The 57,671-nt window shown below is 58.0% G+C and carries 49 protein-coding genes (2 of these 49 running past the window's edge); 16 read left to right on the top strand and 33 right to left on the bottom strand.

Features of this window, described 5'->3' with window-relative positions; translation table 11 throughout:
* From ACR0B5_RS15290 to ACR0B5_RS15280, 3 genes are all read right to left on the bottom strand, one after another.
* Window positions 1-448 carry the beginning of a M24 family metallopeptidase gene (locus ACR0B5_RS15290; RefSeq protein WP_170556040.1) on the bottom strand. It extends 698 nt beyond the left edge of the window, so the window shows 448 of its 1,146 coding nt (coding positions 1-448); the start codon lies at window positions 446-448; its stop codon lies off the left edge, out of view.
* Window positions 445-1,488 (bottom strand): pyridoxal-phosphate dependent enzyme, encoded by a 1,044-nt coding sequence (locus tag ACR0B5_RS15285; RefSeq protein WP_480541532.1) that lies wholly within the window; start codon window positions 1,486-1,488, stop codon window positions 445-447. The genes ACR0B5_RS15290 and ACR0B5_RS15285 overlap by 4 nt, the downstream gene beginning before the upstream one ends.
* A 64-nt stretch (window positions 1,489-1,552) precedes the next feature.
* Window positions 1,553-2,392 carry a LysR family transcriptional regulator gene (locus ACR0B5_RS15280; protein ID WP_480541530.1) on the bottom strand — a complete coding sequence of 280 codons (840 nt, stop codon included), beginning with the start codon at window positions 2,390-2,392 and terminating at the stop codon, window positions 1,553-1,555.
* Between the two features lie 106 nt (window positions 2,393-2,498).
* Here ACR0B5_RS15280 and ACR0B5_RS15275 point away from each other — a divergent pair, with 106 nt between their 5' ends.
* From ACR0B5_RS15275 to speB, 6 genes are all read left to right on the top strand, one after another.
* Window positions 2,499-3,098 carry an amino acid synthesis family protein gene (locus ACR0B5_RS15275; RefSeq protein WP_480541528.1) on the top strand — a complete coding sequence of 200 codons (600 nt, stop codon included), beginning with the start codon at window positions 2,499-2,501 and terminating at the stop codon, window positions 3,096-3,098.
* Window positions 3,070-3,858: an alpha/beta fold hydrolase gene (locus ACR0B5_RS15270; RefSeq protein ID WP_170641280.1), complete on the top strand. Its 789-nt coding sequence runs from the start codon at window positions 3,070-3,072 to the stop codon at window positions 3,856-3,858. Before ACR0B5_RS15275 ends, ACR0B5_RS15270 begins: the two co-directional genes overlap by 29 nt.
* Entirely contained in the window at window positions 3,855-4,775 is a 921-nt protein-coding gene (locus ACR0B5_RS15265; RefSeq protein WP_480541526.1) for a flavin reductase family protein, read from the top strand. Before ACR0B5_RS15270 ends, ACR0B5_RS15265 begins: the two co-directional genes overlap by 4 nt.
* A complete protein-coding gene (locus ACR0B5_RS15260) occupies window positions 4,775-5,809 on the top strand; it encodes an LLM class flavin-dependent oxidoreductase (protein ID WP_170692754.1) in 1,035 nt (344 codons plus the stop codon). Before ACR0B5_RS15265 ends, ACR0B5_RS15260 begins: the two co-directional genes overlap by 1 nt.
* Before the next feature lie 9 nt (window positions 5,810-5,818).
* Window positions 5,819-7,297 (top strand): aldehyde dehydrogenase, encoded by a 1,479-nt coding sequence (locus ACR0B5_RS15255; RefSeq protein WP_480541524.1) that lies wholly within the window; start codon window positions 5,819-5,821, stop codon window positions 7,295-7,297.
* Between the two features lie 97 nt (window positions 7,298-7,394).
* Window positions 7,395-8,378 (top strand): agmatinase, encoded by a 984-nt coding sequence (speB, locus tag ACR0B5_RS15250; protein WP_480541522.1) that lies wholly within the window; start codon window positions 7,395-7,397, stop codon window positions 8,376-8,378.
* A gap of 30 nt (window positions 8,379-8,408) precedes the next feature.
* Here speB and ACR0B5_RS15245 read toward each other — a convergent pair whose 3' ends face one another.
* The 3 genes from ACR0B5_RS15245 to ACR0B5_RS15235 form a co-directional block, all read right to left on the bottom strand.
* Window positions 8,409-9,398 (bottom strand): GlxA family transcriptional regulator, encoded by a 990-nt coding sequence (locus tag ACR0B5_RS15245; protein ID WP_419739271.1) that lies wholly within the window; start codon window positions 9,396-9,398, stop codon window positions 8,409-8,411.
* A gap of 15 nt (window positions 9,399-9,413) precedes the next feature.
* Window positions 9,414-11,882 carry a GcvT family protein gene (locus ACR0B5_RS15240; protein ID WP_480541520.1) on the bottom strand — a complete coding sequence of 823 codons (2,469 nt, stop codon included), beginning with the start codon at window positions 11,880-11,882 and terminating at the stop codon, window positions 9,414-9,416.
* Between the two features lie 119 nt (window positions 11,883-12,001).
* A complete protein-coding gene (locus ACR0B5_RS15235; RefSeq protein ID WP_480541518.1) occupies window positions 12,002-13,522 on the bottom strand; it encodes a trimethylamine methyltransferase family protein in 1,521 nt (506 codons plus the stop codon).
* Window positions 13,523-13,612: 90 nt separating this feature from the next.
* On the opposite strand from ACR0B5_RS15235, the gene ACR0B5_RS15230 reads away from it, so the two are divergent.
* The 7 genes from ACR0B5_RS15230 to ACR0B5_RS15200 all read left to right on the top strand — a co-directional run bounded on the left by ACR0B5_RS15230 (window position 13,613) and on the right by ACR0B5_RS15200 (window position 21,196).
* A complete protein-coding gene (locus tag ACR0B5_RS15230) occupies window positions 13,613-14,524 on the top strand; it encodes a LysR substrate-binding domain-containing protein (RefSeq protein WP_480541516.1) in 912 nt (303 codons plus the stop codon).
* Window positions 14,525-14,734: 210 nt separating this feature from the next.
* On the top strand, window positions 14,735-15,862 hold the full coding sequence (locus ACR0B5_RS15225; RefSeq protein WP_480541514.1) for a Hint domain-containing protein: 1,128 nt from the start codon (window positions 14,735-14,737) through the stop codon (window positions 15,860-15,862).
* A gap of 252 nt (window positions 15,863-16,114) precedes the next feature.
* The gene (locus tag ACR0B5_RS15220) at window positions 16,115-17,176 is read left to right on the top strand and encodes a glycosyltransferase family 4 protein (RefSeq protein WP_480541512.1); all 1,062 of its coding nucleotides are present in this window, start codon (window positions 16,115-16,117) and stop codon (window positions 17,174-17,176) included.
* Complete coding sequence (locus ACR0B5_RS15215) at window positions 17,173-17,955, top strand: FkbM family methyltransferase (RefSeq protein WP_480541510.1); 783 nt, start codon at window positions 17,173-17,175, stop codon at window positions 17,953-17,955. The genes ACR0B5_RS15220 and ACR0B5_RS15215 overlap by 4 nt, the downstream gene beginning before the upstream one ends.
* A gap of 213 nt (window positions 17,956-18,168) precedes the next feature.
* Complete coding sequence (locus ACR0B5_RS15210; protein WP_480541508.1) at window positions 18,169-19,131, top strand: HlyD family secretion protein; 963 nt, start codon at window positions 18,169-18,171, stop codon at window positions 19,129-19,131.
* Entirely contained in the window at window positions 19,128-20,054 is a 927-nt protein-coding gene (locus ACR0B5_RS15205; protein ID WP_480541506.1) for an ABC transporter ATP-binding protein, read from the top strand. The genes ACR0B5_RS15210 and ACR0B5_RS15205 overlap by 4 nt, the downstream gene beginning before the upstream one ends.
* Window positions 20,051-21,196 (top strand): ABC transporter permease, encoded by a 1,146-nt coding sequence (locus tag ACR0B5_RS15200; RefSeq protein ID WP_480541504.1) that lies wholly within the window; start codon window positions 20,051-20,053, stop codon window positions 21,194-21,196. Before ACR0B5_RS15205 ends, ACR0B5_RS15200 begins: the two co-directional genes overlap by 4 nt.
* Before the next feature lie 104 nt (window positions 21,197-21,300).
* On the opposite strand, the gene ACR0B5_RS15195 is transcribed toward ACR0B5_RS15200, so the two are convergent.
* The 7 genes from ACR0B5_RS15195 to ACR0B5_RS15165 form a co-directional block, all read right to left on the bottom strand.
* Window positions 21,301-22,173 (bottom strand): NAD(P)-dependent oxidoreductase, encoded by an 873-nt coding sequence (locus ACR0B5_RS15195; protein ID WP_480541502.1) that lies wholly within the window; start codon window positions 22,171-22,173, stop codon window positions 21,301-21,303.
* A gap of 15 nt (window positions 22,174-22,188) precedes the next feature.
* Entirely contained in the window at window positions 22,189-23,151 is a 963-nt protein-coding gene (locus ACR0B5_RS15190) for a 2-hydroxyacid dehydrogenase (RefSeq protein ID WP_480541500.1), read from the bottom strand.
* A gap of 4 nt (window positions 23,152-23,155) precedes the next feature.
* Window positions 23,156-23,350, bottom strand: a complete 195-nt coding sequence (locus ACR0B5_RS15185; RefSeq protein ID WP_170380356.1) for a hypothetical protein — start codon at window positions 23,348-23,350, stop codon at window positions 23,156-23,158.
* Between the two features lie 16 nt (window positions 23,351-23,366).
* A complete protein-coding gene (locus ACR0B5_RS15180; RefSeq protein ID WP_480541498.1) occupies window positions 23,367-24,710 on the bottom strand; it encodes an amidase in 1,344 nt (447 codons plus the stop codon).
* Window positions 24,707-26,071, bottom strand: a complete 1,365-nt coding sequence (locus ACR0B5_RS15175) for a TRAP transporter large permease (RefSeq protein WP_170380354.1) — start codon at window positions 26,069-26,071, stop codon at window positions 24,707-24,709. Before ACR0B5_RS15175 ends, ACR0B5_RS15180 begins: the two co-directional genes overlap by 4 nt.
* The gene (locus tag ACR0B5_RS15170; protein ID WP_170380353.1) at window positions 26,064-26,672 is read right to left on the bottom strand and encodes a TRAP transporter small permease subunit; all 609 of its coding nucleotides are present in this window, start codon (window positions 26,670-26,672) and stop codon (window positions 26,064-26,066) included. Before ACR0B5_RS15170 ends, ACR0B5_RS15175 begins: the two co-directional genes overlap by 8 nt.
* Before the next feature lie 82 nt (window positions 26,673-26,754).
* On the bottom strand, window positions 26,755-27,849 hold the full coding sequence (locus ACR0B5_RS15165; RefSeq protein ID WP_170380352.1) for a TRAP transporter substrate-binding protein: 1,095 nt from the start codon (window positions 27,847-27,849) through the stop codon (window positions 26,755-26,757).
* 246 nt (window positions 27,850-28,095) lie between these two features.
* Between ACR0B5_RS15165 and ACR0B5_RS15160 the strand changes: the two genes are divergently transcribed.
* Window positions 28,096-28,929: an IclR family transcriptional regulator gene (locus tag ACR0B5_RS15160; RefSeq protein ID WP_480541496.1), complete on the top strand. Its 834-nt coding sequence runs from the start codon at window positions 28,096-28,098 to the stop codon at window positions 28,927-28,929.
* A gap of 53 nt (window positions 28,930-28,982) precedes the next feature.
* Here the strand turns inward: ACR0B5_RS15160 and ACR0B5_RS15155 are convergent, their stop codons facing one another.
* The 8 genes from ACR0B5_RS15155 to ACR0B5_RS15120 all read right to left on the bottom strand — a co-directional run bounded on the left by ACR0B5_RS15155 (window position 28,983) and on the right by ACR0B5_RS15120 (window position 39,736).
* Window positions 28,983-30,419 carry a sulfatase-like hydrolase/transferase gene (locus ACR0B5_RS15155; RefSeq protein ID WP_480541494.1) on the bottom strand — a complete coding sequence of 479 codons (1,437 nt, stop codon included), beginning with the start codon at window positions 30,417-30,419 and terminating at the stop codon, window positions 28,983-28,985.
* Window positions 30,420-30,423: 4 nt separating this feature from the next.
* Window positions 30,424-31,212, bottom strand: coding sequence for a phosphonoacetaldehyde hydrolase (gene phnX, locus ACR0B5_RS15150; protein WP_480541492.1), 789 nt, complete (start codon window positions 31,210-31,212; stop codon window positions 30,424-30,426).
* 14 nt (window positions 31,213-31,226) lie between these two features.
* Window positions 31,227-32,414, bottom strand: coding sequence for a 2-aminoethylphosphonate--pyruvate transaminase (locus ACR0B5_RS15145; RefSeq protein WP_480541490.1), 1,188 nt, complete (start codon window positions 32,412-32,414; stop codon window positions 31,227-31,229).
* Between the two features lie 96 nt (window positions 32,415-32,510).
* Entirely contained in the window at window positions 32,511-34,445 is a 1,935-nt protein-coding gene (locus tag ACR0B5_RS15140; protein ID WP_480541488.1) for an ABC transporter ATP-binding protein, read from the bottom strand.
* Window positions 34,445-35,599 carry an ABC transporter permease gene (locus ACR0B5_RS15135; protein WP_480541486.1) on the bottom strand — a complete coding sequence of 385 codons (1,155 nt, stop codon included), beginning with the start codon at window positions 35,597-35,599 and terminating at the stop codon, window positions 34,445-34,447. Before ACR0B5_RS15135 ends, ACR0B5_RS15140 begins: the two co-directional genes overlap by 1 nt.
* A 10-nt stretch (window positions 35,600-35,609) precedes the next feature.
* On the bottom strand, window positions 35,610-36,602 hold the full coding sequence (locus ACR0B5_RS15130) for an ABC transporter permease (RefSeq protein WP_480541484.1): 993 nt from the start codon (window positions 36,600-36,602) through the stop codon (window positions 35,610-35,612).
* An 89-nt stretch (window positions 36,603-36,691) separates the two neighbouring features.
* A complete protein-coding gene (locus tag ACR0B5_RS15125; protein ID WP_480541482.1) occupies window positions 36,692-38,743 on the bottom strand; it encodes an ABC transporter substrate-binding protein in 2,052 nt (683 codons plus the stop codon).
* A gap of 93 nt (window positions 38,744-38,836) precedes the next feature.
* Window positions 38,837-39,736, bottom strand: coding sequence for a LysR substrate-binding domain-containing protein (locus ACR0B5_RS15120; RefSeq protein ID WP_170641236.1), 900 nt, complete (start codon window positions 39,734-39,736; stop codon window positions 38,837-38,839).
* Between the two features lie 263 nt (window positions 39,737-39,999).
* Here ACR0B5_RS15120 and ACR0B5_RS15115 point away from each other — a divergent pair, with 263 nt between their 5' ends.
* Together ACR0B5_RS15115 and ACR0B5_RS15110 are read left to right on the top strand one after the other, a co-directional pair.
* Window positions 40,000-40,776: an HAD-IIB family hydrolase gene (locus ACR0B5_RS15115; protein WP_480541480.1), complete on the top strand. Its 777-nt coding sequence runs from the start codon at window positions 40,000-40,002 to the stop codon at window positions 40,774-40,776.
* Between the two features lie 18 nt (window positions 40,777-40,794).
* Window positions 40,795-42,030 carry a glycosyltransferase family protein gene (locus ACR0B5_RS15110; RefSeq protein WP_480541478.1) on the top strand — a complete coding sequence of 412 codons (1,236 nt, stop codon included), beginning with the start codon at window positions 40,795-40,797 and terminating at the stop codon, window positions 42,028-42,030.
* Here ACR0B5_RS15110 and ACR0B5_RS15105 read toward each other — a convergent pair.
* From ACR0B5_RS15105 to ACR0B5_RS15050, 12 genes are all read right to left on the bottom strand, one after another.
* Window positions 42,008-43,750 (bottom strand): sugar phosphorylase, encoded by a 1,743-nt coding sequence (locus ACR0B5_RS15105; protein WP_480541476.1) that lies wholly within the window; start codon window positions 43,748-43,750, stop codon window positions 42,008-42,010. The genes ACR0B5_RS15110 and ACR0B5_RS15105 overlap by 23 nt on opposite strands.
* Before the next feature lie 380 nt (window positions 43,751-44,130).
* Window positions 44,131-45,972 carry a V-type ATP synthase subunit A gene (locus ACR0B5_RS15100; RefSeq protein ID WP_480541474.1) on the bottom strand — a complete coding sequence of 614 codons (1,842 nt, stop codon included), beginning with the start codon at window positions 45,970-45,972 and terminating at the stop codon, window positions 44,131-44,133.
* Window positions 45,969-46,661: a hypothetical protein gene (locus ACR0B5_RS15095; RefSeq protein ID WP_480541472.1), complete on the bottom strand. Its 693-nt coding sequence runs from the start codon at window positions 46,659-46,661 to the stop codon at window positions 45,969-45,971. The genes ACR0B5_RS15100 and ACR0B5_RS15095 overlap by 4 nt, the downstream gene beginning before the upstream one ends.
* A 1-nt stretch (window position 46,662) precedes the next feature.
* Window positions 46,663-47,340, bottom strand: coding sequence for a hypothetical protein (locus ACR0B5_RS15090; protein WP_480541470.1), 678 nt, complete (start codon window positions 47,338-47,340; stop codon window positions 46,663-46,665).
* Window positions 47,340-47,783 carry an ATP synthase subunit C gene (locus ACR0B5_RS15085; protein WP_170324458.1) on the bottom strand — a complete coding sequence of 148 codons (444 nt, stop codon included), beginning with the start codon at window positions 47,781-47,783 and terminating at the stop codon, window positions 47,340-47,342. Before ACR0B5_RS15085 ends, ACR0B5_RS15090 begins: the two co-directional genes overlap by 1 nt.
* A complete protein-coding gene (locus tag ACR0B5_RS15080; protein WP_480541468.1) occupies window positions 47,780-49,576 on the bottom strand; it encodes a V-type ATP synthase subunit I in 1,797 nt (598 codons plus the stop codon). Before ACR0B5_RS15080 ends, ACR0B5_RS15085 begins: the two co-directional genes overlap by 4 nt.
* On the bottom strand, window positions 49,573-50,178 hold the full coding sequence (locus tag ACR0B5_RS15075) for a V-type ATP synthase subunit D (protein ID WP_480541466.1): 606 nt from the start codon (window positions 50,176-50,178) through the stop codon (window positions 49,573-49,575). Before ACR0B5_RS15075 ends, ACR0B5_RS15080 begins: the two co-directional genes overlap by 4 nt.
* The gene (locus tag ACR0B5_RS15070; protein ID WP_170722480.1) at window positions 50,156-51,517 is read right to left on the bottom strand and encodes a V-type ATP synthase subunit B; all 1,362 of its coding nucleotides are present in this window, start codon (window positions 51,515-51,517) and stop codon (window positions 50,156-50,158) included. The genes ACR0B5_RS15075 and ACR0B5_RS15070 overlap by 23 nt, the downstream gene beginning before the upstream one ends.
* Window positions 51,518-51,670: 153 nt before the next feature.
* Window positions 51,671-54,094, bottom strand: a complete 2,424-nt coding sequence (locus ACR0B5_RS15065) for a DUF3141 domain-containing protein (protein ID WP_480541464.1) — start codon at window positions 54,092-54,094, stop codon at window positions 51,671-51,673.
* Window positions 54,095-54,700: 606 nt separating this feature from the next.
* Window positions 54,701-55,846 (bottom strand): acetylornithine deacetylase, encoded by a 1,146-nt coding sequence (argE, locus tag ACR0B5_RS15060; protein ID WP_480541462.1) that lies wholly within the window; start codon window positions 55,844-55,846, stop codon window positions 54,701-54,703.
* Window positions 55,843-56,778 (bottom strand): LysR family transcriptional regulator, encoded by a 936-nt coding sequence (locus ACR0B5_RS15055; RefSeq protein ID WP_170556001.1) that lies wholly within the window; start codon window positions 56,776-56,778, stop codon window positions 55,843-55,845. The genes argE and ACR0B5_RS15055 overlap by 4 nt, the downstream gene beginning before the upstream one ends.
* 54 nt (window positions 56,779-56,832) lie before the next feature.
* On the bottom strand, window positions 56,833-57,671 hold the 3' portion of the coding sequence (locus ACR0B5_RS15050) for an aromatic ring-hydroxylating oxygenase subunit alpha (RefSeq protein ID WP_170641211.1). 271 nt of this gene lie beyond the right edge of the window; the window shows 839 of its 1,110 coding nt (coding positions 272-1,110); the start codon falls outside the window, past its right edge; its stop codon occupies window positions 56,833-56,835.

Genomic DNA, 57,671 nt, shown 5'->3' with positions numbered 1-57,671 from the left:
GGATGCCCCTGTCGCCTGTCAGCGTCCGTGTTCCAAGCAGGCCGCGCAAACGATCAAGGTCTGCCAAAGGCATACGGAGGTGAGTCTCATGCCCATCCGGCGTCCCAATTCGTCCCTCTGTGGGCGCCACCTCGACCAGCGCGTCGCATAGCAGAGAGACACCGTCATCTTCCAGATCAGGCGCGCTCCAGGTGCGGATGTCGTCGATCCATGTCTGCGCCATGAGGGCTGCCCCGATCGACGGGAACACCGCGATCGGCTTGCCATCGGCTGGCACGATCAGGAACCATGGGCGGGTCGGGCTTTCCCAGAACCGGGTCAGAAATCCGGTGAAATAGCGTACATCCGTCTCAGTTGTCAGCAAAAGCGCCGACAGGCCCGCCGCATCCATCAACTGCTGCGCGCGCTTGGTGCGCGCTTCAAACTCGGATGGCGCAAACCCCCTCATTCTGCGGTCTCGGAGAGGATGCACAGCACGCGCGAGGCCTCGGTCATTCCCAATTCGGCCCGCGCCCGGTCATTTAAAACGGCTGCGAGCCCGGCGCCGCCCGAGGCTGTTGTCTCCAACCCCGCCGCGGCCATGGCGGGCAGTTTCTCGGACACGTCCTCATCCGAAAGTGTCAGAAACAGGTCGGCATCGCGCGCCAATCCATTCAATGCGATCAACGACGGCTCCTTGCAGTCCAAACGCCCCATGATGCTATCAGGCCCATCGGCGAACACGCACGACCCGGCCTCGATACTGGCCTGCAGGGCGGGCGCGGCTTCAGGCTCGACCACGACTATTTTTGGCGCGTCGCCCCAGGCTTTGCGCGCATAGGCAGCGACAGCCCCGGCCAGACCACCAACACCGGCCTGCAACATGATGTGAGTCGGAACTTCGGGGCATTGGTCGACCGCTTCGGCCGCCATTTGCAGATACCCCTCCATCAGGGTCCACGGCAGTTCATAATACCCGTCCCACGAACTGTCCGAGAGAAGGATCCACCCGTTCTCCTCAGCCGCCGCGCTTGCCGCTTGCATGCTGGCCGCATAGTCAGAGCCACTGCGAACCACATCAGCACCTTGGCCATTCAACCGTGCGGCAAAGCTCTCGGGCACCGTCTCGGCGATATAGACAACCGCCTTCGCGCCAAACATCCGCGCACCCGCCGCAACACTCATCCCGTGATTCCCGGCGCTTGCTGTCACGTAGGTTGACCCTGCCAACGTGTCTGCCCCCGGCGCGTCCGAGGCTTCGGCAGCATGGCGCGCAATCACATAGGCCGCGCCGAGGGCCTTGAACGAGCCCAGATTCATGCGCGCGCGTTCATCCTTGACCCAAAGCTGCGCAACCGGGGCGAGGCCTGCGGCATTCACCAACGGTGTCTCTTTCGCCGCTGGGCACATGGACAACAAGGCCGCAACGCGGGCCGCATCTGTCGACGGATAAGGAGCCGAGGGCGCAAGCTTGGGATCTGCCCGGTGTGTATTCGCAACGATCTTCATGTATCTCCCCGCCTTTTTGCCTGACGTGATCTGATCGCTCCTGATCTGTCAACTCTCCTGATCGTTAACCGACCTGCTCCAACAGCCAGTCATGAAACAACCCAGCCGCCGGGTTCGAGCTATTCGCGGATAGAAAATACCCCTCATTGCTGTCGATTGAGTAGTCATGCGCGCGCTCGACCACGCCCGTATCAAGCGCGTGTTTTGCTAAAAGCTCACTCACCAAAGCCACGCCCCCCCCATGCACCGCCAATTGAAGCGCCATTCCGAAAGTATCCACAAAAATGGTGGGCTGGCTTTGTAGCCCTTGGCTTTCCAACCATCGACTCCACCCACCTGACGTCCCTACAGCCTCAATCAAAGGCAAGTCCGATATATCCCCCAAAAGGGCCGGAGATTTAAAAGGAACAAGCCGGTCCGGCATCAGGCGAATAGCCCCCTGCCCCACCTGTTTCTTCGATCCGAACCGCACCTGCACATCCGCTTGGGATGCATTGAAGTCATCGGGCCAAATCGCGCTGAGCAGTCGCACGCGAATGTCCGGGTGCTGACGTGCAAACGCGGGCAGATGTGGTGCGATGACCCATTGCGCGATACTGACCGAGGTCGCGACCGTCAGAACGTCTCCGGATGCGTTCGTGTCGACCTGTCCGGCGGCAACAGCCAGCGCCTCAAGCGCCCTACCCACCTCGGGCAACAGCTTTCTCCCCGCATCCGTCAGCGCCAAACTGCGCGGATGGCGCACGAAAAGGGACGCCCCCAAACGCAATTCAAGTGACTTCACCTGCTGGCTGACCGCCGATTGGGTCAGACCGATTTCCTCGGCCGCAGCGGTAAAGCTAAGCGTGCGGGCGGCGGCCTCGAAGGATCGGAACCAGGTCAGAGGGGGAAGTGATTTTGCCATAGGCCAAGCTGGTCATTAGTCTTGTTAATGTCAAAGCACATAATTCTATCATTTGTCAAAAATCAGCCCCGTTTCTAACGTCGGCCCGCGCGACAGGAGAAGTTTTATGCAGCCGGAAATACGCAAAATCGTAAACTATGACGAAGAGGTTCTGGTCGAGGGGTTTCGCCCCGCAAAAACCCCATGGCGAATGTTTGCAGTGGCCGCTGTAGTCACCAACCCATGGGCTGGCCGATATGTCGAAGACCTGAAGCCCGAGATTCAGGCCTACGGTCCCGTCCTGGGTGAAATGATGACCAAGCGCATGATTGCGCTGGCCGGAAGCGGAGATACGATTGAGGCTTATGGCAAGGCCGCCGTGGTTGGTCTGAGTGGCGAGGTCGAGCATGCCTCGGGCCTCATTCACACCCTGCTCTTTGGCAATCACTACCGGCAGGCCGTCGACGCAAAGTCATATCTGGCCTTCACCAATACCCGAGGGCCCGCGAACGCTCCGATCATGGTGCCGCTGATGGACAAGAACGACGCCGGGCGGCGCTCGCACTATCTGACCATCCAATTTGCGATCCCCGATGCGCCACGAGACGATGAGATCGTTGTGGTGCTTGGCGCGGCGACCTCGGGCAGGCCGCATCACCGCATTGGCGACCGCTATCAGGACCTCAAGGATTTGGGCCATGACGTGGACAACCCGGCCGCGGTCTGAGATCGGCGGGCTCGCAGCAATCCAGACCGGCGCGGGACCGAATGTCCTGTTGCTGCATGGTGTCGGTTTGCGCGCCGAGGCCTGGGGCGCCCAATTGGACGCGCTGGCATCCGTGGCGCGTCTGACCGCACCGGACATGCCCGGTCATGGCGAAAGCCCAATAGGCAATACGCGCGCAGAACTGTCGGGATACACCGAAGCTACATTGCGCGTTCTGGATCAACTGGGCGGACCAACCGTAGTTGTTGGTCATTCCATGGGCGCAATGATCGCGCTCAATCTTGCGGCCAAGGCACCGCAACATGTCGCCGGCGTCGTTGCACTGAACGCCATTTTCGAACGCAGTGCCGAGGCCACACAGGCCGTCACAACCCGAGCCGCAGCGCTTGACGGTCAAACACCAAGTGATCCGACGGGCACTCTGCAGCGTTGGTTTGGTGATACTGATCCGCCCGAATGCGCTGCCTGCCGGACTTGGCTGACCGCGACAGATCCTGCGGCCTACAAGCAAGCCTATACAGTGTTTGCCAACAGTCCGATCCCGCGCCGGGACGATTTGAAGACGCTCACCTGCCCCGCCTTGTTTATAACGGGCGATCTTGAACCCAACTCGACCCCGGACATGTCACGCGCCATGGCGGAACTTGTTCCAAGCGGGCGGGCGCAGATCATCAAGGGCGCCGCTCATATGATGCCGATGACCCATGCCGCAGAGGTTAACGCAGCCCTTTCGACCTTTCTGAATGAGGTGCAACAATGACCAGTCTCGATCCTCGCGACCTGCGGCGCGCCTTTGGCAGCTTCATGACCGGCGTCACAGTTGTGACGACGCGCAATGCCGCGGGCGTTCCGTTGGGGTTCACTGCCAATTCCTTCTCATCCGTGTCTCTGGACCCGCCGCTTTTGCTGGTTTGCCCGGGCAAGAACCTGTCCTCCTACGATGCCTTCGCGAGCTGCGCGCATTTCGCGGTGAACATTTTGGCTGAGGGGCAAGAGGATGTCTCAAACACCTTCGCAGGGTTCAAAGGGGATCGGTTTGCCAAAACCGCGCATCAGTTGGACGCCAATGGCGTCCCTCTTCTGGATGGCGCAGTTGCGACGTTTTCCTGTCGGGCCCATCAAGCCATCGAGGCTGGAGATCACTGCGTTCTGATCGGAGAGGTTGAGGCCTATTCCTACACAGAAACCCGAGGCCTCGGATACGCAAACGGGCAGTATTTCAGCCTTGGTCTGGAACGCGGCGCGTTGGAGGCCACGGGTCGATCCGTGGTTTGCGGCGCGATCATCGAATGCGACGGAAAGGTGCTGCTGGAAAAAACCGAATCCGGATACCGCCCGCCGCAGATCAGCTTGTCGGATCATCAAGCCCTGCGCGAAAGCCTACAGCAAGACTTGGTGACGCGCGGGATCACAGCGCAGTTGGGTGCGGTTTATTCTGTCTATGACAATGCCACAACCCACCATGTCTATACGCTCGCGTCGGCACCGGCTTTGCCGCTCAACAGCACCCTTGAAGCGGTTGCCATCGAAAACCTTGCAAACCTGACATTCGCAACCCCGGCCATCGCCACCATGATGTCCCGCTTTGCGTTCGAAAGCCTGACCCGCGACTTTTCCCTCTATCTCGGCGATGCACAGCGGGGCGAAATACATACTCTCTCGGAAAGGACTGAATGATGGAGTTTTCCCTCTTTGCTCATATGGAGCGGCTCAACCCCGAACAGCCTCATGAGAAACTGTATGAAGAGTTCATTGAGCTCTGCAAAATGGCCGATGATGCCGGTATGCGCGCGGTGTGGACGGGCGAGCATCACGGGATGGATTTCACCATCGCGCCCAATCCATTGATGTCCCTGGTCGATATCGCGCATCACACCAAAAACATCCGCCTTGGCACCGGCACGGTTATCGCGCCCTTCTGGCACCCGATCAAACTGGCCGGCGAGACGGCCGCAGCCGACCTGATGACTGGGGGACGCATCGAACTGGGTATCGCGCGCGGAGCGTATTCCTATGAATATGAGCGATTGATCCCCGGCATGGATGCCTGGGACGCGGGCCAGCGCATGCGGGAAATCGCCCCCCTGTTGCCCAAATTGTGGGAAGGCGATTGCGCCCATGAGGGGGAGTATTTCCAATTCCCCGCCACCACCTCTGCGCCGAAACCCGTTCAGGACGGAGGGCCACCGATCTGGATCGCGGCCCGCGACCCGAACAGCCATGAATTCGGTGTCCAGAATGGTTTCAACATTCAGGTCACACCGCTCTGGCAAGGTAACGCAGAGATTGAGAGCTTGATGGGCCGCTTCAATGACGCCTGCGCCAACTATGACGGGCCGCGCCCCAAGATCATGCTGCTTCACCACACCTATGTCGGACAGGACGCTGCCGATGTGGATCAGGCAACGCAAGAGCTTTCGCGCTTTTACAACTATTTCGGCGCTTGGTTCCAGAACAAGCGACCCGTACATCAGGGGCTGATCCAAACCCTGACGGATGAGGAAATGGCCGCCAACGCCATGATGGCCCCCGAGAACATGGGTCGCGATCTGACAGTTGGCACGGCTGAGCAGGTCACGGATCGCCTGAAGCACTATGAAGACCTTGGTTATGATGAATACTCGTTCTGGATCGACAGCGGCATGAGCTTTGAGCGCAAGCGCGCTTCGCTGGCCCGGTTCATCGACGACGTGATGCCAAAGTTTCAATAAGGACCCGTGATGCAACAGAACCCACACTATCAGCTTTTCATCGACGGAACCTGGACCGAGGGCGCCAACGGGCAGGTCTTGACCTCGCAAAACCCTGCTACGGGCGAGGCCTGGGCCAGTTTCGCCTGCGCCGCGCCCGAGGATGTGGATCGCGCCATCACGGCGGCGCGTCGATCCCTGAATGACCCGGCTTGGCGGGATCTGACGCAGACCGAGCGTGGCAAACTGTTGTTCAGGCTTGCAGAGCTGATTGAACAAAATGCCAAGCGCCTCGGCGAGATTGAGACGAAAGACAGCGGAAAGCTCCTGGCCGAAACGGCAAGCCAGACGGCCTATGTCGGCGACTACTATCGTTACTACGCTGGTTTGGCCGACAAGATCGAAGGTGCGGTGCTTCCGATCGACAAGCCCAACCTGCATGTCTTTACCCGCCGCGAACCCATTGGCGTTGTCGTCGCAATTGTCCCCTGGAACGCGCAGATGTTCCTGACGGCAACCAAGCTGGGGCCAGCCCTTGCGGCAGGGTGTTCGGTCGTTCTGAAAGCCTCTGAGATTGCGCCCGCGCCCATGCTGGAATTCGCGCGTCTGATCGAGGAGGCCGGTTTCCCGCCCGGCGTCGTCTCGGTCATTACGGGTGACGCAGAAAACTGCGCGATCCCCCTGACCCGACATCCCGACGTGGATCGCATCGCCTTTACCGGCGGCCCGGAAACCGCGCGCCATGTGGTTCGCAACTCGGCTGAAAACTTCGCCGTAACCACGCTGGAGCTCGGCGGAAAATCCCCGATTTTGGTGTTTGACGATGCCAATCTGGACGGGGCCGCAAATGGCCTGATCGCAGGCAATTTCGGAGCCTCTGGGCAAAGCTGCGTCGCGGGCTCACGTGGTTTGATACATCGCCCAATTCTGGAGGCCTTGGCAGCCAGGATCGAAGAGAAGATGAAAAACGTCATCGTAGGCGACCCGTTGAACGCCGCAACCCATATCGGGCCGCTTTGCACCAATGCGCAGATCGCCAATATCAAGACGGTACTGGCAAAATCCTCCGATCAGGGCGCGCGCATCCGGTTTGGGGGCGCGCCCCTCGACCGGCCCGGAAACTTCATGGCGCCCACTCTGGTCGAATGTGCGTCACCCGAGACCGAGACCCTGAAAGTCGAGATGTTCGGGCCCGTCATGTCCCTGTTGCCCTTCGACACCGAGGAAGAAGCAATCGCTCTGGCCAACGAAACCCCGTTCGGGTTGGGATCGGGCGTGTTCACCGAAAATGTCGCCCGCGCGCACCGGGTGTCGTCCCGATTGAAGGCCGGTATTTGTTGGATCAACACCTATCGAGCGGTGTCGCCCATCGCGCCGTTTGGCGGCTACAACCAATCTGGCTATGGCCGCGAAGCGGGGATCGAGGCCATTCAGGACTACACACGCACCAAGACCGTATGGCTGAACACCTCTGATCAACCCATGTCGAACCCGTTCGTGATGCGCTGAGCGTGGCGATAGATTTCGCCCTCTTCTCCACAACCCTATGGCCCTTCTGAAAATTATCCCACACTATGGCGCAAGAATAGCGGTTGGAGACTGAAGAATGAGCGCACATGGATATGAAGGCGGTCGGTTAAACTTGCCCTTTGTCGGGATCTCGACCTTTGGCAAATATCCCTATGTCAGCGACTGGGATGCGATCGACGCTGATGTCGCGATCCTTGGCGCTCCGTTCGACTTTGGCACACAGTTCCGGCCCGGCGCGCGGTTCGGGCCGCGCGCCATCCGCGAAGCCTCGACCCTGTTTTCCTTCGGGCATGGCGGCGCATACGACCACGAGGATGACATCACCTACCTGCCATCGGAAACCACCCGGATCGTGGATCTGGGCGACGCCGACATCGTGCATACCAGCACCGAAAAAAGCCACCAGAACATAAAATTTGGTGTCGAAAAGTGCCTTGAGGCCGGGGCCTTGCCCGTGGTTCTGGGCGGAGATCATTCGGTCAACATCCCCTGCATTGATGCCTTTGCTGCGGATTGCGAAAAGAACGGCCCCATTCACATTGTTCAGATCGACGCGCATCTGGATTTCGTGGATGAACGGCACGGGGTTCGGTTCGGGCATGGAAACCCGATGCGGCGCGCGGCGGAGAAACCCTATGTCTCGGGCCTGACGCAAATCGGCATCCGCAACGTCTCATCGACCGCAAAAGAGGGCTATGAGGATGCCCGTCGTATGGGGTCAGACATCCTGTCTGTTCGCCAGTTGCGCAAACTGGGGACCGAGGCTGTTCTGGATCGGATACCGGAGGGCGCCAGGTACTACGTCACCATAGACATCGACGGGTTCGATCCCTCCATCGCGCCCGGCACCGGCACACCCAGCCATGGTGGTTTCCTGTATTACGAAGTGCTCGAACTGCTCGACGGTCTGACCAAGCGCGGTGATGTGGTGGGTTTGGATCTGGTCGAAGTGGCCCCCGATTATGATCACACGGGCAGCACCGCCATTCTGGCGGCACAAATCCTTATGAACACGATTGGGCGTATTCTGCACCACAAAGGTTCGCCCAGCGCGGGGTAAGAGCAGGTTTTCGGACTGAAGCTCGGTCTTTCAGACCGACTTCTGCTGCATATGCGGAGAGGTTCCGAAATACCTGCGAAAGCATTTGGAGAAATAGCTGGCCGAGCCAAAGCCGCAGGCGATGGCCACATCCAACACCCGCATATCGGTTTGCTGCAACAGGGTGCGCGCACGCTCGAGCCTCAGGCGCGTCATATAGTTCTTTGGGCTTGTGCCCACGTAGCGCTGAAACAGGCGCTCAAGCTGTCGGGTCGAGAGGCCCGCGCTTTCGGCCACGACACTGGGCGACAGCGGGTTTTCAAGATTTTCGCGCATGATCATGATGGCGGTTGCCAGTTTCTCATGACGGCGGCCAAAGCGGAACAGATCCGTCTGCGTTTGCCTGCCGTCCTTTGGACGCACCGACGCATATAGCAATTGATCCGCCACGCGGGAGGCAACAGTCTGACCACAGGCCTGACCGATCAGCGATGAGAACAGATCGAGCGTGGTGACACCTCCACCACAGGTCGCAATCGGGCCTTCATCCACAAAGACCGAGCAGTTGGATTCCACGGTCGGGAACAGCTCAACCATCACGGGTTGCTGTTTCCAATGCGCGCTCAGGCTCTGGCCGCTGGCCACTCCCGCCATGGCCAGAATACCGGACCCACCCCCGATGCCGCAAAGCTGAACGCCGAACCGACGCCCCTGCCGCAACCAGGATTTCAACTCATTCGAGATCGACCGATCCACGGTCATCGGCCCGCAAATGACAATGCAATCGCCCCGGCGGGTCTTGATCAAACCGTCATCAACAGCAACCGTCATCCCCGAGGATGAGGTCACCGCCTCGCCGGTTTCGCTGACGATATTCCATTCAAAAATAGCCTGCTCGGAGGCGGCATTTGCCGCCCCCAATGAGTCGATCCCGGCCCCAAGGTCCAAAGCAGAGAACCCCGGCGTCAGCAGGAAAATGAAGCGGTTCAGCTCATTCACCCGTGTGCTTGCATCTGCAAAATTGATCTCGGGACGACCCATTCCGGCTTTCCTTTCTTACGTCCGCATATTGGCGCCATTGGCGTCATAGGCGGGTGCACCCAGAACTTCGGCGTCGTAGAACTCACCCAGGATTTCCACCTGCAGCTTGGTTCCCGGAGCGGCGCTCTCGGTTGCGACGTAGCCCATCGCCATCGACTTCCCGACGCGGTGGCCGTAGCCGCCGGACGAGACATAACCGACCGCTTCGCCATCTTTCAGGATCGCCTCGTCATTCGAGACATCGATGCCGTCCACGTCGATGGTCATGGTAACCAGCTTGCGGGCAACGCCATCTTCCTTGAATTTCAGCGTCGCATCCTTGCCGACAAAGTCTTTCTTCCAGTTGATGAAGACATCCATGCCGGATTCGACCGCGTTGAAGTCAGGACGGAAATCGGTGGTCCAGACGCCCCAGCCTTTCTCAAGACGCAGCGACATCAGCGCGCGTGCGCCGTACCAGCGATAGCCCAGATCGACCCCGGCCTCTTCGATCGCCTCGGCCAGACGCAGCAGGTACATCGGCTTGCAGTAGATCTCAAAGCCCAGCTCGCCCGAGAACGAGATACGGTTCAGGATCACCGGAACTCCGCCCACGAAGGTCTGGCGCAGATCGCGGAACTTCAGCGCATCGGCGCTGACGTCGTCGCGGGTGATACGGGCCAGCAGCTCGCGCGATTTGGGGCCGGACAGGGCGATCCCGTGCCAGTCATCCGAGACATTGGCATAGGACACATCCGCAGGCAGGTCCTTTTCGAACCAGCGGCGATGCGCATCCTGCATCGTGCCGGAACCGAACAGCATGAAGTGATCGTCACCCAGGCATGCCACGGTCAGGTCCCCATAGAGGCGGCCCTTTTCGGTCAGCATCGGGGTCAGCGCCAGACGGCCCGGTTTCGGGACGTATCCGGCCAGAGTTCGGTTCAGGTAGTCTCGCGCACCGGCACCCTTGAACTCGTGCTTGGCAAAGTTGGCGATTTCGATACCGCCGACGGCCTCTTGCACGGCTTTGACTTCGCGCGCCACGTAGTCGTGGCTGCGGTTCCGCTCAAAGGTCGGGGTTTCATGCGCGTCTTCGGCGTTGTCGGCAAACCACAGGGCGTCTTCCAGACCAAAGCCTTGCCCCATCACCGCCCCCTTGTTGACCAGACGGTCATAGAGCGCGGTGGTTTTCTGCATCCGGCCTTTGGGCAGCGTTTCGTTCGGGAAAGTCATCACGAAGCGGCGCTCGTAGTTTTCCGAGGACTTGATGGTGCCCCAGTCCGGCGTTGCGAATTCGCCAAAGCGGGCCAAGTCCATCGCCCAGACGTCGATCGAGGGCTCGCCGTCGATCATCCATTCGGCCATGGTCAGACCAACACCGCCGCCCTGACAGAAGCCTGCCATGACGCCCACAGCGACCCAGTAGTTCTTCATGCCCGGAACCGGGCCGATCATCGGGTTGCCATCGGGGCCAAACGTGAACGGGCCGTTGATGGTGTCCTTGATGCCGGATTCGCCGATGGCGGGGATACGCTCGAACGACATTTCCAGACGGTCGGCGATGCGGTCCAGATCGGGTTGCAGCAGCTCGTGGCCGAAGTCCCATGGCGTGCCATCGACCTTCCACGGGGTCGATTTCGGCTCATAGGTGCCCAGAAGCATGCCGTGGCGTTCTTGGCGGAAGTAGATGTTGGCCTCATAGTCGATGCCCGCAGGCAGACGACCGGCTTCGCCCATGCTCTCCATGCGGTCTTTGATCATCGGGATCGCGTCGGTGATCAGATAGTGGTGCTCCATCGGCTGTACGGGCAGGTGGATGCCGGACATATGGCCGACTTCACGCGCCCAAAGGCCGCCGCAGTTCACAACCTGCTCAGCATTGATGACGCCTTTGGGGGTGGTCAGATCCCAGCTGCCATCGGGGCGCTGGCTCATCGACGTCACGCCGCAATGGGTGAAATACTGCGCGCCGTGGTGACGGGCGGATTTCGCGAAGGCGTAGGTTGCGCCCGAGGGATCAACGTCGCCGTCTTGCTCATCCCAGAGCGCGGCGTGATAGTGTTTGGGATCGATCAGCGGGTGACGCTCGGCCAGTTCCTGCGGGCTGATGAATTCCTGATGCAGGCCCATATAGCGCGCTTTCGAGCGTTCACGCTTGAGGTAGTCGTACCATTCCTTGGTCGACGCCGCGTAGAAACCGCCGGTGATGTGCATGCCGACCGAGTGACCCGAGGTTTCTTCAATCTCTTTATAGAGATCAATGGTATAGCTCTGCAGGCGCGAGATGTTGGGATCCGAGCTGATCGTGTGGATCTGACCCGCCGCGTGCCAGCTGGAGCCGGATGTCAACTCGTCACGCTCCAGCAAGACAACGTCTTTCCAACCGAACTTGGCCAGGTGAAAGAGGATCGAACAGCCGACAACGCCGCCGCCGATGACAACGACCTTGGCGTGGGAGGGCAGCTTTTTGCCAGACGTGGTTTCGTCTTTTTGAATCTCAGGCATGGGAATTTCCTGTGTCGTTTTCTTGTGGTGATGGGGGAAGGAGGCTGTCTGCCCCCTCTTGAGCCTGCGGCTCAATTCAACCCCGAAGGTATTTCTGGCCAGATGAAGGGATCCCGGTTTTAGTACCAGGCGTCCGGGATCTCTTCTTTGCGTTTGGCCACATAGGCGGCCAGTTCGTCTTTCTTGGCCTCGTCCATGGCGGGGGGCTGGTATTCGTTCAGCATCTGGTTCCAGCGCTCATAGGCGCGGCGGCGCATATCTTTGGAGCCGCCCTCTTCCCAGCTTTCGACGTTTTCGCTGTCGCTGAGCTTGGGTTCGTAGAAGGCAGTTTGGTAGTTGCGCATCGTATGGGCGCAGCCCAGGAAGTGACCACCTGCGTCGACCTCATCATAGGCGTCACGGGCGAAGGCGTCTTCGCTGGTGTCCAGCCCCTGGCTGAGGACCTTCTGGTATGAGCCAAGACGGTCCGCATCCATGATCAGCTTTTCAAATCCAGTACACAGGCCACCTTCGAGCCAACCGGCCGAGTGCAGAACGAAGTTTGCACCGGCGAGCATGGTCGAGTGCATCGAATCCGCCGATTCATAGGCTGCCTGCGCGTCCTCGATCTTGGAGGCGGTCAGAGAGCCTCCGCAGCGCAGCGGCAGACCAGCGCGACGGGCCAGTTGCCCAATGGCGTAGTTCGAGATCACCGGTTCGGGCATACCAAAGGTCGGTGCCCCGGATTTCAGCGACATGGACGACAGGAAGTTGCCGAGAACAAAGGGCGCTCCGGGGCGCAGCAGTTGGACGTAAGCACAGACCATCATCGCCTCGGCCATGGCTTGTGCGACGCTGGCGGCAGTGCTGACCGGACCCATTGCGCCGGACAGGATGAACGGAACCACGACTATGCCTTGGCCACGTGTCGAATAGACCCGAGCCGCTTCGGTGACAACGCGGTCGACCAGCAGGGGAGAATTCGTGTTGACGTTGCCCATGATGACGCAGTTGTCTTCCATGAAATCCGCGCCAAAGATGATCTCGGCCATGTCGACACTGTCTTGCGCGCGGCTCATCTCGGTGATGGCACCCAGATGCGGCTTATCGCTGAGGGTCATATGCGCAAACATCATGTCGAGGTGACGCTTGCTGACCGGAACATCGCAGGGTTCGCAGGTCACGAAACCGCCATGGTGCAGGTTCGGGTGCAGGTAAGTCAGTTTGACCAGCTTTTCGAACGACTCGATGTCGCCATAGCGGCGACCGCCTTCCAGATCACGAACGAAAGGTGCGCCGTAGACGGGCGCGAAAACCTGATTGCCGTCACCGATGACCACTGAGCGCTCAGGGTTGCGCGCCACCTGAGTGAAGCTTTTGGGTGCCCGGGCACACAGGCTGCGAATCCATTGCGCGTCGGCCCGTACGATATCGCCATCGATCCGCGCCCCTTCGTGGCGCCAGAGCTCCAGCGCTTCAGGGTCATCGCGGAAGGCGATTCCCACGTCCTGGAAGATCCAGTCGACTTGAGCCTCAATACGGACCAGATCTTCCTCGTTTAAAGGATCAAAGTACGCCAACTTTCGTTGGATATAGGGGGAGGCCGGGACAGAACCGGCCTCGGAACCGCGGGAACGGGATTGACGTGCGCGCCGAGCCATTAGTAGTACTCCATTTTTTGGGTGCATATTAACTGCCAAGAAAACGCCTGTGACGCTTGAAAATTTGAATGCTTAGCATAAACACAGATTATGCAAGAACTCTGGAAACAGCTTGGCTCCCCCCGCAATCTGGTCGTATTCGAGGCCGCCGCCCGTCTTCAGTCCTTTACCCGCGCCGCGCAGGAGCTGAACGTGCAGCAACCCGCCGTCAGCGTTGCCATTCGCAGGCTGGAAGAAGGCTTGGGAACGCCCCTGTTCACCCGCGGTCACCGCCAGGTCGTCCTGACCGGAGCAGGCGAGCGGCTGCTGGCTGATGTCTCGCGGGCGTTCGATCAATTGGCCCTGTCGGTTGAGTCCATCCGACAGACCAAACAGGCGGGCTATGTCACCCTCAGCGCATCGACGGCCTTCAACAACTATTGGATCATGCCGCGACTGGCCGATCTGCAAAGCCAGCATCCGAAGATCGACTTGCGACTGCAATCCAGTGACCGGGAACCGGATATCGACGCAGAAAATATCAGCCTTGCGGTGCGTCTGGGGGATGGAAACTGGGCGGATTGCGAAAGCGCCCTGATCGCCCCCGAGGCGATCTATCCCGTCGCCTCGCCCCGCGTCATGGCCGCCGCAGTTGATCTGCGAAGCCTGCCCAATCTCCTGTCCCAACGCCTCATTCATCTGGAAGAACCCATTCGTCAGCGTCCGAGTTGGAGCGATTGGTTCGCCAATTTCTCGATCAGGACGGCCGTTCCGAACACCGGGCTGCGGCTGAATGACTATGCGCTTGTCCTGCAGGCGGCCATGGCCGGTGAGGGCTTTGCCTTCGGCTGGAAACACCTGACTGACCGCCTGGTCGATCAGGGTCTGCTGGCTGCCCGATCCGATTGGCAATGGACGACAGGCAAAGGGTTCTATCTCGTCTGGTCCAAGAAAACCCCTCTGTCCGATGATGCGCAAAAGGTAAGAGATTGGATTTTGCGCACTCTGGACGAGGCCGCCTGAGTGCGGCAAGCCATTGATGGGCGCGTGAGCCACACATGCGTCAGGGCCCGCAATCAGCGGATTCTCGCTTCGGTTTAAGGCAAAACCAAAACCACCAGACCTGACGTCAGGGGCGAATTTTTCACAAAATGAACGAATTTCTGTCTTGAAGAAGCAAGGGTTTACGCGTCTACGGAAGGAAAACAGGTTACAGGTTGAAACGAGACTTGAATGCCAGATTTCAGCATCGTCGGCGGCGCATCCACCACATTTACCGACACAACCCCCGGCGGGGGGTTTGTCATCGACTTCAGGCTGCTCGACAACAGCTTCAGCGTGCAGATCAACGGTGTTGATCTTTTTGTCGGCGGCCCCGCCGGAGCACCCAATGAGCTACAGTTCCAGATTAGCGGGACCTCAGGTCAAACCGTGCGATTTGCAGATGGCGACCGGTACGAGGTGAATACGCCCGCCGTTTGGCAACTTCAAAACTCGGACACTGATCCTGTTGTCCGGCTCGAGGTGAACCCAGACGGTACCATCGCCCTGTTCGGCGTGAAGTCCAACGATGGCGCGCTTGTTCCGCTGGAATTGTTCAACGGCCTATCCGTCAACACCGACGCAATCGCCGCCGCCTGGAACGAGGATGGTGACAACACCATCGAAATCGATCAGGTCGTGACCGGCCCGACCAATGCGAGCGGTGAATTCGAGGATGTACCCTGTTTTGCATCAGGAACACTGATCGAAACATCAGAGGGGTTTATCCGGGTCGAGGACCTGAAGGTCGGTGATCAGGTCCTGACATATGACAACGGGCTGCGGCCGGTTTGCTGGATTGGCTCTCGTTACCTGAGCCAAAGCCAACTTGAGGACAAGCCTCATCTCAAACCCATTGTGATCAGGGCGAATGCGCTGGGTCCTGGCTATCCGCAGCGCGATCTGATCGTGTCACCTCAGCACCGAATATTGGTTTCCTCCACTATCACCAAGCGGATGTTCGACTGTCAGGATGTCCTGCTACCCGCGAAGAAACTGCTGCCGCTGAGCGGTGTAGATGTTCTGGGCGACCCGTCTGATGGCGTTCGGTATCATCACATCCTGTTCGATCAGCATGAGATCATCTGGTCCAACGGCACGCCCACGGAAAGCCTCTTTCTGGGGCCACTGACCATGCAGGCCATCTCGCCCGAAGCGCGGCAAGAGATCAAAGAGCTGTTCCCGGAATGCGCGGCGGTTGATTTTCGACCGCTAACGGCAAGGTTGGTGCCTGGAAAGGGCAGGTGGATTTCGAAGCTTGTCGAGCGTCACCGTGGGAACCGCAAACCCCTGTTCGACGGTCAGGCTGCTCATAACTGAGCAGGGACCCCTGCCCCGGCAACCGTGCGCTTGGCCCAGGCCCGGGTTGCTGACAGAAAAGGGTTGCTATCACCCCCATCATCAAGCAAGCCTGCAGACGCCGAGCATTCTATTTCGTTGGATGCAGTCGATAACAGACCCTTTAATTTGGGTAGATATGAGCCAAGTGACAGTTTCGCCGAACCCCAGAATGAAACACGCCACGCCCGCCCAAGACGAAATCGGCAGGTCCATGTGAACGGCGGAAATCCTGTGCAGGTCCTCAACATTCCGACCGCCGACGGAAACCCCTATCAGCGCAATTTGATTTATCGCTGCGCGGCGGACAGGGTCGAGTTTGTCGGCGGCGGCAAAGGCGCACTTCTGAGTTTGAATGCGACCAAACACCCAGTGACCCATCTGCATTGGGATGACCGGATCTTTGGCCGTGATGCCGATGCACAAAAGAACACGGACCTTTTGCACAAGGCGGAACTGTCGATTGACAGCTACCGCGCGCAGGGCGGTCGGTTGGTCTGGACCATTCACAACGCCCGCCCGCACAAAGTGATCAGCCTTGGCGGTTTTCGCCAAGCCCGCCAATCGCTGGTCAAACGGGCCGACGCCATCCACGTTCACGCCCCCCATGCCCGCGATCACATGATCTCGGAATACGGGGCCGACCCGAGCCGTATTCATGTGATTTCCCATCCAAGCTACCTCGGGTCGTACGAGCCGCAAAGCATCACGCTGGCGCGCCCTATGCCGGATCGCAGACCAACCACATTTTTGTTCTTCGGAATGTTTCGAGGAGAAAAAGGGGCAGAGCGCATCCGGGACGCCGCCGCTAAGCTGACAAAGCGGGACTATGACTATAGTCTGAACATGTACGGCAAGGCTTTCGGCAGCCAAAGACGGTTGCTGAGGCGCCTAGGCTGGAATGAGAACATTTCGCTCAGAACCGACCGTATCCCGGATGAGGAGATCCCCGAAATCTTCTCGAACGCGCATTTCTTTCTAGCCCCCTATTCCGAGCTGTTCAGCTCGGGCACTGTTTCTCTGGCCTTGAGTTTCGGATTACCTATCATCGGCCCTGCCCTGCGCGAAATGAAGGAAATCACGCCGCCGGAACTGCATGAGACAACACTCTATGACCCAAGCTTGCCCCGAGGGTTGATCCGCGCCATGATCCGATCGCTGCAGATGGAAACCTCAGAGTATCAGAGGCTGCGACAGGCCTGTTTGAACCATGCGCAAATGCACGCGCCCGAGGTGATAAGCCCCAAGCTGATGAACATCCTTCTTGAACACCAACCAGACCGGCCCACGACATGACACGTTCGACACCTCGCCTGTTCCTTCGTCACTTGCGTGAGCTGGGGGTAGACCTAGCACCAAAAGAGCCGGGCGCCGAAATCCGACCGCGCAAGCTGTTTCGTGCCTTGTCGCGCCGTGGGTTTGAAATCGAACAGACCAAACCAACCGCCGCAGTTTTGCGGGGCTTCGGGTTTCAGCCTGAATCCGTCATCGATATTGGCGTAGATCAGGGCACCCCGATGATCTACGACGCCTTTCCGCAAGCAAAGTTCCTGCTTGTGGACCCGTTGATCGAATCCCAGCAAAGGGTCCAAAAATACGAAGGCAAACTGGAATTCCAGTTCGAATGCTGCGCCCTAGGTCCCGAAGACGGCAACATCACAGTCAACATCCCCTCAACGGCCACGAAAACTCGCACAAGCCGAGCAACGGCCATGGAGTTCGAAGGGCGGAACAAAGCCCAGTTCGCATCGTTTGAAACGCGCGAGGTTCCAATGCGCAAGCTGGACAGTCTGACGGCGGACCTGCAGGGCCCGATCGGCATAAAGATTGATACCGAAGGGTTCGAGTTGGAGGTCATGAAAGGCGCAACCGAAACCCTGAAAAGAACCGAATTTGTGTTGGCCGAAGCGAATGTAAAACGGCGTTATGTGGGTGGATACAGGTTCTCAGAGCTGGTCTCTTTCATGGGTCAGAACGGGTTTGAAATTCTGGATTTCCCCAGACCCATTCGTCAGGAGTCTGATGACTGCGATGTTCTTTTCGCCCGCTATGACAGCGCGCGTTTTGACTTTTGATGCTTTTGAGAACCCCATTGATCCAACACTGCCGAAGGCATGGCAGGTAAATGGTGTGTCAGGACAAGCTTAAGGTTTGAAACCGGCACAACGCATCGCATGATCGGTGCGGTCTTCGCGGAAGGCTAGACAACATATACAATTCCGATTTCATGATTGTATGGTTCAACAAACCGTCCAACTCGAGCAGAGGTTAACACCCGGAGGGACCCCGTGCTGAATTTGTCGATCCCCATACCTATGATATTGGCCGCAATACTGCCTGCGGTTCTGGACCGATGCTCTGCCTCGGATACGAGTGTAGCCCTTGGCGTACTGGCACGCGACCGCGTCGCATTGACCGCGACGGCCAGCGAAATCATCGTCGATCTACCCGCTGCCGAAGGTTCGGTCGTCATGGCCGGAGACACGCTGGTTCAACTTGATCCCACATTACAGACCGCAAAGCTGAACCTGGCGCAAGCCGAACTGGAAAAAGCAAAAGCCACGCTTTTGAAGCTGCAGGTTGGGCCGCGCGAGGAAGAAATCGCGATTGCCCAAGCCAAGGTCGCCGGAGCTACCGCGCGATTGGCCGATGCTGAAGCAATCTATGAACGCAATGCCCGTTTGGTGGAAAACTCGGTCGTGACCGAGGCGCAGGTCGCAAATGATCTGGCCTTGCGGGACTCGGCGCGGGCTGAATTGGTCGGTGCTCAGGAAACGTTGAAAGAGCTTCAGAACGGCACTCGTCCCGAAGATCTGGCCGTCGCCGAAGCCAACGTCCGCGCAGCCGAAGCGTCGGTCGATGCGGAACAGACCGTCTTGGAGGACCTGACCGTTGTTGCAACGCGCGACGGCGTGTTGGATTCGCTGCCCTGGAACCTTGGCGAACGGGTTACAACCGGCAGCCCGGTGGCCGTTCTGGTCACGGGGCAAACTCCCTATGCCCGCGTCTATGTGCCCGAACCGCATCGCGTGAACCTGAAACCCGGCGATACGCTGAAGGTGAATGTCGATGGGCTGGATGACCCGCTGGACGGCGTGGTCCGTTGGATCAGCGATGACGCGTCCTTTACGCCCTACTATGGCTTGAACCAAGATGACCGAACGCGGCTTGTCTATCTGGCCGAGATTGACCTGCCCACCGCGTCGCCGGATCTGCCAGCCGGCGTTCCAGTGCAGGTTCCCATGCCATGACAGATGTCGTCGTATCGACACGCGGCCTGACCCGGCAGTTTGGAACAAACACCGCCGTCAACGATCTGGATCTTGAGATTAGAACAGGCCAGATCTACGGGTTTCTTGGCCCCAACGGCTGCGGCAAGACCACGACCATGCGCATGTTGACCGGGCTACTGACACCGACCAGCGGATCCATCTCGGTTCTGGGTCGATCTATGCCTGAGGCGGCTGAACCGCTGAAGAATGAGATCGGGTACATGACCCAGATCTTCTCCTACTACCGCGACCTGACGGTACTGGAGAACCTCAGGTTCGCCGCAGAAATCTACGGTATCCCGGCAAAAGCAGCGAAAGATCGGATTGACGAGCTGCTACACACTTACGACCTGACGACCAACGTAAATCAACTCAGCGGCAGCATGAGCGGAGGGCAGCGGCAAAAGCTGGCCCTTGCGGCCACGATCCTTCACCGGCCAAAACTACTTTTTCTGGACGAGCCGACCTCAGCCGTTGATCCCGAAACACGCCGCACATTCTGGGAGCAATTGTTCGATCTGGTCGATCAGGGTGCCACCATGATCGTTTCCACCCATTTTATGGATGAGGCCGAGCGCTGCCACCGTCTGGCCATCCTTCAGCATGGTGTCAAGAAAGCGGACGGATCACCGCGCCAGCTTATGAATGATCTTCAAGCCGACGTTGTCGAGGTCGAAGGCCCGGATCTGCGCAAGGTCAAACATGAGCTGGACGGCACACCAAAGACACTGTCGACCGCTCAGGTCGGCTCTCGCTTGCGGGTTCTGGTGGACAAGTCCGAACCCCAGCCGGTGGACATGCTGCGCGCCCGGCTCGAGGGGTTTTCCGATCTGTCTCTGACACCCCAGAGGCCAAATCTCGAGGATGTCTTTGTCAGCGCCACGCGGGGGGAAGACCCATGATCTCGGCCCGCCGGATCGCAGCCGTCCTTAGGAAAGAGCTGTTGCAACTGCGTCGGGACAGGATGACCTTCGCCATGGTCATCATGATCCCGCTGATCCAGCTTTTGTTGTTCGGATACGCGATCAACACCAATCTGCGCCACGTGCCTGTGGCTGTGGTCGATCAATCCCAAACCGAGCTATCCCGAATGTTGACTCAGATGGTTCAGGCCACACAGGTCGTAACCGTCACCGAGCAACTGACAACGCCACAAGAGGCCGAGCGCGCTATCACGCAATCCCGCGTGCGGGCCGCACTGATCATCCCTGCAGACGTCAGCCAGCGCCTTGCCCGCAGCCCCTCTGTCGGGCTGGGCTTGCCCAATTCGACAGATCAAACCAGCAGTCGACCCGTCGCGCATTGGATCGTCGATGGCTCGGACACGATGGTGGCAAGCGCGATCAAATCCCTGCGGACGATGCCCTTGACCGAACTGCTAAGGCTGCATCCTAACCGGCAGGTTCCGACATTTGAGGTGACGCTGTACTTCAACCCCGAACAGCGATCCGCGGTCAATATCGTGCCAGGTCTTGTGGGGGTGATCCTGACGATGACGATGATCCTGTTCACCTCGGCCGCGATCGTTCGGGAACGCGAACGCGGGAACATGGAGATGCTGATCAACACGCCGATCAAGTCGATCGAGTTGATGCTGGGCAAGATCATTCCCTACATCTTTCTGGGCCTGATCCAGGTCGCGATCATTCTGGGGCTCGGGCATCTTCTGTTTGACGTCCCCATTAACGGAGGGCTGGGCACATTGCTGGTGGTGACGCTGCTGTTCATCATCGCCAGCCTCTCGCTGGGGCTGGTGATTTCCACGCTGGCCCAGAACCAGCTTCAGTCGATGCAGATGACCCTCTTTATCCTGCTGCCGTCCATCCTGATGTCCGGGTTCATGTTTCCGTTCGACGGCATGCCTCAACCGGTTCAGATCATCGCACAGGTGTTGCCGGCCACGCATTTCATGGAAATGATCCGGGGCGTGGTTCTGCGCGATGCCTCTCTCTATGATCTGCGCTCGGAGATCCTGTGGATGATCGGCTTTGCCATTTTCGGATTGCTGGCAGCAACGCTGAGGTTCAAAAAGCGCCTGGGCTAACGAACCATCTGGCGCTTGAACTGCGTGTCAGGTAAATCGCCGCCCTACCTCGGTTTGCTTTGCAAGCGCTCAGCCGGGAGGCGTGGAAATCGGAGGCGTGTTGTTCAATCCAAGGCCCGAAGTCTTTTTAGCAAAGACGAGGTATCCCAGCGGCCACCGCCGAGTTTCTGCACGTCCTTGTAAAACTGATCGACCAGCGCAGTCACCGGAAGGCTCGCCCCAGTTTCATTTGCAGTATCAAGACAAATCCCCAGATCTTTGCGCATCCAATCTACGGCAAACCCGTGGTCAAAGTGGTCGTCCAGCATCGTCTCATACCTGTTCGCCATCTGCCAGCTTCCGGCTGCGCCCTGACTGATAACCTCGACGACCGCGCGCCCGTCCAGACCCGCTTTCTCGGCGAAATGCAGGGCCTCGCTCAAGCCCTGAACCAGACCGGCGATCGCAATCTGGTTGCTCATCTTCGTCATCTGACCCGCACCGCTTTCGCCAATCCGACGACAGATCTTCGAATAGACCTGCATGATCGGCTCGGCCGCATCGTATACAGACTGATCCCCGCCGCACATGATCGAAAGGACACCGTTCTCGGCCCCGGCCTGACCGCCCGAAATCGGCGCGTCTACAAAGCCCAAACCCTGATCCTTCGCCGCCGCATACAACTCGCGCGTGACTTTCGCCGAAACGGTTGTGTGGTCCACGAGCGTGGTGCTTTGCGACATCCCGGAGAACGCTCCGTCCGCACCCGTGCAAACGCTGCGCAGGTCATCGTCATTCCCCACACAGGTCATGACAAATTCTGCCCCCTCAGCCGCCTCGCGCGGGGTTGCGGCCATCGAGCCACTATGTTCGGCAACCCAGGCTTCGGCTTTGGCTGCCGTCCGGTTGAAAACCGTCACGTCGTGGCCTGCAGCCTGCAAGTGGCCTGCCATCGGATAGCCCATCACCCCCAAGCCAAGAAAAGCAAGTTTAGCCATTAGTTGAGTCCTCTACTACAAAAGATCTCGCGGTGTTTGACCCGCAAAAAAGGCGTCCAGATTGTCCAAAGCACGAAAGCCCATAGCGTCTCGGGTTTTGGTTGTGGCGCTGCCGATATGCGGCAACATGAAGATGTTTTCATGCGCGGCGAATTTCGGATTGCCACCCGGCTCAGTCTTGAAGCAATCAAGCCCAGCAGCGGCCAGCTTGCCGCTTTCGATCGCGTGCAGCAGCGCGTCTTCGTCAACAAGCGCGCCCCTTGCCGAGTTCACAAGTATTGCGCCGTCTGGCAGCCTTGCCAGGTTTTCAGCATCCATCAGATTCACAGTTTCAGGTGTTGCGGGACAATGCAGCGATAGGAAATCCGCCACAGTCAACAACGTGTCGATGCTGTCGTGGTATGTCGCGGCTTGCTCTTGTTCAGGTGACAGGCGGCTGCGGTTGAAATAGTGAATCTCCATATCGAAACCGCGCGCCTTTTCTGCGAACGAGCGGCCCACACGACCCATACCGACAATCCCAAGCCGAGCGCCCGTGAGCTGTTTGCCGACCATGAAGGACGGGCTCCAACTGTCCCAGGCACCGGTGCGCATCAGGCGATCCCCTCGAACCGCATGCCGCGCGGCACCCAGCATCAGCAACATCGCAAGCTCGGCCGTGGCGTCCGACAGCACGTCGGGCGTGTTTGTCACAACAATCCCCTTCGCCGCCAGCGCCGGAAGGTCGCAATGATCTACGCCCACTGAGTGGTTCGCCAAAATCTTCAGCCTTGGATTGAGCTTTGAAACGACCTCGGCCGAGAAATGTTCCGAGTGACAGGGCATCATCGCGTCGACCTTCGCGCTCATAGCGATGATCTCGTCTGCAGTGCCTGGCGTGTCGGCCTCGTTCAGGATCACGTCATAGCCTTGTCGTGCGCGCGCAATCGTGGCATCGGACACCCGACGCGGTAGCCAGAGAACGGGTCTATCGCTCATTGGGTCAGTCCTTTTTGATCGCGTCTTCCCAGAAATTGTACAGCGCAAGGGCTATGACGAAGACCGCAATACACAAGAACGGAAACCCGCCCCAGAACCCGGCGAAACCGGTCGAGATACTGTGGGCAAGCCCGAGAACGAACACCATCATCAGGCCGGTACCGATGAGGCCCATGAGAATATTTGTCAGTCGTGACATAGGATTGCTCTCCCTTTTATTCTTGCGTTCTGAGGGTTCTTTGAACCCATGAAGCTGTGCGAAGAAGCCGATCGTCTTCTTCGACCGCGCCGATCAGCTGGACACCAATGGGCAGGTCATTCTGCCCCACCAACAAAGGCAGCGTGAGGCAGGGCAAACCTGCCAGTGTCCAGGTGAGGCAGAAAACGGAATCTCCGGTATGGCCCGCGCTCAGCGGCACGGGTTCGCCGGTTGCTGCCGGGGCCAGGATTGCGTCGAATTCATTGAAATACTCGGCGAAAAAGCCCTGAGCGGACGCCATTACGGCCAAGGCGTCTTCATATTGGGACTCGCTGATATCTCCTCCACGGGTGACTGCGGATTGCATCTCAGGGCTGAGATCCGGCCAATGCGCGTTCGAGATTTCCGCCATGTTCTGGCGAATCTCAAAGTCATAGATCGTTTTGTGAACGGTGATCAGATCGGCCAGTTGCGGCGATACCGAAAAACGCTCGACCCTTTCACCAAGCCCCTCGATAACGGCGTTCAGCCCCTCAAGCGCATCTTCATCAAGGCGGTCGTTGAACGGAAAATCAAGCCAGGCAATGTTCGGTTCGACCGGAACCTCCGCCAGCGCGCCGGACAGCATATCCGCGCGCGGCCGGGCAAAGCTGGCGGGGTCGCGCTGGTCATATCCAGCCACCACATTCGTCAACAAAGCGATATCTTCCAGCGCGTTGGCGAACCCCCCAACGTGGTCCAACGAGACCGACGTCCTGAAAACCCCATGCCGCGAGATCATTCCGCGCGTGGGTTTGAAACCATAGACGCCGCAGTATGAGGCCGGACGGATGACCGAGCCCCCGGTCTGAGTGCCGATGGCCAGAGGCACATGTCTGGCGGCAACGGCCGCAGCCGATCCGCTGGACGACCCCCCTGGTGTTCTAGACGTGTCGAAAGGGTTGGTCGTGTCGGTCGGATGCATGAAGGCAAGCTCGGTCGTCTTGGTCTTGCCCATGATAACGGCGCCGGCCTCGCGCAGGCATTCAACCAGCCTTGCATCTGCCTCCGGCCGTCGACCCGAAAAGATCGGAGTGCCCCGCTGCGTGGGCATGTCTTTTGTGTCGACAATGTCCTTCAGCCCAATGGGAACCCCGTGCAAGGGGCCTGTCGCCCGTCCGGCCTTGCGAATGCGATCCAGCTCATGCGCCTGATCCAGGGCTACGCCCGCATCCAAGTAAGCCCAGGCACGGATCGTGCTGTCGGTCTCTTCGATGCGTTTGAGACAATCCTCAACAAGTGCCTCGGAAGAGATACGCCCGTCCCGAATGCCCTCGACGGATTGAACCGCCGAGAACAATGACAGATCGTATTTGGTCATGGCACCCAGACCCCGAAGAGGTAGTCAGGCAGCCACAGCGCGATGCCCGGGAACTGATACATCAGCACCATGCACAGGATCACAATGGCCAGATAGGGCATCAGACCTCGGAAGATCTCCATCAGCTGGATCTGGTTTTTGAGGACCCCCTTCAAATAGTAGGCCGACATAGCCATCGGTGGTGTCAAGAATGAGGTCTGCAAGTTCAGAGCCACCAGCATCGCGAAGAAATACGGGTTGACGCCAAACGTCTCGAGCATGGGCAGGAAGATCGGCACGAAGATGATCAGAATCTCGGACCATTCAAGCGGCCAGCCCAGCAGGAAGATGATCAACTGCGCAAGCACCAAGAACTGCCAGGGCTGAAGGTTCATACCAACAACCCAATGCTCGATCACGTCATGCCCGCCGAGATAAGAAAAGATCGACGCAAAGGTCCACGAGCCCACAAACAGCCAACACACCATGGCGGTGGCCTTGGCCGTGAGGAACACGCTTTGCTTGACCTTGTCCCAGGTGAGCGACCGGTAGAGCACGGCCAGCACAAGCCCGCCCAAGGCACCCATCGCCGCCGCTTCGGCCGGTGTTGCAAGACCGCCGAGGATTGATCCAAGCACCAGCAGGATCAAAACGGTCAACGGCACGAATGAAATCAGCAGGTCCATGTAGATTTGCCGTTTTGGCGGAACATCATCCTCTTGCGGCTTGGGGGCTAACGACGGGTTCAGCCAGACACGCACCATGACGTAGACGATGTAAAGACCCGCCAGCATGAGGCCCGGAAAGACCGCCGCTGCATAAAGGCGCAGCGGAGAAAGCTCGGCAATGGCGGCGTAGACGATCAACATGATCGACGGTGGTATCAGAATGCCCAACGTGCCACCGGCACAGATCACGCCCGAGGCAAAACTGCGCTGATACCCCGCGTTGGCCATTGCCGGATAGGCCAGCAAACCCATCAGGGTGACAACCGCGCCCACAATCCCCGACGCCGTCGAGAACACCGCACAGGTCAGCAGCGCCGCGATCGCCAGTGATCCAGGCAGGTTGCGGGCTGCCATGTAGAGCGAAAAGAACAGCCGGTCGACGATATTCGCCCTTTCGACCACGTAGCCCATGAACAGGAACAAGGGGATGGCAACAAGCGTGTCATTCTCCATCACCGAATAGGTATTCTGGTTCAGCAGGTAGAAGATGTTGTTGTTGAAGATGTCCGCAATGCTCTCTGGCGCCGACTGGTAATAGGCATAATACCCAAACGCGACGCCCATGGCGAGCAGTGTGAACGCAATCGGAAAGCCCAACAGCACCAGCACAATAAAGAGGCTGAGCATCAGGATGGCGACTTGTGGGTCAGTCATCGCTGCGACCTCCTTGCTTGGTGCCTGTTGTATGAATTCGGTCGACGGTTGATTCCATCAGCATGTCTTCGGTCTCGCGCACGTCATCCAGACGGTCGAGCCAGACGCCATTTCGCATCGCCAGCCAGCATCTTGCCATCTCGGCAAGCCCTTGCAGCATCAGCAAAACACCGGCGACGGGTATCAGAGTTTTGAAGAAATAGATCTGAATTCTGGCGGGGCTGTTCCAGCTGACTTCTTCATAGCGCCAGCTGTCCTTGGCGATTTCCCAGCCGTACCAGAACAGGGCAAACATGCCGGGGAAGAAAAAGATAATATACAGAACGAAATCGACCCGCGCCTGCCAGCGGACCGAGAAAAGGCGGTACAGCACGTCACCGCGCACATGCGCGTCTTGCGCCAGCGCATAGGCCCCGGCCATCAGGAACAGGGCGCCATACATCTGCACCATCATATCGAACGCCCAGACGGTCGGCTTGTTCAGCACGTACCGGACGAACACTTCGTAGGACACCGAAAGTGTCAGTATTAGGATGCACCAACCGAAGGCTTTGCCGACCCATTGGCTTAGCCCTTCGATGGCGTGGATTGTCTTGATCAAGGTCAGTTCCTCGCCTGTTCCGCCCGCAGTTCAGAAAGCCGCGCACCAGCGCGACCTTCCGTTTTCAAAGAGTTGTCAGGCCTCAGCCGAAATAGTGCTTGTACGCCAGCTTGTAGTCCGGCTGGTTGAGGTTGAGGTAGTTCATGACAGTCTTCGCATAGGCCTTCTGGCTGTCGACGACCTTGGCAAAGAACGGATCTTCGTTCGAGATCCTTTCGACCACAACATCCCAAGCCTCAAGCTGGGCCTGCATCACGCTGTCAGGCGTGCGATACACGTTGACGCCTTGCTCTTCGGCCAGCGTTACCAGATCGTCAGCGTAGCGCTTGGTGTTGTTCCAGTAGAAATTCGAGTTTTCGGCCTCGGACGCGTATTTCAGGATCGCTTGAAGCTCGGGCGCAAGCGCGTTGAACTTGTCCTTGTTGAACGTGACCTCGAAGAACTCCTGGCTCTGGTGGAACGAGGCCAGGTGATAGTGTTTGGACACGTCCTGCATACCAAAGTCGCGGTCGGATGTGGGGTTGTTGAACTCGGCCGCATCAATCAGGCCGGACTTCATCGCGGGCTGGATCTCGCCCCCGGGCAGCTGCACAACGGACATGCCCATCTCAAGCAGAACATCTGCCGCAAGACCGACTGTGCGATACTTCAGACCGTTCATCTGATCCGAGCTTGTGATTTCCTCTTTGAACCAACCCAATGGCTGTGCGGGCATGGGCGAGTTGAAGAATGAAACAACGTTCAGGCCAAGGATGCCCATCAGCTCGTCAAACAGTTCCTGACCGCCGCCATAGTTCACCCAGCCCAGAACCTCCTGGCTGGACCAGCCAAAGCACGGACCCGTCCCGAACAGCGATGCTGTCTTGGATTTCGAGTACCAGTAGGCCGGAACGTAATGCGCCGCGTCCAGAACGCCGCGGTGGACCGCGTCCTGCATCTGGCTGGTTTTCACAACCGAATTCACAGGCAGAAGTTCGATCGTCAGTTTGCCACCGGACATTTCATTGACGCGGTTGACGTAGGATTGAGCGTTCTCAAGAAAGATGCCGCCGCCCCAGGCTGCCTGCATCTTCATTGTCGTTCCTTCCTGCGCATGGACAGCCGGAGCAGCAAGCGCACCAGCACCTACAACAGCGGACCCACGCAGAAAGTTTCTGCGGTTCAAAGATTTTGTCATGTTTCCTCCCTAGACTGGGCCGTCGCCGATATCCCTTCGGCATTGGCACCAAACCCGCCCTCCAGCGGATAGAATCTACGATAAGCCAGATTCGCGATTTTTCAAAATATTTTGGAAACTCTTTCATTTTGAGCGTCAAAATAAGAGCAACTAATTGATTTTGCGTTATTTATTATTTTCATTTTTTTGCACTTGCGAACAAGCTAGACTCTTTTCACAACAAGCCAGATGACAAACGCGCCAAAAATGAACGAACCAAAGACAGTTGCAAGACGCGGACGGCCGCGCCTGAAAGCGAATGAAGAAAAGCCCGCAGGTTCTCTGGTCGGGGCGCTGGATCGTGGGATTCGTGTCCTGATTGCCGTCGCAGATGCCCGGGGCGCGACGCTTGTCGACATCGCAAGAACGACAGGCATTCCAACGGCAACGGCGCACCGGCTTCTGACCACGCTTCAACAGCGAGGCATGGTGGTTAACGATGCCGAACATGGTAAGTGGCGCGTCGGACCGCAGGCTTATCGGATCGGCAATACGTTTGAAGAAGCCTCGAATTTGCTGGAAGTCGCGCCAGCCGCGATGCGCAAGCTGTCCAAGGAAACCGGAGAGACCGTGAACCTCGCCATCGAGGAAGGTGGGCAGTTGCTGTATCTGATTCAGGTGGAATCCGAAAACCCGATCCGCGCCTCGATCAAGAACGGAACCGCAGCTTACTTTCACACATCCGGTGTCGGCAAAGCCATCATGGCGTACATGGACGAGGCGGCACTTGAAAAGCTGTTGGCCCCGCTGACACTGGTTCAGCAGACGCCCAACTCGATTACGGACAAACAACAGCTCAAAGACGAGCTGCAGACATCCAGGCAAAGAGGATGGGCAATCGACGATGAAGAGCGTTTTCCAGGCCTACGCTGTATCGCGGCGCCTGTCTTCGACTCGTTGGAGAATGTCGTCGCTGGCGTTTCAGTATCAGGGCCCATCACCAGATTCCCCGACAACAAGCTTGAAACCTTGGCCGCGTCGGTTGTTGAGACTGCGGCAAGCATTTCTGAAAAGCTCCGGAATTCCTCACCTCAGAGTTAATTTCTTTGCTTTTTCAACCGTATTAAGTTTTGGGGGCAGGACCCTAGGTCACCTCAGACCAAGCCTTTTCTCAACCTGTGTGACAGCGCCTCAGCCCGCAGGTGATGCAGTCGGGGCAGATCTTCCCGCGCGAGATTCCGGGTGCAATCGGGATCATTTTCGACATCAAAAAGCATCGGCTCAATATCCGTCGCGAAATGCGCAAGCCGGTATCCGTCTTTCTCAAACGCGATTGTGCGGCAATGCTCGGGCGGGCACTGCCATGCGGTTTCAAAGCGCCCGTGGCCGTTCTCCGATCCAAGCTCAAGCTCGACCATGGCTTCCTGCCCGTAGGGTCGGTCAGGCGCCAAGAGGTTGCTGCCCTGCATCTCGGAGGGCGAAGCTGCCCCAAGCGCCGACAGAACCGTTGGGGCCACGTCAATCGACTGGGTCAATGCGTTGATATCTTCAGGCTCAAGATCCGGATGCCAGAACATCAGGGGCACGTGGGACGCAGCGCGAAACGGGGTCTGTTTTCCCCAAAGGCCAAGATCACCCAGCATCTCTCCATGATCGGCGGTCAGCACGATCAGCGTGTCTTCCAACTGACCCACATTTTGCAACCACTCAAAAAGTCGACCGATATGGTGATCGACCTCGGCGGCCAGCCCCAGATAGGTGGACCGGCACAGCGCGATCTGCTCCGGCGTCATTGCGTCTTGCTGTCCGTCAAAACCCCAGAACATGTCCGTGCCGCTTGGACGGGAATGATAGGCCTCAAAGAACGGATGCTCAAAAGTGGCCTCAACCGGTGGCGGGATGTCCTGCGGGTTGATCAAATCGTTGTACGGCGCGGGGGCAACAAACGGAGGATGCGGCCGGATATAGGTGACCATGGCAGACCATGGCTGTGATTTGCGCACGTCAAGATGTGCCAAAACCCGGTCGGTCAGATACGCGGTATCACTGTCCTGCGCGTCATAGAGTGCTGGCCCTCCGAGCATGTCATTCTGAGGTCTGTAAAGCGCGGTCAGGTCGCCCGCATCCGGCACGTCATAACCACGCGATCTGAGATGGGCGAGCCACTCCCACGCTTCCTCACGCATCTCGGTGACCTCGGTGATCCCCGGGATCGGCCCTGTGTAGGACAGATGCGCCGGGTCATTCGGGTGCAAGCCTCTGGGATCAGGCTGCGTATCCGTATAGCCGAACAACAATAGCTCTCGCCCGATGGAGCGCAGAGCCGTTGCAAGGTTGGGGATATCGCGCCGCAGCGGAACGCCGTTCTGAACCGATCCGTGGTTCATGGCGTATTGGCCCGTCAGCAGGCTTGCACGGGCCGGACCGCAGGGCACCACAACCGTATGATGGTTGCGGAAATGCACCGCTCGCGCAGCCAAAGCGCGAATGTTGGGCAGCGGCACATGCTGGCCCAAAGCGCCCGCTAGAAGGTCCGCGCGGAACTGATCGATGACGATGAACAGCAAATTGCGCGGAGCCTTCTTCAGCATGGGGTCAACCCTCTGCGCTGTCCAGTTCACGGATCAGCGCGGGCAGATCGGCAACCGTGTCGATCACATAGTCCGCACCAGCGTCCTTCAGGATCTTGGTCGCATGCTGGCGCAGCGCGTCAACCTCTTCTGCGGACAGAGCAGCCAGTTCCTCCGGTGTCTTGCCCACTGCGTTGCCGGACAGGGATACGCCCACGGTCAGACAGCCTGCAGCGACACCCTCTTTGATGCCCGGCTCGGTGTCATCGACCTTGATGATCGCCGCAGGCGGGTAGGCCACCAGATCGACCATGCATTTATACATGCCCAGCGGGCCGGGGCGGCCTTCGGGCAGGTCGTCGGAACAGACCAGATTGTCCGGCTCATAGCCTTGAGCGGCGGCAACCGGCAGGACGTTCTCCATGATCGAGCGGGTGTAGCCCGTGGTCGATCCGATCTTGAGGCCCATGGACCGCAGATCGTCAATCGCAGCTTTGCCACCCGGAACCAGATCCGCATAGTCGGCAGCGACTTTTTCGTTCATCGGCACGAAGATCTCATAGACCTTGTCGACATCCTGATCGGTTGGCGCGTTGCCGTATTTCGCCTCCCACTGAGCGGCGATTTCGGGCATATCCATCATGGTGCGGATGTGATCCCATTTGGGCGCGCCCATCGGTGCGCGGGCCTGTTCGATCGTGGCTTCGATATCGAACTTGGCGAAAGCCTTCACAAACACGCCCATCGGCGCGAATGATCCGAAATCGACCATTGTCCCCGCCCAATCAAACACGGCGGCTTTGAATTTGCTCATTGTCTTTCCTTTCGTCAGGCAGGTTCAACCTGTTTCTGTTTGAGTGTTTCGTCCGAGGGTCTGGCACTGTCGACCCCCATGTCACGCAGCACCTCGGCTGCGGTGTCAACGACCGCTTGCATCACATGCGCATCGACTTGTCCGATGTGGCCAATCCGGAAGCTTTCGGCTGCTGTGAGTTTGCCGGGATACAGGATAAATCCGCGCGCTTTCATGCGGTTATAGAAATCCGGAAACGCAAAACTCGGATGACCGGGGCAGAAGAAGGTGGTGATGATCGGCGACAGCCACTCATCGTCCAGCAATGTGACAAAGCCCAGCGCGCGCATCCCTTTGACCAGCGTCTTGCGGTTCTCAAGATACCGCGCGCCCCGTGCGGCGACGCCGCCCTCGGCCTCATGCGCGCGCAGTGCTTCGACGAAAGACGCAACCACATGCGTGGGCGGGGTAAAGCGCCACTGGCCCGTCTTCTCCATCGCGGCCCATTGGGCGTGAACATCCAGGCTGAGCGAATGGCTATTGCCTTCCGCCACCTTGATCGCATCTGTTTCGACGATCACAAAACCAAAGCCTGGCACGCCTTCGATGCATTTGTTGGCCGAGCTGACCATGGCCTGAAACGGGATCACATGCGGCTCGAGCGGAACAGCACCGAAGGCCGACATGGAATCAACCAAAAGCTTGCGGCCAGCCGCTTGCGTGGCGTCAGAGATCTCTTGCAGCGGGTTGAGGATGCCCGAGCTGGTCTCGCAATGGATGGCCAGCACATGCGTGATCGCGGGGTCGGCCTGCAAAGCCGCGGCCACCTGATCCCCGCGCGGCGGCAAATAGTCCCCCATGTCGATTACGGCGTAGTCACGGCCAAGATAACCCAGAGTCTGTACCGCTCGTTTGCCATAGGCGCCGTTGCACAACACCAGCACCTTGCCGTCTTTGGGCACAAAGCTACCCAGCATCGCCTCGACCACGTAAGAGCCGCTGCCCTGCAAAGGCACACAGTCATAGCGGGCTTTGTCCTTCCCCAGAATATCCAGCAGGCGGCTACGCAACTCAGCCGTCATGGCGCGGAAATCAGCGTCCCAGCTGCCCCAGTCGCGCAGCATCGCCTCTTTCACCGGCAGCGACGTGGTCAATGGGCCCGGAGTCAACAGATACGGTTCACCGAAATGCGGCGATGGCAGTTTTTGGGTGTGATCAATCATGTCATTCATCTTCTATATGAATGGTGCCATAACATAGTTTCGAGCTATGGCTTGGCTACAGTTTTCCAGTGACCCCCGCAAGGGCATTTCGACCGGCTAAGCGGGTTCCAGCGTCTTGGTCCTTTCCGCGGTCACGTGCTGATCCAGATGACAGGCCACGAAATGCCCCTCATCCACCTCTACCAGCTGGATCGGCTCGTCCGAGGGCTGATCAGGGATGCGCAGCGACACCCCGTCCGGGCCAGAGAAGGCAACGGGATGGATCATGTCGCCCTCAAAACGGATCGGTTTGAATTCGGCGTCTGGATCAGGGTGTGGTACGGCGGACAGCAACGCCTTGGTGTAAGGGTGCTGCGGGTTGAAAAAGATCTTGTCAGTCGGGCCATATTCCATGAACCGCCCCCGATACATCACCGCCACCCGGTGCGAGATCTGTGCGACCACCGCTAGGTCATGAGCGATGAACAGGAAGCTGACACCAAGTTCGGCCTGCACGTCCTTTAAAAGCGCGACGATCTCGGCCTGAATCGACACATCCAGCGCCGAAACGCATTCGTCGCAAACAACAAACTTGGGCTTGGAAACCAGCGCGCGCGCAATGCAGATCCGCTGCCGCTGCCCACCGGAGAACGCATGCGGGAAGCGGCGCAGATGCTCCAGATCGATTTTACAACGCGCCGCGATCTCGCGCACCCGCTCGTCGATCTGATCCCGGTCTGTCATCAGGCCCGAGGCCACCAGCGGTTCGGCGATGATATCCCGCACCGTCATGCGCGGGTTCAGTGAGGAATACGGGTCCTGAAAGACAAGGCTCATTTCCGGGCGGAAGCTGCGCAGCAAGTTGCCACCAAGGGTGTGCAACTGAACCGGCCCTTCATGGAACGCCATGTTGATCTTGCTGCGCACCGCGCGCAGCTCAGCCTCGGAGGCGTTGGCAAGATCGATATCGCCCTTTTTCTTGCGGTGAAAGATCACCTCGCCTTCGCTGGGATCAATAGCGCGTAGCATCGCGCGACCAACGGTGGTTTTGCCCGACCCACTTTCGCCGACAAGACCCACGGTTTCGCCCTTGAGGATGTCGAAGGTGATGTCACCAACCGCGCGGACCGTTTCAACCTCGGTTCGGAACAGTTTCTTCTTCCGCACCTCGAACGCGACGCCCAGATTGTGGACGTCAATCAGCTTTCGCGCTTTCTTCAACGGCGCGGGCGGGACGACTTTGTCCAACCGCGGAACCGCGTCCAGCAAGCGCTGGGTATAGGCCTGTTGCGGGTTGTTGATGACCTCGCGCACGGTGCCACGCTCGACAATCTCGCCCTTATGCATCACTGCAATGTCGTCCGCGACCTGAGCGACCACACCCAGATCGTGGGTGATGAAAATCATGCTCATGCCCAGCTCAGCCTGCAGATCACGCATCAGTTGCAGAACCTGCGCCTGAATGGTCACGTCCAAAGCGGTTGTCGGCTCATCCGCGATCAGCAGTTGCGGGCCCGCCGAGAGGGCCAGAGCGATCATGGCCCTCTGGCGCATGCCACCCGACATCTCATGCGGGAACTGATCGACGCGGGCGGAGGGGTTGGTGATGCCGACCTTGTCCAGCATCTCTATCGCCAGCTCACGCGCCAGCCGTTTGTTGAGCCCGCGATGCAGCTGGATCGCCTCCATGATCTGGTTGCCGATGGTGTAGATCGGCGAAAAGCTGGCCATCGGCTCCTGAAAGATCATCCCGATCTCACCGCCGCGGATCACGCCCATCCGCGGGCTATGGGGGCGCACCTTGGCCAGATCGACGGATTTTCCATCTTTCATGATGTAGTTGATCTCGGACCCCTGATTGATGCTGGCAATGCTTGGCAGAAGCTGCATCACCGCTTTGGTCGACACGGACTTACCCGAGCCACTTTCACCCACGATACCCAGCGTTTTACCCTTCTCAAGCGAGAAGGAGACATCGCGAACCGGCTGGATCAGCCCTTCATCGGTGCGGAAAGACAGGGTCAGGTTTTTGACGTCGAGGATGTTTGCCATCACTTCGCCTCCGCATAAGGGTCAGCCGCGTCGCGTAGCCCGTCGCCGATCACTGTGAAGGCGAGAACGGCCACCACGACGAATACGGCGGGAATGAACAGCCATGGGGTTTGCTCAATCGCGCGCACCGATTGCGCCTGTTGCAGCAGAACACCCCACGAGACCGACGGCGGGCGCAGGCCCAGGCCAACGAATGACAGCGCGGTCTCCGACAGGATCATGTAGGGGAACGAGATCACCAGATCGACGATGATGAAGCTGGTGAAGCTTGGCAGCATGTGCTGACCGATGATGCGCTTGGGGCGCGCGCCGGCCAGTCGGGCCGCAACCACATAGTCTTCGTTCCGGATCGACAGAAGCTGAGACCGGATGCGCCGTGCCAGTGTCGGCCAGCCAAAAAGGCCAAGGATCAGTGTCATCGCAAAATAGACCTGTGTGGTCGACCACTCCTTGGGCATGGCGGCCGCCAGTCCCATGTAAAGCGGGATGATGGGCACAACCCGGATCACCTCGGTCACGCGCTGGATGATGTTGTCGATGAGGCCGCTGAAATACCCGGCAAACCCGCCGATGATCAGCGCCAGCACGAATGAGATCAGCACCCCGATCACACCAATCGAAAGAGACGTCCGCGTGGCATAGATGGTGCGCGAGAACACATCCCGCCCCAGATCATCCGTGCCCCAGAAATGGATCTTGGCGTCCGGGTTCTGCAAGCCGATCAGGTGGCGGTCGGTTGGAATAAAGCCCAGAACTTTAACCGGTTCGCCTTTGACGAACAGCCCCAGATAGTTGCGCACCTCGGGATCGGGCACCGAGACGGCCCGCAGGGTCACCGGATCACGCTCGGTCTTGGTGCCGTTGACAAAGGGCACGACAGAGCATCCGTTGTCATCGCAAAAGCGCGGGATTTGCGGCGGTCCTTCGATATAGGACGTATCGCGCGTGACCGGGCCATAGGGGGCGACGATCTCGGCAAACAAACCGGCCAGCGCCATCAGCCCCAGCACGATCGAAGCATACATCGCAGCGCGGTGCTTTTTGAAGCGCCACCAGATTAGGGTCCATTGCGAGGCCGAGTAGTATTTCAGCAGCTGCTGACGTTCTTTTTCCGCAGCCCGACGCTGAGCCGGGGTCATTTCGGGATCTGTCATATCGGTAATGTCACACCCCCAGCTTGATGCGCGGGTCAAGCCACGCCAACAGCAGATCGGAAAGGAAATTCATGAACACGATGGCAAAGGTCAGCATCAGCAGGATCGCGCCTGCAACGTTCATGTCGAGGTCGAGATACGCTTTCAGCAGCAGCTCACCCAGTTCGGTCAGGCCCAGAACCACGGCCACGATCGGCAACTCGGAAAAGATCCGGTTTACGTCAAACCCGATGGTCGAGACGACCGGGTTGATCGCCAGCCGGGCCGGGTATTTGATCAGCAGCTTCCGCTCGGGCACACCGCGCGCGCGGGCTGCGGTGACAGACAGCTTGTTCAGCTCATCCGACATGGTCGCGCGCACGGTCTGAATTTGGTAGGCCACTGCCGACCAGGCCAGAACCACGGCAGGCAACCACAGGTGTTTGAGCATGTCCCAGACCTTGGCCACGCTCCACGGGGCGTCCTGATACTGGGCCGAGAACAAGCCGCCGATATCCGCACCGAACCAGCGGTTGGCGAAATACAGCATAACCAGCGCCAGCAGAAAGTTCGGCAGCGCGAGGCCCAGATACGAGAAAATCGTCAGACCATAGTCAATGGCCGAACCGCGCCGCACGGCCGCGTAGATCCCAACGGGAATCGAGATCAGATAGGTCAGGATCAGCGTCGCGAACAGGATGCCTGCGGTCAGCCAGACCTTGTCACCGATCACCTTTGTGACCGAGGTTTCAAAGGCAAATGCCTGCCCGAAATCCCAGCGCAGAACGATACCGCCAATCCAGTCGAAATACCGAAGCAACATGGGCTTGTCCAAACCCAGCTCCTGACGGATGGCCTGCACATCGGCCTCAGTTACGTTGACCCCGGTGCCCGAGTATTTCCGAAACGCGTAGCGGTCGGCGTAGTCTCCGGGCGGGATTTCCATGATCAGGAACACCATCATCGACACCAGAAGCATCGTGATGGCCATTCCTACTAATCGTTCGGCGGTGAATCTGAGCATGCGTCTGTCCCGAGATTGCAGCTTGGACTGCAAACTCCGGGGCGTCTGCTGCAAACGCCCCGGAGGAAAATGTCAAACCCGTATGGGGGTTACTGTTCCAGCCACCACTGCGAGGGGCGGTAGGGGTAGGTCCAGTAGAAGTCGTAGGTTTTCGACTTGATGGGTTTGACGTTCTGCAGGTCGTTGCGCCACAGGAAGGGGGCAACGATGTCACCGACGGTGCCGATCTTCAGCATGTTGTCAGTGTGGATCTTAACGATTTCTGCACCGATTTCATTGCTGGTGTCCGAACCGAACTCAGCCTGTATGAACCGCTCGCTCAGATCCCACAGCTTTTGGATATCGGCTGGGGGTTCAACACCTTCGGCCCCATCGGTCTGTTTCCATGTGGCCCATTTGGCACCGGTGCCCGGGTTGAAGAAGTCACCAAAGGGCGGCACGAAAACGGTGGTATCCTGCGAGATGGTCGGGCCGGCATTGCCGTCATATTTCCAGGTGGTCAGGTCCAGATCGTTGTTGTTGCCCGAGGCGCGGTATTCGTCCGAGGTGACCTCTTTCAGGTCGACGCGCACGCCCACGGCGGTCCAGTAGTCCCGCACCAGCTCCATCATTTTCACCGGCACACCCTGCGAGGAATAGACCAGGCGAATGACCAGAGGCTTGCCGTCCGGGCGTTCCAACGTGCCGTCGCCGTCGCTGTCGCTCAGGCCCATTTCGGCCAGAAGGGCCTTGGCGCCCTCGACGTCATAGGCGATGTCCTTGTTCAGCACGTCATCCGAGATGAACGACACGGTCTTGGGCTCGGCCGGAACACCCTGCATCGGAGTGCCTTGACCCAGATAGACGATCTCGTTGATTTCGTCGCGGTTCATTGCCAGCGACATGGCACGGTTGAAGCGCACATCGTTGAAGATTTCGCGCAGCACTTCGTCGTTGTGGGTGCGGTTGAACGAGAAGAACACGTTTTCACCCAGAGTCGGCGCGAACTGGATTGTGTAGGCGCCTTTGGCTTCGTTCTCTTTCAGCAGCGGGAAGTCTTCGAGGAAGATCGCCTGCTGTTTCCAGACCACCTCTCCGTTCATGACCTTGAGGTTCTGAACTTCCTTGTCGCTGACATAGCTCTCAACGATTTCGTTGATATAGGGCAGCTGGTTGCCCGCAGTGTCGACCTGGTGGAAATAGGGGTTCGCCACCAGTTTGCGGCCTTCCGAGGTCTCTTCGACAACGATGTGGCTTTCCAGGGTCGGCACAACCGCGCGGCCGATGGCAGCAGCTTTGTCAGCGTCTTTCAGCAGCGGCGAGGGAACGTCTTTCCAGTCCGAACCGCCATAGTAGAAATCAACTGCTTCGGCCCCATTGGCGAAACCGTATTCCTGCGCCAGCGCATCGGCGTTTTCGTTGTATTTGGGCATGAACTGACCCAGAAAATGCTTAGGCTGGAACGGCTGGCCATAATCGACGGCAAAACGGTTCAGAATGCCCGGCGTCGGCACCGGGAAGGTCATGCGGACGGTCACATCATCAACCGCCTCAACCTTGATCGGCTCGCCTGCAAACATCCAGCGATCCGGGGTTTTTTCCAGAATGTCGGTGTTCAGCAGCAGATCATTGTACCAAAAGGCAACGTCTTCGGCGGTGAAGGGTTCGCCGTCAGACCATTTGTGGCCTTCACGCAGCGTGATCGTCAGAACGGTTTTGTCTTCGTTCCAGTCCCACGCCTTGGCAACGTTGGGAACAACCGTCTGCAGGTCATCCGCATAGCGCACAAAGTTCACATGGCGCACAGATAGAAGGTCCGACGTACCCGACTCGGTCGCTTTCGAGATGCCGGTGATCGCGCCGCCATACTGGCCGATGCTGTCATAGGGCATCACGACCAGAGGCTCGGTCGGCAAACGGTCTGCAACAGCGGCTAGGTCGGCGTTGCCAAGTATTTTGCCGTTCAGGTCGGCAATCGCTGGGTTTTCCGAGAATTCCAGGGTGCAGGATGCAGCCGATTGCAGCTCGGCCAGTTCCAACTGCTGCGGGAAAGCGGGCTCCAGCCCCATTGGATCAGCGACGGTGGCGCCAGGGCAATTTGCCAGCGCGGGAACCGCAATCATCGTCGCGGCAGTGGACATCAGAATATTACGGATCGTCATGACAACCTCCAGGTTTGTTCGACGACCCGGTTAAGGGGCTATTGTAACAGTTTAATAATGAATAAGGGTTTATAGCTTTAAACTATGTTACTCCTATTCGCCAACGCTCTCCAAAGTTTCTTGTGTAATTTCATAAAATTGCCGGACAGTGGCCGACGCAGCCATCGCCGGCATCGAAACCAAAAACTGATGAGCGCTTAGTTTTTGATCGTTTATTGGGATGAATTTCAGATCCTTGTCTGCGGCCACCAACTCCGATTCGAAGCCTACCCCCTCGCCCACGCCAGCCCGAACCAGAGAGGTGATCGACCCCCAGGAGCCGAGGCCCAGAATGGTATCCGGCGCGATACCAGCCTCAGATGCTGCGCGTTCGAAGATTTGACGCGTACCGGCATTTGGCTCCCGCTGTATCAGTCTCAGTTTCGCGACATCCGCCCAACTAAGGGTTTCGACGTCTCGCAATGCACCTTCGTTTTGGGCCACTATGCCGATCCGAAACGAAGCTACCTTTTGGCAATGCATCGTCTCCAGCGGTTCGAGCGCGGTGATGAAGGCGACATCCAAATCACCGGTGCGCAGTAAGGGCATCAGGTCGAGGCTGGCCATAGCGCGCGCATTCAGGGTGACACCCGGATGGGTCTGGATAAATCGGGCAATTGGAGGCATGGCGATCTGATAGGTTGAATAGCCCACCCAAAAACTGCCCGACTTCAGGTCTTTCCGCGCGCCAATCGCCAGGTCGACCTCGGACTTCAACGCCAGCAGAGCCTTGATCTGCGGGCGCAGTGTTTCGAACATTTCGGTGGTTTCAATCCCCTTGTTGCCCCGCCGCAAAAAGCGACACTCGGTTTGCCGCTCCAAGGCGACGATCAGGTTTGAAACCGTGGGTTGAGAGACGCCCAACTCTTCTGCCGCAGCTGTGAAACTGCCGGTGCGGGCAACCGCCTCAAGCGCTTTGAGCTGGCGGATGCTCGGTTCTACATTGCTGGGCATGGTTGGCGTCCTTCGCTCGCGCTGTCGTGCAGGTGATCCGGAACGGGCACAAAGTTCGATGCCCGGATACACTTTCCTAGCTTTATCCGTTTTCCTTTCCCGCGCGTCCAGTGCACATGGGAGCGGGCTAAGTTAGGTATTGCCGGCCTAGTTTGCCTATTTTTTCAGCTATCATGCTTGTCTGCTGATTTTTTAAACACTAAATCCGCATGTTCTTCTGATTTGAGATGTAGCCGCGCAATCTCGGATGCTAGTCAGAAGCCATGCTCCAACGCCTGCCACTTCTGGTTTTCTCCGATCTCGATGGTACTCTGCTGAACCATCAAGACTATAGCTGGGACGCCGCACAACCCGCGCTAAAGCGGCTTCGGGACATTGGCGCGGGGCTCGTGCTAGCCAGCAGTAAAACCGCTGCCGAGATTATTGGCTTGCGCCAAGCCATAGGCTTTTCGAACATGCCGTCGATCGTCGAAAATGGGGCTGGCATTCTGACACCGGGCCACCCAAAAACCGATGGACCCTCTGAATATCTGAACATTCTGAATATCCTGCAACACCTCCAACCCGGCTTTCGCGGTTTTGCAGATATGAGCGTGCAGGAGGTGAGCGACAGGACCGGTCTTGATCTCGTCGAGGCAGAGAAAGCCCAGGATCGGCATTTCAGCGAACCGGGCGTGTGGGAGGGCGCGCCAGAGGATCTTGATACGTTTATCTCCGAAGCCGGGTGGTGCGGTCTAAAAGCCAGGCAAGGCGGTCGATTTCTCACTTTGTCGTTTGGAAAGACCAAAGCGGATGCCATGTCCGACCTGATCCGCCAGTTGAAGCCGGAAAGAACCATCGCTCTCGGCGATGCGCCGAACGATCTGGAAATGATCCTTGCCGCCGACACCGGTGTCGTTGTCGCAAACCGGCATGGTGCATCCATTCCGGTCCAGGCGCTCGAAGACGAGCAGCGGATATTCAGAACCACACGCGAAGGCCCCGAAGGCTGGGCCGAGGCCATTCTGACCCTTACCGCAGCCGATCACAAAGACAGTTAACCAAGACAGGCAGCCCAAATGGCAGACTTCCATCAGAACGGAAACATCACCACGCTTCACAACCTGCGAAGCCGCCCGGCCGAGCATCTGGTGCACGAAATCTCTGTCTTTGCCGAAACGCGCAAGGTGACGTTGATCCTGCCCTGTCTCTACTCAGAACTAGAAGGTCCGGCCCTTGCGGGAATTATCGACGAGCTGTCCAAGGTCAGCTACCTGCATCGCATTATCATCGGGCTCGATCAGGCCGACGCGGAACAATACCAACGCGCCAGAGCGTTTTTCGACCGTTTGCCCCAGAAGCATGTCGTGATCTGGAACAGCAGCCCCCGGATGTTGCAGCTGGAAGAACGGCTGCGCGACCTTGGCCTTGCACCACAGGAACCCGGCAAGGGCAAAAACGTCTGGTCTTGCATCGGCTATCTGCTGGCCTGCGCCGACAGCTCGGTCATGGCGATCCATGACTGCGATATAGTGACCTACAAACGGGATATGCTGGATCGGCTGGTCTATCCCGTGGTCAACCCAACCTTCCCGTTCCAGATGGCAAAAGGCTTTTATCCGCGCATCGGTGATGGCAACCTGAACGGCCGTGTCACTCGGCTGCTGGTCAGCCCTCTGCTGATCGCGCTGAAAAAGGTGATCGGAGATCGAGACTACATCGACTACCTGCGCAGTTTCCGCTATCCGCTGTCAGGCGAGTTTGCCATTCGCACACCGACCCTGCCCGATCTACGTATCCCGTCGGACTGGGGGCTGGAAATCGGCGTTCTGTCCGAAGCCTGGAGGAACCTCGCACCCAAGTCCGTCTGCCAGGTCGAGATTGCTGACAATTACGATCACAAGCATCAGAAGCTGTCGCCAGAGGATGCCAACACCGGGCTGAGCCGGATGTCGACCGACATCTGCAAGGCCATCTTCCGCAAACTGGCCGCAGATGGCACCGTATTCACCACCAACACGTTCCGGACGCTCAAGGCGACCTATTATCGCTCGGCTCTGGATTTGCTCGAGGGGTACTATACCGATGCAAAGATGAACGGCTTGGCACTTGACCGCCATACCGAGGAAAAGTCGATCGAGCTCTTTGCCGAAAACATCATCCGCGCCGGGCGGGTCTTTTTGGAGAACCCCCATGAGACGCCGTTTATCCCGACATGGAACCGGGTCCATGCCGCAGATGCCGAGTTCCTGCACCACCTGAGCGAAGCGGTCGCGCTGGATCTGGAAGAATTCACACCGCAGGGGCGTTCGTAATCCAGCGGCACTGGTAAGGTGCCAGCGAGAATTCGGACATGTTGGCACCGAAGACCTCGCCGGTCAGGGCATCCATCCACGTTTCTTCAGCAATTAAATTCACTTCTGTCGGGTTGATCTGCACGTGATCCGAAGACACGTTGTGAAGGGCGAAAATGGATTGGCTTCGATCCAGACTCTGCCGCCAGATGCCGAAAACCCTTTCGTCGAGCCGTAGGGTAAACTGCGTCGCATTCGGGTGGAACGCCGATTGCTGCGCGCGAATGCGCAAACGGCGCGACATTTCCGACAACACTCGGGATTGATCCGATCCGGGGTCGGCGAGCTTTGACAACAGGTCCGGATAGTGCCAGCGATGCCGGTTGATCGCCCTGTTCATCCCGCGACGTTCCACCGCCTCATGGTCATTGGGGGTGGCCAACAGAGAGTGGATGTAGAAAGCGGGAATGCCCTCAAGTGACATTACGATGGTCTGCGAACAGATGAAACGCGCCAAGTGAAATTGGTCTTCGCCGTCAAAGGTCGCGCGCATGGCCTCGAAGAAGGCGCAGTTCAATTCATAAGGTTCTTCGCGACCATCCGGTAAGGCACGCATGGAAACCAGCCCGCCAAGGTTTCGCACGGTGTCGATCATCCGCGTCTTTTCTTCGGGTGGCAGCAACCCTTCTGCGGGCCGCATCCCGATACCATCATGGCTGGCGGTGAAGTTCAGATACGCACACCCCAATTGCGCCGGGGGCATGGCCGCCTGCCAATCGCGCAAGTACCGGGCCGTGCCGGACTGCATGGCGTGCAGGATCAACGGAGGCAGTGGAAAGTTGTAAACCGCATGCGCCTCGTTCCGATTGCCGAAATAGCTTAAATTCTCGGTCCGCGGAACATTGGTTTCGGTCAGCAGGACGACCGTCTCAGTCGTGAAATCGCAAAGCAGCCGAAGCAGTTGCACGATCGCGTGCGTCTGTGGAAGGTGGATCGAGGTCGTGCCCACCTCTTTCCAGATAAAGGCCACGGCGTCCAGACGCAGGATGCGCACGCCCTTGTCGATATGCAGTCGGATGATCCGAAGCATTTCGATCAAAACCTCAGGATTGCGGAAATCCAGATCAATCTGATCGTGGCTGAACGTACACCAGACGTGACGGTCGCCACGGCTCGTTTCAACCTGACGCAAAAGCGGGGTGGTTCTGGGCCGTACCACCGGCTGCAGATCATCTTCAGGCTTAGCCTCGAAGAAGAACCTGTCATGCGGCGGCTTTCCCTGCAGGTAGTTGTTGAACCATAGCCCCTGACTGGACACGTGGTTGAGTACAAGATCCGACATCAGGTGGAAATCATCCGCGATGCGCGTGATGTCTGGCCAATCCCCCAATTGCGCGCTGACGCTGTAGTAATCCGAAACCGCAAACCCATCATCGGATGTGAAGGGAAAGAATGGCAGGATATGCACGCCGTTCACGACCCCTTGCAGATGACGCACAAGAAAATCGTGCAACAAGTCCAGAGGTTTGTGGACCTGGTCCTCGATGGAATTGCCATAAGTGATCAGAACACTGTCTCGCTCGGACCACAGACCATTACCGGGCTTTCGCCCCTGCTTTCTTTGGTGGTGTCCGGACGGCCAGAACGCTTGCACAATCTGCTCGGATAATTCTGTATGGTCATGGTCCGGGTAGATACGGATCAGAAGATCCGTCAGTCGCCGGGAGAAATTCTGGCTCATGGTCGTTGTGCTTGGCTCGGCTTCGTCAAATGCCAATTGTTCGCCAGAGCAGTAGATCTGTCAAACCAGTCCAATTTCAGCTGCGCATCTTCCCGAGGTTTGTCGATCCATCTGCCTGTAAATTGGTCAATGTAAAAGAAAACAAAACGCGCATACGATGCGGTCCTCACGCATAGCATCCTTCGAATATTGAGTGCTTTTGACGGAATCATGGATGGGCTTTCAACGCGATGACATCAAGTGTCATGCTCCGGTTAACCAAGACACTTTGGGCTGTCAAAAGTTTGCAACAGCTCTGGGAACGATGACTCGCCCGACCAGAAACCTCACGGGCCTTTTCCTCACAAGTCTGCGTTCTGTCCTCAATAGCCAGCCACTTGTCAGATGCCGAATTTTTCATGACAGAGATCGGTGATCTGTTGCCAGATTGATTTGAATTCCGGCGTGTTCGCAGCCGCGTAGTGGAAGTTTTTCATCAAACCGGTAAGCTGCGTGAACACCTGCCGCACCTCGGCTTTGTCGGCGAAATCGGCACTCGACTGAGTCACGTCGTAGACCAGTTTGAAGGTCATCTTTTGCCGCTCCAACGGCACGGTTGCGTCCACCTGGTCAAAAGCATCCTGCTGCAGGTAGACCATGTCCACAAACAGCGCTTTTTGTTGGGTGACAAAATCCTCGATGGTGACACCCTCTTCGCCGGTGACCTGCATCATCTGGTCGACCTGCTCACCTTTTTCGATTAGGGCTAACAGGTCCCGGACCTTAACTGTCCAACCGAGTTCCGCGTTCTTGTCATACCAGTCGGAAAGCTGATCCGTGTAGCGCGACCAGCTTAACATCGGGTCAACGGCTGGATAGAACCGCTTATAGGCCCGCTCCGAGGACAAGCCGAGGAAACATTTCACGGTAGACAGAGTGGACTGCGTGACCGGTTCATCAAAGTTGCCTCCAGCGGGTGACACCGTCCCGATCAAAGTCAGGCTGCCCAGATCGTCGTCATTGGTTTTCAACGCGCCCGCGCGTTCGTACAAACCCTTGATCGAGCTTTCCAGATAGGCCGGAAAGCCCTCTTCGCCCGGAATTTCTTCCAACTTACCAGAGGTTTCGCGCATCGCTTGGGCCCAGCGGCTGGTGCTGTCGGCGATCAACAGAACGTCATAGCCCATCTGGCGGTAATACTCACCCAGCGTAATGCCGGTGAAGATTGAGGCCTCGCGCGCGGCGACTGGCATCGAGGAGGTGTTACAGATGATGATCGTACGATCCATCAGGCTGCCGCCAGTGGTCGGGTCGGTCATCTTGGGGAATTCGTGGATCGTCTCGACCACCTCACCAGCGCGTTCGCCGCAGGCCACAACAATGACGATATCTACCTTGGCATTCCGCGCGATCAGATTTTGCAGCACCGTCTTACCTGCCCCAAATGGGCCGGGAATGCAGGCCGTTCCGCCGCGCGCGATCGGAAAGAACGTATCAATCAGACGCTGCGAGGTCAGAACCGGCTCGGTCGGATAGAGGCGTTCGGACAGGGCGCGTTTCAGGATGCTCTCTGGCAAGGGGCGCCGCACCGGCCATTTCTGCGAAAGGGTGAGTGTGTGTTCGCCACCCTGCTCATCCTCCAGCCGGGCAACGATGTCGTGGATCGTGGCCGCGCCTTTCTGGACCCAAACGACCTTGTAGTCGCCCGACCAATTGAAAGGCAGCATGATCTTGTGGCTGAAATGACCCTCGGGCACGGTGCCGATACTGTCGCCTGCTGTAACCGTATCCCCGACCTTGACCGACGGCGTGAACGACCATTTTGCCTGATCGTCCAGCGGGGCAACGTCTGCCCCGCGCGGCAGGAATGTTCCAAACTCGCTGGCCACCTTGGGCAGCGGCGATTGCAGGCCATCAAACACCTGCCCCAGCAAGCCCGGTCCGAGTTCGACCGACAGCAACTGGCCCGATTGTTCTACCGGATCGCCGACGGCCACACCGTCGGTGCTCTCATAGACTTGAACATCCGCTGTATCACCGCGTACGCGCAACACTTCGGCCTTTAGACGCTCTTGCCTGCCGCCTGGGCCGGGGCGCGTGGGCAGGATGAATACCACCTCGTTCTTGACCAGCTGTCCGGGCTGGCCCGAGGCATCTTTGTTGGCTTGGATCTGCACGAGACCTTCCTGCACCGAAACGACGCGGGCGGTGGCGGTTTGCGTGGCGGGTGTTGGGGCTGTCATGCGTATGCTCCCTCAAAATCGATATCGGCGACATCGGCCATGGCCTGTTGCGTCAGATGCTCAAATCTCTTGGCTGCGTCCTGCGCGTTGCTTTGCGCCCAGCGGTCGAAAATGTTCCATTTCAGCACATAGATCGCCACCGCTTCGAAATCGAAGTAGTGACGAGATGCGTGCCGTTTCAGTTGCTTGTGACTGACCGACAAGAGCAACCGCTCCAGGCCCAGTGGATCTTCGGCCTCCAATAGCTGTTTCGCGTCCTTGATCCATGGCATCGCCCCTTCAAGACGGAAATGCGGGTCGCCCCAATTCTCCGGAATGTGTCGGCTCCAACGCCCCATTCCGAACACCCCTGACGGGGGGCTGCCGCCTTGTCTACGCAGGCGCAGTGCGGCAACGGCAGTTCGCAGATCCATGCGCTCCACAAGGATCTTCCGCAAAGTTGGTTGCGGCATATCTTCTAATGCTTCTTTGCATCGCTTGATCGCCTGAGCATCCGTCACGTCCATGTCATAGCCGCTCCAGTTCAGAGCATGCTCCAACGCCTTCAAAACGCGCGCGTCCTCGGATGTCAGCGCCATCAAGCGCCGTTCAAGGCGGAGGCGCGACAAGGGCGGCTGCTTGGCGACGAACAGCCGTTCCGAGCCCGGCAGGCTGCTGATCAAAGCGATATAGGCATCGGGGTCCGACATGTTACCGGATCACCCCTTCCAGCACGGCGCGGAAACGGGGCTGCAGATGCTGCATCAGCAACGAGGCCACGGCTTTGTCGGTCAGGTCCAGAACAACGCCCTGATCTTCGGCCCGCACTCGGATACCGTCCTGCGCATCGTCCGCAGCATGCAATTCCACCTGTTCGCGCAGCATTTCGGCGGTCAAGCCAAGCACATATTTCGTCAACTTACCGGACTGGATGTCATCAGCGTTTTGCTTGATGTCTTCTTGCGTGGCGACCTTTGCGGGCAGGATGACCTGAACCTTGCCCTCGAGATTGGCCCCCTCAGAAGCGCGCCCGACAACCTCCAGGATCATCTGTTTCAGCAGGTCTGGGTCTGCCATTTCCTGTGTGACGAGGCGCGCCACGTCCTCTCGAAACCGATCCGTCAGGCCCGCTTTCATGGTCAGAACCGCGTCCCGCATGGCGGTGTTCAGCGCCTCTTCGCCTGCCGCGCGATAGCTGTCAGAGTCGCTGCGGGCCTTTTTCTGGTAGGCATCCGCCTCACGCTTGGCGTCCGCCAAAATCTTTGCCGCCTCGGCCTTGGCATCCGCCCTCAGCTTCTCGGCATCCGCCTGCCCGGCGGCCACGCCATCGCTGCGCAGTTTGTCGATCAGCGCGTCGACGCCGTGCGAGATCATGCCATCCTGTGCCATCAACTGATCCCCGCGCTGATCACAAGGGCGAAGACGAAGGCGAAGACGCCAAAGCCTTCGATAATGGCTGCCGGAGCCAAGGACAGACCGAATATCTCTGGCTTTTCCTTGGTCGCATTAATCGCGGCGGCGCAGGCCCGACCCTGCCAGATGCCGCAATACATAAGCGCGATACCCGACAGGATGCCGATCCCGAACAAACCGCCCGCGTTTTCCGGTGTCACATCGCGGTTGAGCGTGAACATGATGACGATCCCGTAGATCACCATCGTTGACGGAAAGGCCGAAACACCGACGAACCGGCCATAGCCGCCTTCTGTCTCGGTCATCGCACCAATACTGGCCATACCCGCAATCGAACAGCCAATCGCACTGGCCGCCGCGCCCAGCGCCATGGGGGCGTAGATGCCCAGCCAACCCAATGTCAGAACAAGCTCATTCATTCCTGAACCTCCTTGCGGGCGAACGGACGAAAGACGATGCCTTCGTCCGGCAGGCCCCATTTAAAGAATTCGATGTAATTGAGACGTAAACCGTGGACGACGCCGCTCATCATGGCGAGGGCGAAGTTCAGGATATGGCCGATGACCAGGATCAGCAGACCGAACAAAATGCCCGGTCCTTTCAGCGCGTGGACAACCGAGACGGCCAGATCGTTGAAAGTGATCGCAAGTGAGGCCGAGGCCAACCCAAGCGCAAATAGACGCATGTAGCTAAGGACATCTCCGAATGCGCCCATGGCCCCGGCAAGACCCTGCACACCGTCAATAAGTCGCCAGAGCCAGTCGATTGGTTTTTTGATCTGCCTCTCGCTTGTAAACAGCAAGATCGCCAAAAGACCCGCGCCCAATATCATCGCACCCAGCGTTGCTGATTGGCCTTTCATGTAACTGAGCCACAAAACAAACCCGCCGATCAGCGCCGCGATCCAACCCAGGTTGGCAACCGCCTTGCGCTGCCCCCATGCCGCACGCGCGGCCAGAGCGTTGGCCAGCACAAGATGCAAGACACCAACAACAATCGAAATCATCATCATCGCGCCGAAGTTATTCAGATCCAGCAGTTTAGCCTTAGCCAAAAGGGACCCATCGGGCGGTGCGACCCCGAAATAGCTCCCGACCAACACGCCATAGAGGATGGTCGCCATCGAGACGATCACACCGTAGCGCCTCCAGGATTGTTGGCTGACCGTCCCGCCCAAACGCTTCCAGAACAACAACAGGCCCAGCAGAATGACGACCCCATATCCTGCATCTGCCACGATCATCGCAAAGAAGAACGCGAAAGAGGCCGCAACGATCACGCTCGGGTCCCAATCTTTGTAGCCCGGCACTTGGTAAAACAGCGCCAAGTCCACAGCAGCGTTGCGCTGTTCCGGCTGCTCCAGCAATGTGGGCGGGGTGTCATCGGCGCCCGGGTCTTCGATCAGAACGGCGGCATCTTTCGCCCCCGCCATCTCCAGCACCGCTTCAATGCGATCTTCGGGCACCCAGCCCTGCAGGGCAAACATCGCCTCTTCGTCGCGGACCTTCTGGGTCGCATGGGCCAGCTCTGCCGCGCTTTCTGCAACGGACAGGTTGCGCCGCATCAGCGTCAGGTAGCGGGTCTGCGCAACTCGTTCCGCCTCAAGCGCTTCGATCGCGATCTCTGCCTCTTCCAGCTGTGCCTCCAACTCGTGAATCGGCAAAGAGCCGGTATGCGTGCGCGGGACCGGCAGGATATCGTCTGCCGGTTCGCCCGGCGCAATCAGGACGGCATAGATGAAGCGGTGATCCTGTTCGAGTATGGCCCAAGGAAGCGCCAGATTCTCCAACGTATCCCGGTGCTTTAGGGGCAGTTGGTAGAACCACAACCGGTTGCCCGCTAGCACATCGTCGGGCGGGAAATCCAAATCCCCCCAAGGCTGTACCTGAGCAATCCGATGGGCCAGAAAATCCCTTCGGTCTGACATGTCTCGCGTACGCTGCATCAGGTCCAGCACGTCTTTGACGAACTGATCCATCTGGAACTCAGGATCGCGTTGTATTTGCCTGCGAGGCTCGGGGACATCAGTTAGAAAACGCAGTGCCTTGTATGCTTCATGCGCGCCCCGTTCGTTGACCTTTTCCGGCTCAGCTGGCGGAGGGGCCAAGGGCAGCACATGCATACAACCAAGCGCCTGCAGCGCCTCAAGCGTTTCGATCTTCTGCGCCGCCCGTCCCACCAAAGACAGCTTTTTGAGCCGTGCAACACTCATGACACGGCCTCCTGCGCATGTTTGCGCTTGGAGATCTTCGAGCGCACGACGGCCTGCATCTGCTCATCACTCAGATAGATGCGGATCTTCTTGATATTGGCCTTGGCGCGCGGGATCAGAACCTTTTCGAACAGATTGACCCGCTGCGTGATCGTGGCGACGGCCTTGTCGAATATCTTCACCCGCTCTTCCGCCACTTTGACCCGCAGACGCGCCTCGATCATGTCGTGCAGCAATTGCGCGGCGGCGTCGACCCAATGGGGCTTGGCCAGCCGTGAGTATGGGCGCACCGAAACCTCGATCCGGTCAAGGGCGGGCATCTTGACGCCCACGACATTCACCTCTTTGACCTTGTAGTCTTTCAGCTCGACCAACCCGTCCAGATAAATGCCCTTCTGCGCCAGCATGGGGAGCTTTGCGCCGACCTGCTGCGCCAGATCGCTTACTTCGTCCTCCAGACGCTTTACATCTTCGCGTGCTTTGGCGCGTTCGGCCATCAACTGCTGGCGTTTCAGGTCCAGCGACGGCAGGAACCGTTCATAGCTTTTCAGCTGTGTCTGCTCGCGGGCGAGCGACGACTTATTCAGCTGCAACCGCGCCATCACCATCCTTTGGGAAATACTTGTCGATCAGAGCTTGCTTCATCAGCAATTGCTCAGGCTCAAAACACTCGGCCAGTGTTTTCCAGCCCAGATCCAGCGCGTCCTCCAACGGGATTGAGACGTTAATGTCCATGAACCGCTTGCGGAACAGCGCGCCGAATTTCAGCAGTTGATGATCGTAGTCCGACAGATCAAAAGCCATCGCCTGTTTCTGCGCGGCATCCCGACTTTCCGAATAGAAGCGGATCATTGTGTTCATGATCTGCCCGTGATCCTCACGTGTGGTCTTGCCTATGACGTTCTGCTTAAGGCGCGAGAGGCTGCCGAATGGGTCAATCACGCCCGAATGCAGGTAGAACTGGCCTTCGGTGATGTAGCCCGTGTTATCCGGCACAGGGTGGGTCACATCGTTGCCGGGCATTGTCGTGACGGTCAAAACGGTCACCGAGCCCCCCTTGGCATAATCACAGGCTTTCTCGTAGCGTCGCGCCAGTTGCGAATAGAGATCGCCCATATAGCCACGCTGCGAAGGGACGCGCTCCTGACTGATGCCCACCTCTTTCATCGCGTCGGCATAGGCGGTCATGTCGGTCAGAAGCACGAGAACGCGCTTACCCTCTTCCACCGCGAATTTCTCGGCCACGGCCAGCACCATGTCTGGCACCAGAAGGCGTTCCACCAGAGGGTCCATGGCCTGATTGACGAACATCACGGTGCGCGAGAACACCCCTGCATCCTCAAACGAAGTCCGAAACGTGTGGTAGTCATCGAAGATCAACCCCAAGCCGCCGAAGACCACGATATCCGCGTCCGCCTGTATGCCGATGCGGCTGAGGAAGGCGTTGAACGGTTCGCCCGAGACCGAAAAGATCGGGATCTTCTGGCTTTCGACCAGCGTATTGAACACGTCGATCATTGGCACGTCGGTGCGGATCATCTTGTTGGGCACGGCCCGTTCGGCCGGGTTCACTGTCGGTCCGCCAATATCTATCCGCGGCTCGGCTGACAGGTCAGGGCCGCCGTCAATCGGCTCTCCCGCTCCGTCAAAAACGCGGCCCAGAATATTGGCTGAATACGGCGTCTGCATCGGGTGACCCAGGAAGGTCGCCGTCGCCTCGGTCGAAATGCCCTTGGTGCCCGAGAACACCTGAAGCGTCACCACATCCCGGTCAATAAAGATCGCCTGGGCCAGCGTTTTATGCCCATCAACCGTTTCGATCACCGCCAGATCATTGAACCGAACAGCCGGTGCGCCACCATCGTCAACCGGTACACGAACCTTTATCGTGTCTCCGACAATTTCCAAAACACGTGTATACTTCAAAAGACTCTGAGACATCGCCTACCCTAAGTCGCATGTTTAAGAGTTTAAATTCTTTCCACCTTCGTGCTGCCCACCAAAGCATCAGCGCCGGAGGGATTTATATTGATCTGGCAAACCTGGTTGTCGCCAAGTTAATAGAGATTTCCGGCCTAAAGCAATGAAATCGTTTTAATTCAGACTGGGTTTTGTCTTTACTCTTCGCTTTCTTGGTCGAGCTGGTGATGACTCTGACGCTGGCTTTGCCTCAGTTTCAGCATCCCCATTGTAGTCCAAAACCCGTACAAGCAAATTGGCCATCTCTTCCAATTCTTTTGAGGGTGTTCGCACTTCACCTATGATGTGTTTGACGAGATCGACGGCTTCTATGCGCCGCGCTTTGTCCGGCAATAGATAAGGCAACGTGTCGACCGCGCTCTTCGGATCAAAAGTGGCGACCAGAGATTGCTCATGCAGAATACGTTGACGGTCGGTGACCGAAAGGCACTTGAACGGCGCTTCGTGGTGAAAGATATGCGCCCAACGGTGTAAAATCTCCGCACGAAAGCCTTTGTGACTGTCAGCCAATAGAACCAGTATACGAATGACCGCCTCGGGTAGACCTCCTTGCCGCGTGTGAGCAAGCACCGCGCTGACCTCGGGCAGATCGCGCAAAGTCGCCGGGTCTGGCAGGGTTCGGCGCGTTGCATTCCTTTGCCCGAACCAAGACGCAAACGGCCCGCCCCAAATTGCGTAGAACGACGCCTCATACCAGGCGTCGCGCAAATCTCGTGCAAGATCCATCGACTGCTCGATCCATTCTCCGGTGAGTTTTTCCCATTTCAGAAAAGGATTTTCAGCATCGGCGGGAGCGCGCTGCGCTCTGGCATTCTGCGCCAGAGTTTCGATTCCTTTCCCCAAAACTGTGCTCGAAGACATTGCAGCGCGCTGTACACGCAATGGATGTGCATCGCGCAAAGCTTGAGCCATCACCGGTGACGACAGGGCTTGCACCGCCGGGCGACCGAAGGTTTCATAAGCCCCTGCTTGCACTTCGGACATTTGCGCCACTGCGGCAAAGCTGGTTTCATCCTGCCGACCGTCATCCAATGCCGCGACATCCGACAGCGAGCGTTCGACGAAACGAACTTCGAAGGATTTTTCGACCCCGTCCCCTTCGATGCTATCAATGACCATCTCATAGAGACCGGGCGCCATTGCCTCGACCGTCTCAAGTGTAGAGGCCAGGCCTGCGTGCTCTTTGCGCGCGACCTTGGAGGAAACAAAGATGCCCAGATGCCCCACTTCTTCATGAAGCATGTAGATTATGCGCTGGCCGCGTACCCGTATCTCTTCTTCGTCGGCATAAGTCTCGGCAATCCAGTTTAACGCCTGTTGAGGCGGCGTGATATTGTCACCATGGCTTGCAAAGACAAAAATCGGCGCTTTGATCGCCTTGAGATCAACGGGAATTCCAGGCTCCAGTTGTGCGGTATTCTTGACCAGCCGGTTTCCAACGAACAGCTGTTCTACAATCCACCGAATTTCGGCCTCGTTCAGAAGAAAGAACCCACCCCACCAGCGCTCAAAATCGATGAAGCGTTGCCGACCACCTTCGGGATCGCGATACAGATCGAAATATTTGCCAAAGTAGTTTCGGCTGGGGTTTAGCTGCTCGAAATTCATCACCAGATTGGCGCCGTCGAACTTGCCATTCCCCAAATCCGACCAGAACATCGGCTGCCAGGTACCGCCAAGCATACCACCATTGTAGCGCATGGGGTTTTCACCAACTTCACCCGACCATGGTGCAACCGGCGCTCCGTTGAGCACCAAAGGCCCGGTCAGATCAGGGTTGCAGGCCGCCATCAGCAGCGTCGCCCATCCACCTTGGCAGTTTCCTGTAACAACAGGTTGAGGGCTTTTGGGGTGACGCGCGCCGACTGTGCGAACAAATCCAGCCTCGGCATGCATGACGTCGGCCAATGTCTGACCTTCAACCGGATCACGGTCGAAGCTCACAAAATAGACCGGATGGCCCTTGGCTAGCGCCACGCCAACCTGGCTGTCGGACTTGAAACCACCAATACCTCCACCGTGCCCAGCACGCGGGTCGATGATAATGTAGGGGCGTTTGTGATCGTCTACGTGGATTCCTTGCGGAGGGACGATGCGCAATAGGTGATAGTTACAGGGCCGGTCGAGTTCGGCCCCATCAACGATCACTTCGTAGTCATAAGCAAGCACCGGCGGGCAACCGGCCACTTCATGTTCGAGGAAAACATCACCACGCTCACGCAAGGCGTCCATCGTCAAGGCGACGCGCTGACCAGCATCCTTGAGATAGTCCGCCCAAGCCGAGCCAGCGGATTTCGTCTGCGTGAATTGCACCGCGAGATCTCGCAGATCGCTTATCAGGTTCAGAACCCGATCCGAATGGTGCTCAGTTATTTTCTGAGCCTGAATGGTGGCGGCACGAGACAGAATTTCATACTGAACACCAGATTGATCGAGTACGTTGGAAATCGCGTCAAACAATTTGCTGTTCACGGCCGTTATGTTTTCACCCGTTGGAAGGTTCGATGCCTTTTCATTCGCGAATGAATTCCGAGCCATTGATCTATCCTTCCTCGGACGATGTTGGTTTCACCGTCGATGGGGAGTATGCCCCCGGTCAAATTGAACGCCTCGCTGCTTGCAAGAAACGATGCACAGGTCGACATCTTCGATGGTCGCGAAGTGATGTGTGGGTGCATGCTTTGCTGCAGCGCACCAAAATTGGCTATCCCGGTGACGACGCGGGTTTTCAGAGGGCCTGGCGACATCTTCGCTTTGCGACTGCAGCGCACGTGCATAACCCCACGCGATCGACCGATCGCTCGCTACTCCGATGACGACAGCTTTTAACCTATTCAGGTGGAACATCGTGGCGCCTCGATTTCTGCAGTGCAGCATACCACTTCTCAATCGATTCGAAACATTTGAATGGTCAAACTATCTCGCCAACGCTGCGTCAAAGTCGTTCAGTAGCAAGTTTGTGGCACATTAGACTCCGCAACAATCTCTGACGATACGCGACCGATCCATTAGAATGGACAACGCTTACCACAATACGCCAATCCAGGACCGCCCCTTACCGGAGCAGACGGCATTCATACGCATCAAGTGTGGACGTCAATTGTCGGAAGCTTCGCAACTGACCTCACAAAAAACACATCTGCCCTAGAGGCCAAACAACACCTCATTCGCGACTTTTCTGAGCATGAGGGAACAAGCAACCAATTGTTCCTCGGAAACGTACTCATCAGGCTTGTGGCCTTGTTCCGCCATAGACCCTGGGCCGCACACCACTGTCGCGATGCCGAGGTCTGACAGAACGCCAGCCTCAGTTCCGAATGCAACGTGGGTTGTGTCGCCGCCGCCAGAGGACTTTACCAGTAAGACCACCGGTTCGGAGCTTGCGACTGACAGCCCCGGGTATCCCGCCAACGACCGGAGCGAGATATGGGCAGCCGGTGGAAACTTGGCCAAGACCACGTCTGCTGCCTGCTGAAGCTGGGCTTCGATCTCGTCGGGGTCATCTTCCGCCAGATGCCGGAACTCAAACACAAGCGTCGCCTTGTCGGGTACAAGGTTGAGAGCTGTGCCGCCGGACAGCTGGCCAACATGGAAGGTCGTATAGGGAACATCGTAGGCGTCGTTGCGGATCCCGGTTTGTTGGACCTTCTGTTGCATCTGGCGCAATTCTCCGACGAAATCGACAGCAACGTGGAGTGCGTTTACAAATTGCGGGGCCAGTGCGGAATGTCCGGCCTCTCCTCTTATGTCGGCGCGGTAGGCACGCTTGCCTTTGTGACCAATGGCGACCTGCATCTCGGTCGGCTCGCCCACAATGGCCAGTTTGGGGCGTCCCAAGAGCGCCGGTAGCTGCTTTTTCATACGTGAAATCCCGACGCAGCCGATCTCTTCGTCGTATGACACCAAGAGCTTTAAAGGCGTTTTCAGTTCCCGACCGTGCATGGCATCGGCAAGGGCCAGCATCTCAGCCAGAAAGCCTTTCATATCGGTCGTTCCACGCCCGTACAATCGGCCTTCCTGTCGGGTAAGTTTGAAGGGGCTTACGCTCCAATCCTGCCCCTCAACCGGCACCACGTCGGAATGCGCAGAGAGTAACAGCCCACCTTCAACAGATGGCCCGATTTCTGCAAAAAGCCCTGCCTTAGGTTCGTCAGGATCTGTGATGCGCTGCACCCGAAAGCCGCGATTGCGCAGAAAGTCTTCGATATAGGCGATCATATCGAGGTTGGATCGGGCACTGACGGATTCAAAGGCAACCAGACGCTCCAGAACCTTCAGCGAGACACTCATGAAAGCGCTTCTCCTCCGATGGCGCGAAAGGCGCCCGCACGGGCCTGAGCCTGCGCATAGTCTATGAACGCAGACACCGTACGCGACTTTTCCGCACCGTGGGTGGTCAAAAGACCCATTCTCAAGGACCGAACCGGCCCGGTAATCGGCACGCAAACAAGCGGATTGCCGTCCGGTGATGTATTGCTTTGCGGGCGCACATTGGCGATGGAATAGCCAAAGGCGTTCCCAACCATTGAACGCATCACGGCCATGTCTCGCGTCAGCTCCACGATACGAGGCTGGCGCGAGGATGCCGTAAACAGCGACAAGAAATAGTCGGTGCTGATCGGCAAATCGAGGAGGATCATTGGCAGGTCCGCCAGATCATCGATGGATACGGATGTCCGTGTCGCCAATTCGTGCCCGGCATGTAGTAATGCAAATGGGTTCAGGCGCACCAGTCCGATGAAATTCAGGTCGGTCGGAATATCCATGTCATAGGTCAGCGCAATGTCGATCTCGGACCGTTGCAACGCGTTGAATATCTCTGCCTGGTTCAGTTCTTTCTGGGCGATCCTGACATCGGGAAACCCGGTTTCGAACCCGCGCCGCAAGCGCGGTAAGACAAGTTGCGCGAAGGTCAACAGGCAGCCCACTGCGAGAGGGCCGCGCGCCGTACCTGAAATATCGGCGGCAATGTTTGCGATCTCTCTCGCGTCGTTCAGGACCTGGCGGGCTTTTTCAAGCACCCTTTGCCCACCTTGTGTCAGTGACAGGCCCTGCGCGTGTTGCCGCACAAACAGCGAAATCGCCAACTCTTCTTCAAGCTGGGTGATGGCAGATGAGATCGACGGCGACGAGACGTTCAACCGGTCTGCGGCCCGCGCTATACTGCCTGTTTCGCCAACCGCAACGAGGTACTCCAACTGCCGGAGGGTCAGACGCGGCACGCAGACGCTCCTATTTTAGAGATGTTGTCAGAGGTCTTAGCGGCTCGCATAGTCTCAGGCCAGATCAGGGGCACTATCCTGTTGGGCAAGCCATGTTTGGAAATCGCGGATCGTGCCTTCATAGTCATCCCCTGCCAGCGGCCCTTCGATCGCGTGGGCAGAATGCAGCGCGACCTGCATGCGCTCAAGCTTTTCGCGATCCTCGCGGTTGACCTCTTCCCAGAGCGCGATTCGCCCCTGGATCGTGTCGTGATCGAGGTTATCGCGATAGACGGACATCGTCCATTTGACGCGGATCAGGTTCGCGTTGATCGGGAAAATAGACAACGATACGAGCAGGCTGGCGGCTTGGCTGGCCACCTGCGTGGGAAACTTGGCAAAGAGGGACGACCGTTTTCGTTCTGCCTCGCTCAGGCCCGCCGCGCCGTCTCCGCGCGGTGTAATATTGTCCGGGTAATTGGCAGCATAGGAGGTGTAGCCATCCCCGCTGACCAGCTTGCGCGACAGCCCCGACGGGGTGTAGCCGTGCAAGGTTTGCGGATGGACCACACTCAGGTGGTAGCCTTCCATGAAGTTCTCAACCAGGCATTTCCAGTTGGTCTGCCAGTTCTCTTCAGCCACATGCACAAGGCGGAAATCCTCTGTCTCATAAGGTGCCAGCATGGCATCAAGCTCGGGATGCTCAAACGGCGGGGCGTCTGGCGTAAGGTTCACGTAAATGAACCCGTTCCAAAGCTGCACCTGGTGTTCCGGCAGCCTGCAGGATTTGGGATCAAAGCCCGCATTCTCCATCCGTGGGGCACGCAGCAAGGCACCGTCGCGCCCATAGGCCCATGCGTGATACGAGCAAACAAACCGCTTTGTATTGCCACTTCCTTCTGCCAGTGGCATTC

Source organism: Ruegeria sp. AG1, assembly GCF_056541705.1.
The sequence above is the reverse complement of the archived record's forward strand: the minus strand, read 5'-3'. Positions and strand labels throughout refer to the sequence as shown.

Coding starts and splice junctions, on each gene's coding strand:
- ACR0B5_RS15190 (WP_480541500.1), bottom strand. CDS start 23,151: ATGAGCGATAGACCCGTTCTCTGGCTACCGCGTCGGGTGTCCGATGCC.
- ACR0B5_RS15205 (WP_480541506.1), top strand. CDS start 19,128: ATGACAGATGTCGTCGTATCGACACGCGGCCTGACCCGGCAGTTTGGA.
- phnX (WP_480541492.1), bottom strand. CDS start 31,212: ATGAGCAAATTCAAAGCCGCCGTGTTTGATTGGGCGGGGACAATGGTC.
- ACR0B5_RS15110 (WP_480541478.1), top strand. CDS start 40,795: ATGGCAGACTTCCATCAGAACGGAAACATCACCACGCTTCACAACCTG.
- ACR0B5_RS15275 (WP_480541528.1), top strand. CDS start 2,499: ATGCAGCCGGAAATACGCAAAATCGTAAACTATGACGAAGAGGTTCTG.
- ACR0B5_RS15130 (WP_480541484.1), bottom strand. CDS start 36,602: ATGCTCAGATTCACCGCCGAACGATTAGTAGGAATGGCCATCACGATG.
- ACR0B5_RS15280 (WP_480541530.1), bottom strand. CDS start 2,392: ATGGCAAAATCACTTCCCCCTCTGACCTGGTTCCGATCCTTCGAGGCC.
- ACR0B5_RS15240 (WP_480541520.1), bottom strand. CDS start 11,882: ATGCCTGAGATTCAAAAAGACGAAACCACGTCTGGCAAAAAGCTGCCC.
- ACR0B5_RS15080 (WP_480541468.1), bottom strand. CDS start 49,576: ATGAGTGTTGCACGGCTCAAAAAGCTGTCTTTGGTGGGACGGGCGGCG.
- ACR0B5_RS15070 (WP_170722480.1), bottom strand. CDS start 51,517: ATGTCTCAGAGTCTTTTGAAGTATACACGTGTTTTGGAAATTGTCGGA.
- ACR0B5_RS15105 (WP_480541476.1), bottom strand. CDS start 43,750: ATGAGCCAGAATTTCTCCCGGCGACTGACGGATCTTCTGATCCGTATC.
- ACR0B5_RS15165 (WP_170380352.1), bottom strand. CDS start 27,849: ATGACAAAATCTTTGAACCGCAGAAACTTTCTGCGTGGGTCCGCTGTT.
- ACR0B5_RS15100 (WP_480541474.1), bottom strand. CDS start 45,972: ATGACAGCCCCAACACCCGCCACGCAAACCGCCACCGCCCGCGTCGTT.
- ACR0B5_RS15095 (WP_480541472.1), bottom strand. CDS start 46,661: ATGTCGGACCCCGATGCCTATATCGCTTTGATCAGCAGCCTGCCGGGC.
- ACR0B5_RS15090 (WP_480541470.1), bottom strand. CDS start 47,340: ATGGCACAGGATGGCATGATCTCGCACGGCGTCGACGCGCTGATCGAC.
- ACR0B5_RS15255 (WP_480541524.1), top strand. CDS start 5,819: ATGCAACAGAACCCACACTATCAGCTTTTCATCGACGGAACCTGGACC.
- ACR0B5_RS15120 (WP_170641236.1), bottom strand. CDS start 39,736: ATGCCCAGCAATGTAGAACCGAGCATCCGCCAGCTCAAAGCGCTTGAG.
- ACR0B5_RS15245 (WP_419739271.1), bottom strand. CDS start 9,398: ATGGGTCGTCCCGAGATCAATTTTGCAGATGCAAGCACACGGGTGAAT.
- ACR0B5_RS15145 (WP_480541490.1), bottom strand. CDS start 32,414: ATGATTGATCACACCCAAAAACTGCCATCGCCGCATTTCGGTGAACCG.
- ACR0B5_RS15235 (WP_480541518.1), bottom strand. CDS start 13,522: ATGGCTCGGCGCGCACGTCAATCCCGTTCCCGCGGTTCCGAGGCCGGT.
- ACR0B5_RS15285 (WP_480541532.1), bottom strand. CDS start 1,488: ATGAAGATCGTTGCGAATACACACCGGGCAGATCCCAAGCTTGCGCCC.
- ACR0B5_RS15180 (WP_480541498.1), bottom strand. CDS start 24,710: ATGACCAAATACGATCTGTCATTGTTCTCGGCGGTTCAATCCGTCGAG.
- ACR0B5_RS15225 (WP_480541514.1), top strand. CDS start 14,735: ATGCCAGATTTCAGCATCGTCGGCGGCGCATCCACCACATTTACCGAC.
- ACR0B5_RS15115 (WP_480541480.1), top strand. CDS start 40,000: ATGCTCCAACGCCTGCCACTTCTGGTTTTCTCCGATCTCGATGGTACT.
- ACR0B5_RS15265 (WP_480541526.1), top strand. CDS start 3,855: ATGACCAGTCTCGATCCTCGCGACCTGCGGCGCGCCTTTGGCAGCTTC.
- ACR0B5_RS15215 (WP_480541510.1), top strand. CDS start 17,173: ATGACACGTTCGACACCTCGCCTGTTCCTTCGTCACTTGCGTGAGCTG.
- ACR0B5_RS15160 (WP_480541496.1), top strand. CDS start 28,096: ATGAACGAACCAAAGACAGTTGCAAGACGCGGACGGCCGCGCCTGAAA.
- ACR0B5_RS15140 (WP_480541488.1), bottom strand. CDS start 34,445: ATGGCAAACATCCTCGACGTCAAAAACCTGACCCTGTCTTTCCGCACC.
- ACR0B5_RS15175 (WP_170380354.1), bottom strand. CDS start 26,071: ATGACTGACCCACAAGTCGCCATCCTGATGCTCAGCCTCTTTATTGTG.
- ACR0B5_RS15270 (WP_170641280.1), top strand. CDS start 3,070: ATGACGTGGACAACCCGGCCGCGGTCTGAGATCGGCGGGCTCGCAGCA.
- speB (WP_480541522.1), top strand. CDS start 7,395: ATGAGCGCACATGGATATGAAGGCGGTCGGTTAAACTTGCCCTTTGTC.
- ACR0B5_RS15135 (WP_480541486.1), bottom strand. CDS start 35,599: ATGACAGATCCCGAAATGACCCCGGCTCAGCGTCGGGCTGCGGAAAAA.
- ACR0B5_RS15260 (WP_170692754.1), top strand. CDS start 4,775: ATGGAGTTTTCCCTCTTTGCTCATATGGAGCGGCTCAACCCCGAACAG.
- ACR0B5_RS15155 (WP_480541494.1), bottom strand. CDS start 30,419: ATGCTGAAGAAGGCTCCGCGCAATTTGCTGTTCATCGTCATCGATCAG.
- argE (WP_480541462.1), bottom strand. CDS start 55,846: ATGAGTGTCTCGCTGAAGGTTCTGGAGCGTCTGGTTGCCTTTGAATCC.
- ACR0B5_RS15075 (WP_480541466.1), bottom strand. CDS start 50,178: ATGGCGCGGTTGCAGCTGAATAAGTCGTCGCTCGCCCGCGAGCAGACA.
- ACR0B5_RS15125 (WP_480541482.1), bottom strand. CDS start 38,743: ATGACGATCCGTAATATTCTGATGTCCACTGCCGCGACGATGATTGCG.
- ACR0B5_RS15200 (WP_480541504.1), top strand. CDS start 20,051: ATGATCTCGGCCCGCCGGATCGCAGCCGTCCTTAGGAAAGAGCTGTTG.
- ACR0B5_RS15195 (WP_480541502.1), bottom strand. CDS start 22,173: ATGGCTAAACTTGCTTTTCTTGGCTTGGGGGTGATGGGCTATCCGATG.
- ACR0B5_RS15065 (WP_480541464.1), bottom strand. CDS start 54,094: ATGGCTCGGAATTCATTCGCGAATGAAAAGGCATCGAACCTTCCAACG.
- ACR0B5_RS15230 (WP_480541516.1), top strand. CDS start 13,613: ATGCAAGAACTCTGGAAACAGCTTGGCTCCCCCCGCAATCTGGTCGTA.
- ACR0B5_RS15085 (WP_170324458.1), bottom strand. CDS start 47,783: ATGAATGAGCTTGTTCTGACATTGGGTTGGCTGGGCATCTACGCCCCC.
- ACR0B5_RS15185 (WP_170380356.1), bottom strand. CDS start 23,350: ATGTCACGACTGACAAATATTCTCATGGGCCTCATCGGTACCGGCCTG.